This is a genomic window from Roseobacter insulae, from assembly GCF_019375555.1.
Classification (GTDB): Bacteria; Pseudomonadota; Alphaproteobacteria; order Rhodobacterales; family Rhodobacteraceae; genus Roseobacter; species Roseobacter insulae.
Map to the genome: position 1 here is coordinate 227,253 of NZ_JAHXDN010000001.1, position 56,990 is coordinate 284,242.

At 59.4% G+C, this 56,990-nt stretch carries 53 protein-coding genes, 2 tRNA genes, 2 rRNA genes and 1 pseudogene (2 of these 58 cut by a window edge); 37 read left to right on the forward strand and 21 right to left on the reverse strand.

What is annotated here, in order from left to right; translation table 11 throughout:
• The 3 genes in view from KX928_RS01115 to KX928_RS01125 are tightly spaced (at most 16 nt apart) and all read left to right on the forward strand, a layout consistent with a single transcriptional unit that may run on beyond the window.
• Positions 1-380: the final stretch of a Re/Si-specific NAD(P)(+) transhydrogenase subunit alpha gene (locus KX928_RS01115; protein WP_219497980.1), read on the forward strand. The gene continues 1,195 nt to the left of window position 1, outside the view; 380 of the gene's 1,575 nt are visible here — the last part of the coding sequence; its start codon lies beyond the left edge, outside the window; the stop codon is at positions 378-380.
• 13 nt (positions 381-393) lie between these two features.
• Complete coding sequence (locus tag KX928_RS01120) at positions 394-1,875, forward strand: NAD(P)(+) transhydrogenase (Re/Si-specific) subunit beta (protein ID WP_219497982.1); 1,482 nt, start codon at positions 394-396, stop codon at positions 1,873-1,875.
• Positions 1,876-1,891: 16 nt separating this feature from the next.
• Positions 1,892-2,566, forward strand: coding sequence for a YoaK family protein (locus KX928_RS01125; RefSeq protein WP_219497984.1), 675 nt, complete (start codon positions 1,892-1,894; stop codon positions 2,564-2,566).
• A 958-nt stretch (positions 2,567-3,524) separates the two neighbouring features.
• Here the strand turns inward: KX928_RS01125 and KX928_RS01130 are convergent.
• The 3 genes from KX928_RS01130 to KX928_RS01140 form a co-directional block, all read right to left on the reverse strand.
• Positions 3,525-4,475 (reverse strand): bifunctional helix-turn-helix transcriptional regulator/GNAT family N-acetyltransferase, encoded by a 951-nt coding sequence (locus KX928_RS01130; protein WP_257883472.1) that lies wholly within the window; start codon positions 4,473-4,475, stop codon positions 3,525-3,527.
• A 472-nt stretch (positions 4,476-4,947) separates the two neighbouring features.
• Positions 4,948-7,143, reverse strand: a complete 2,196-nt coding sequence (locus tag KX928_RS01135; protein ID WP_219497986.1) for a xanthine dehydrogenase family protein molybdopterin-binding subunit — start codon at positions 7,141-7,143, stop codon at positions 4,948-4,950.
• A gap of 1 nt (position 7,144) precedes the next feature.
• On the reverse strand, positions 7,145-7,597 hold the full coding sequence (locus KX928_RS01140; protein ID WP_219497988.1) for a (2Fe-2S)-binding protein: 453 nt from the start codon (positions 7,595-7,597) through the stop codon (positions 7,145-7,147).
• 488 nt (positions 7,598-8,085) lie between these two features.
• Between KX928_RS01140 and KX928_RS01145 the strand changes: the two genes are divergently transcribed.
• Positions 8,086-8,754 (forward strand): LysE family translocator, encoded by a 669-nt coding sequence (locus tag KX928_RS01145; protein WP_257883473.1) that lies wholly within the window; start codon positions 8,086-8,088, stop codon positions 8,752-8,754.
• 348 nt (positions 8,755-9,102) lie between these two features.
• Here KX928_RS01145 and KX928_RS01150 read toward each other — a convergent pair whose 3' ends face one another.
• The 3 genes from KX928_RS01150 to KX928_RS01160 form a co-directional block, all read right to left on the reverse strand.
• The gene (locus KX928_RS01150) at positions 9,103-10,269 is read right to left on the reverse strand and encodes an MFS transporter (protein ID WP_219497989.1); all 1,167 of its coding nucleotides are present in this window, start codon (positions 10,267-10,269) and stop codon (positions 9,103-9,105) included.
• Positions 10,270-10,357: 88 nt separating this feature from the next.
• Positions 10,358-10,570, reverse strand: a complete 213-nt coding sequence (locus KX928_RS01155) for a putative antibiotic biosynthesis monooxygenase (RefSeq protein WP_219497991.1) — start codon at positions 10,568-10,570, stop codon at positions 10,358-10,360.
• Positions 10,563-11,366 (reverse strand): aldo/keto reductase, encoded by an 804-nt coding sequence (locus KX928_RS01160; protein WP_219497993.1) that lies wholly within the window; start codon positions 11,364-11,366, stop codon positions 10,563-10,565. The genes KX928_RS01155 and KX928_RS01160 overlap by 8 nt, the downstream gene beginning before the upstream one ends.
• 94 nt (positions 11,367-11,460) lie before the next feature.
• Here KX928_RS01160 and KX928_RS01165 point away from each other — a divergent pair, with 94 nt between their 5' ends.
• Positions 11,461-12,360, forward strand: coding sequence for a LysR family transcriptional regulator (locus tag KX928_RS01165; RefSeq protein ID WP_219497995.1), 900 nt, complete (start codon positions 11,461-11,463; stop codon positions 12,358-12,360).
• Between the two features lie 201 nt (positions 12,361-12,561).
• Positions 12,562-13,395, forward strand: a pseudogene (locus KX928_RS01170) (IS3 family transposase); the annotation flags it as partial.
• Between the two features lie 138 nt (positions 13,396-13,533).
• On the opposite strand, the gene KX928_RS01175 reads toward KX928_RS01170, so the two are convergent.
• From KX928_RS01175 to KX928_RS01205, 7 genes are all read right to left on the reverse strand, one after another.
• Positions 13,534-14,127, reverse strand: a complete 594-nt coding sequence (locus tag KX928_RS01175) for a poly-gamma-glutamate hydrolase family protein (RefSeq protein WP_219497998.1) — start codon at positions 14,125-14,127, stop codon at positions 13,534-13,536.
• 32 nt (positions 14,128-14,159) lie between these two features.
• Positions 14,160-15,269, reverse strand: coding sequence for a hypothetical protein (locus tag KX928_RS01180; protein WP_219498000.1), 1,110 nt, complete (start codon positions 15,267-15,269; stop codon positions 14,160-14,162).
• Between the two features lie 600 nt (positions 15,270-15,869).
• On the reverse strand, positions 15,870-17,828 hold the full coding sequence (locus KX928_RS01185; protein ID WP_219498002.1) for an AAA family ATPase: 1,959 nt from the start codon (positions 17,826-17,828) through the stop codon (positions 15,870-15,872).
• 3 nt (positions 17,829-17,831) lie between these two features.
• Positions 17,832-19,154 carry a site-specific DNA-methyltransferase gene (locus KX928_RS01190; protein WP_219498003.1) on the reverse strand — a complete coding sequence of 441 codons (1,323 nt, stop codon included), beginning with the start codon at positions 19,152-19,154 and terminating at the stop codon, positions 17,832-17,834.
• 2 nt (positions 19,155-19,156) lie between these two features.
• Complete coding sequence (locus tag KX928_RS01195) at positions 19,157-19,864, reverse strand: DNA adenine methylase (RefSeq protein ID WP_219498006.1); 708 nt, start codon at positions 19,862-19,864, stop codon at positions 19,157-19,159.
• A gap of 272 nt (positions 19,865-20,136) precedes the next feature.
• The gene (locus KX928_RS01200; protein WP_219498008.1) at positions 20,137-21,360 is read right to left on the reverse strand and encodes a type II toxin-antitoxin system HipA family toxin; all 1,224 of its coding nucleotides are present in this window, start codon (positions 21,358-21,360) and stop codon (positions 20,137-20,139) included.
• A complete protein-coding gene (locus KX928_RS01205) occupies positions 21,360-21,734 on the reverse strand; it encodes a helix-turn-helix domain-containing protein (RefSeq protein ID WP_219498010.1) in 375 nt (124 codons plus the stop codon). The genes KX928_RS01200 and KX928_RS01205 overlap by 1 nt, the downstream gene beginning before the upstream one ends.
• Positions 21,735-22,333: 599 nt before the next feature.
• Between KX928_RS01205 and KX928_RS01210 the strand changes: the two genes are divergently transcribed.
• From KX928_RS01210 to KX928_RS01245, 8 genes are all read left to right on the forward strand, one after another.
• The gene (locus KX928_RS01210; protein ID WP_219498013.1) at positions 22,334-23,527 is read left to right on the forward strand and encodes a DUF932 domain-containing protein; all 1,194 of its coding nucleotides are present in this window, start codon (positions 22,334-22,336) and stop codon (positions 23,525-23,527) included.
• Positions 23,528-23,663: 136 nt separating this feature from the next.
• Positions 23,664-25,712 carry a ParB/RepB/Spo0J family partition protein gene (locus tag KX928_RS01215; protein WP_219498015.1) on the forward strand — a complete coding sequence of 683 codons (2,049 nt, stop codon included), beginning with the start codon at positions 23,664-23,666 and terminating at the stop codon, positions 25,710-25,712.
• A gap of 208 nt (positions 25,713-25,920) precedes the next feature.
• Entirely contained in the window at positions 25,921-26,967 is a 1,047-nt protein-coding gene (locus KX928_RS01220; RefSeq protein ID WP_219498017.1) for a DUF7146 domain-containing protein, read from the forward strand.
• A 35-nt stretch (positions 26,968-27,002) separates the two neighbouring features.
• Positions 27,003-27,170, forward strand: a complete 168-nt coding sequence (locus KX928_RS01225; protein ID WP_219498019.1) for a hypothetical protein — start codon at positions 27,003-27,005, stop codon at positions 27,168-27,170.
• Between the two features lie 105 nt (positions 27,171-27,275).
• Positions 27,276-28,202, forward strand: a complete 927-nt coding sequence (locus KX928_RS01230) for a DUF2493 domain-containing protein (protein WP_219498021.1) — start codon at positions 27,276-27,278, stop codon at positions 28,200-28,202.
• A 124-nt stretch (positions 28,203-28,326) separates the two neighbouring features.
• Positions 28,327-28,797, forward strand: a complete 471-nt coding sequence (locus tag KX928_RS01235) for a hypothetical protein (RefSeq protein ID WP_219498023.1) — start codon at positions 28,327-28,329, stop codon at positions 28,795-28,797.
• 566 nt (positions 28,798-29,363) lie between these two features.
• Entirely contained in the window at positions 29,364-29,699 is a 336-nt protein-coding gene (locus KX928_RS01240) for a DUF736 domain-containing protein (RefSeq protein WP_219498024.1), read from the forward strand.
• 239 nt (positions 29,700-29,938) lie between these two features.
• Positions 29,939-30,256 (forward strand): DUF1801 domain-containing protein, encoded by a 318-nt coding sequence (locus KX928_RS01245; protein ID WP_219498026.1) that lies wholly within the window; start codon positions 29,939-29,941, stop codon positions 30,254-30,256.
• Between the two features lie 64 nt (positions 30,257-30,320).
• Here the strand turns inward: KX928_RS01245 and KX928_RS01250 are convergent, their stop codons facing one another.
• On the reverse strand, positions 30,321-30,557 hold the full coding sequence (locus KX928_RS01250) for a helix-turn-helix domain-containing protein (RefSeq protein WP_219498028.1): 237 nt from the start codon (positions 30,555-30,557) through the stop codon (positions 30,321-30,323).
• 175 nt (positions 30,558-30,732) lie between these two features.
• On the opposite strand from KX928_RS01250, the gene KX928_RS01255 reads away from it, so the two are divergent.
• From KX928_RS01255 to KX928_RS01355, 21 genes are all read left to right on the forward strand, one after another.
• Complete coding sequence (locus KX928_RS01255; RefSeq protein WP_308342046.1) at positions 30,733-31,005, forward strand: DNA -binding domain-containing protein; 273 nt, start codon at positions 30,733-30,735, stop codon at positions 31,003-31,005.
• A 138-nt stretch (positions 31,006-31,143) separates the two neighbouring features.
• Entirely contained in the window at positions 31,144-31,422 is a 279-nt protein-coding gene (locus tag KX928_RS24280; RefSeq protein ID WP_219498031.1) for a transcriptional regulator domain-containing protein, read from the forward strand.
• Positions 31,423-31,495: 73 nt separating this feature from the next.
• Positions 31,496-31,873 (forward strand): DUF2285 domain-containing protein, encoded by a 378-nt coding sequence (locus KX928_RS01265; protein WP_308342243.1) that lies wholly within the window; start codon positions 31,496-31,498, stop codon positions 31,871-31,873.
• A 188-nt stretch (positions 31,874-32,061) separates the two neighbouring features.
• Complete coding sequence (locus KX928_RS01270; RefSeq protein ID WP_219498035.1) at positions 32,062-32,346, forward strand: helix-turn-helix transcriptional regulator; 285 nt, start codon at positions 32,062-32,064, stop codon at positions 32,344-32,346.
• Positions 32,343-32,807, forward strand: a complete 465-nt coding sequence (locus KX928_RS01275; protein ID WP_219498037.1) for a DUF2840 domain-containing protein — start codon at positions 32,343-32,345, stop codon at positions 32,805-32,807. The genes KX928_RS01270 and KX928_RS01275 overlap by 4 nt, the downstream gene beginning before the upstream one ends.
• Positions 32,804-33,316 carry a S26 family signal peptidase gene (locus KX928_RS01280; protein WP_219498038.1) on the forward strand — a complete coding sequence of 171 codons (513 nt, stop codon included), beginning with the start codon at positions 32,804-32,806 and terminating at the stop codon, positions 33,314-33,316. The genes KX928_RS01275 and KX928_RS01280 overlap by 4 nt, the downstream gene beginning before the upstream one ends.
• A gap of 4 nt (positions 33,317-33,320) precedes the next feature.
• Positions 33,321-34,070, forward strand: coding sequence for a lytic transglycosylase domain-containing protein (locus KX928_RS01285; protein ID WP_219498041.1), 750 nt, complete (start codon positions 33,321-33,323; stop codon positions 34,068-34,070).
• 247 nt (positions 34,071-34,317) lie between these two features.
• On the forward strand, positions 34,318-36,072 hold the full coding sequence (locus tag KX928_RS01290; RefSeq protein ID WP_219498042.1) for a relaxase/mobilization nuclease domain-containing protein: 1,755 nt from the start codon (positions 34,318-34,320) through the stop codon (positions 36,070-36,072).
• Between the two features lie 13 nt (positions 36,073-36,085).
• On the forward strand, positions 36,086-38,080 hold the full coding sequence (locus KX928_RS01295) for a conjugal transfer protein TraG (protein WP_219498044.1): 1,995 nt from the start codon (positions 36,086-36,088) through the stop codon (positions 38,078-38,080).
• A gap of 3 nt (positions 38,081-38,083) precedes the next feature.
• Positions 38,084-38,512 (forward strand): ribbon-helix-helix domain-containing protein, encoded by a 429-nt coding sequence (locus KX928_RS01300; RefSeq protein ID WP_219498045.1) that lies wholly within the window; start codon positions 38,084-38,086, stop codon positions 38,510-38,512.
• 183 nt (positions 38,513-38,695) lie between these two features.
• Complete coding sequence (trbB, locus tag KX928_RS01305; RefSeq protein WP_219500023.1) at positions 38,696-39,631, forward strand: P-type conjugative transfer ATPase TrbB; 936 nt, start codon at positions 38,696-38,698, stop codon at positions 39,629-39,631.
• The gene (locus tag KX928_RS01310) at positions 39,628-39,963 is read left to right on the forward strand and encodes a TrbC/VirB2 family type IV secretion system protein (RefSeq protein WP_219498047.1); all 336 of its coding nucleotides are present in this window, start codon (positions 39,628-39,630) and stop codon (positions 39,961-39,963) included. Before trbB ends, KX928_RS01310 begins: the two co-directional genes overlap by 4 nt.
• Complete coding sequence (locus tag KX928_RS01315; protein WP_055086476.1) at positions 39,960-40,229, forward strand: VirB3 family type IV secretion system protein; 270 nt, start codon at positions 39,960-39,962, stop codon at positions 40,227-40,229. The genes KX928_RS01310 and KX928_RS01315 overlap by 4 nt, the downstream gene beginning before the upstream one ends.
• A gap of 4 nt (positions 40,230-40,233) precedes the next feature.
• On the forward strand, positions 40,234-42,732 hold the full coding sequence (gene trbE / locus KX928_RS01320; protein ID WP_219498049.1) for a conjugal transfer protein TrbE: 2,499 nt from the start codon (positions 40,234-40,236) through the stop codon (positions 42,730-42,732).
• On the forward strand, positions 42,710-43,489 hold the full coding sequence (trbJ, locus tag KX928_RS01325; protein WP_219498052.1) for a P-type conjugative transfer protein TrbJ: 780 nt from the start codon (positions 42,710-42,712) through the stop codon (positions 43,487-43,489). The genes trbE and trbJ overlap by 23 nt, the downstream gene beginning before the upstream one ends.
• Before the next feature lie 6 nt (positions 43,490-43,495).
• Entirely contained in the window at positions 43,496-43,774 is a 279-nt protein-coding gene (gene trbK-alt / locus KX928_RS01330) for a putative entry exclusion protein TrbK-alt (RefSeq protein WP_219498054.1), read from the forward strand.
• 3 nt (positions 43,775-43,777) lie between these two features.
• Positions 43,778-45,067 (forward strand): P-type conjugative transfer protein TrbL, encoded by a 1,290-nt coding sequence (gene trbL, locus KX928_RS01335; protein WP_219498056.1) that lies wholly within the window; start codon positions 43,778-43,780, stop codon positions 45,065-45,067.
• Positions 45,061-45,750 carry a conjugal transfer protein TrbF gene (gene trbF, locus KX928_RS01340; protein WP_219500026.1) on the forward strand — a complete coding sequence of 230 codons (690 nt, stop codon included), beginning with the start codon at positions 45,061-45,063 and terminating at the stop codon, positions 45,748-45,750. Before trbL ends, trbF begins: the two co-directional genes overlap by 7 nt.
• Positions 45,747-46,790 (forward strand): P-type conjugative transfer protein TrbG, encoded by a 1,044-nt coding sequence (trbG, locus tag KX928_RS01345; protein WP_219498058.1) that lies wholly within the window; start codon positions 45,747-45,749, stop codon positions 46,788-46,790. The genes trbF and trbG overlap by 4 nt, the downstream gene beginning before the upstream one ends.
• Before the next feature lie 5 nt (positions 46,791-46,795).
• Positions 46,796-48,019 (forward strand): TraB/TrbI/VirB10 family type IV secretion system protein, encoded by a 1,224-nt coding sequence (locus tag KX928_RS01350; protein ID WP_257883476.1) that lies wholly within the window; start codon positions 46,796-46,798, stop codon positions 48,017-48,019.
• Positions 48,016-48,261, forward strand: a complete 246-nt coding sequence (locus KX928_RS01355) for a DUF2274 domain-containing protein (protein WP_219498060.1) — start codon at positions 48,016-48,018, stop codon at positions 48,259-48,261. Before KX928_RS01350 ends, KX928_RS01355 begins: the two co-directional genes overlap by 4 nt.
• On the opposite strand, the gene KX928_RS24285 is transcribed toward KX928_RS01355, so the two are convergent.
• Genes KX928_RS24285 through KX928_RS01370 form a run of 3 tightly spaced genes read right to left on the reverse strand, consistent with a single transcriptional unit; the run spans position 48,215 to position 51,033 of the window.
• The gene (locus KX928_RS24285; protein ID WP_219498061.1) at positions 48,215-49,171 is read right to left on the reverse strand and encodes a LysR family transcriptional regulator; all 957 of its coding nucleotides are present in this window, start codon (positions 49,169-49,171) and stop codon (positions 48,215-48,217) included. The two genes, KX928_RS01355 and KX928_RS24285, sit on opposite strands and share 47 nt — an antisense overlap.
• A 51-nt stretch (positions 49,172-49,222) precedes the next feature.
• Positions 49,223-49,966, reverse strand: coding sequence for an SDR family NAD(P)-dependent oxidoreductase (locus KX928_RS01365; RefSeq protein ID WP_219498063.1), 744 nt, complete (start codon positions 49,964-49,966; stop codon positions 49,223-49,225).
• An 11-nt stretch (positions 49,967-49,977) separates the two neighbouring features.
• Positions 49,978-51,033, reverse strand: a complete 1,056-nt coding sequence (locus KX928_RS01370) for a YybH family protein (RefSeq protein WP_219498065.1) — start codon at positions 51,031-51,033, stop codon at positions 49,978-49,980.
• A gap of 95 nt (positions 51,034-51,128) precedes the next feature.
• Between KX928_RS01370 and KX928_RS01375 the strand changes: the two genes are divergently transcribed.
• The gene (locus tag KX928_RS01375; protein WP_219498067.1) at positions 51,129-52,046 is read left to right on the forward strand and encodes a LysR family transcriptional regulator; all 918 of its coding nucleotides are present in this window, start codon (positions 51,129-51,131) and stop codon (positions 52,044-52,046) included.
• A gap of 140 nt (positions 52,047-52,186) precedes the next feature.
• Here the strand turns inward: KX928_RS01375 and KX928_RS01380 are convergent.
• Positions 52,187-52,263 (reverse strand) — tRNA-Arg (locus KX928_RS01380).
• A gap of 594 nt (positions 52,264-52,857) precedes the next feature.
• Here KX928_RS01380 and KX928_RS01385 point away from each other — a divergent pair.
• On the forward strand, positions 52,858-54,507 hold the full coding sequence (locus KX928_RS01385) for a recombinase family protein (protein ID WP_219500030.1): 1,650 nt from the start codon (positions 52,858-52,860) through the stop codon (positions 54,505-54,507).
• Here the strand turns inward: KX928_RS01385 and KX928_RS01390 are convergent.
• The 3 genes from KX928_RS01390 to KX928_RS01400 form a co-directional block, all read right to left on the reverse strand.
• Positions 54,464-54,540 (reverse strand) — tRNA-Met (locus KX928_RS01390). The genes KX928_RS01385 and KX928_RS01390 overlap by 44 nt on opposite strands.
• An 85-nt stretch (positions 54,541-54,625) precedes the next feature.
• A 5S ribosomal RNA gene (gene rrf, locus KX928_RS01395) occupies positions 54,626-54,740 on the reverse strand.
• 122 nt (positions 54,741-54,862) lie between these two features.
• A 23S ribosomal RNA gene (locus tag KX928_RS01400) occupies positions 54,863-56,990 on the reverse strand; it runs 1,242 nt beyond the window's last position.

The window sequence follows — 56,990 nt, forward strand, 5'->3', positions numbered from 1 at the left end:
AAAAGCACGAGGCAGAGATTGCGGCGTTCAAGGCGCAAACCAAGCAGCAGGTCACCCTGCTCGGCGTGGGTGCCGCGCTTGTGCTGATGGTCGGCATGATCGCGCCCGCCTCCTTCATGCAGCACTTCATCGTGTTTGTCCTGTCGGTGTTCATCGGCTTCCAGGTGATCTGGAACGTGGCGCACTCGCTCCACACGCCGCTCATGGCCGTCACGAACGCGATTTCCTCGATCATTATTCTGGGTGCGCTGATCCAGATCGGGTCGAGCAGTTTCCTCATAACACTACTCGCTGCGTTGGGGGTCTTTTTGGCCTCGATCAACATCTTCGGCGGCTTCCTCGTGACACGGCGCATGCTCGCCATGTTCCAAAAATCTTAAGGAGACGAGGACAATGGATTACGGATTTACGATTGCGGCCTATGCGGTCGCGGGCGCCCTCTTCATCCTCTCTCTGGGCGGATTGAGCGGACAGGAAAGCGCAAAACGCGCGGTGTGGTACGGCATTGCAGGCATGGCGCTAGCGGTGTCCGCCACGATTGCGGGCCCGGGCCAAGGGCTTGCGGCGCTGTCGATCGTGCTGATCGCAGCGGGCGGCGCGGTGGGCTACCAGCTTGCCACCAAAGTGCAAATGACCCAGATGCCTGAGCTTGTGGCGATCATGCACTCGCTCGTGGGCCTCGCGGCTGTGTTCGTGGGCTTCAACGCGGACATTGAGCTGGCCCGTGTAGCGGCCACAATGGCGGCGGCTGATCTGCCCTTCCCAGCGCTGGATTACGGGCAGAAAGTGCCAGCAGCGGTCGCCGGTGAGTTTGGCTCCTTTGCCTCGCTTCTGGCCAAGAAGACGGCTGTGGAAGTGGGGATCCTGCGGGTCGAGCTGGTGCTCGGCATCTGGATCGGCGCGGTGACCTTCACGGGCTCCGTCATCGCCTACGGCAAGCTGGCCGGTAAGGTCGACTCGGCGGCCAAGAAGCTGCCCGGCGGCCATATGCTCAACATCGCCGCTGCCGCAGGTTCGGTGCTGCTGACGATGGTCTACCTGAGCGGCGGCGGCACCTTCACGCTGGTCCTCCTGACCCTTCTGGGCCTTTTCATTGGCTACCACCTGATCATGGGCATCGGCGGTGCGGACATGCCCGTGGTCGTCTCAATGCTCAACAGCTACTCCGGCTGGGCGGCGGCAGCCATCGGCTTCTCGCTCGGCAACGACCTACTGATTGTAGTGGGTGCGCTTGTTGGCTCCTCGGGCGCAATCCTATCCTACATCATGTGTAAGGCCATGAACCGCTCGTTCATCTCCGTGATCCTCGGGGGCTTCGGCGGCCCGGCAGGGGAGCAAATGGCGGTGGAAGGCAAGCAGGTCGCGATTGAAGCCGATAGCGTTGCAACCGCTCTCAATGAAGCCGACAGCATCATCATCATCCCCGGCTACGGCATGGCGGTGGCACAGGCCCAGCAGACGGTGGCAGAGCTCACCCGCAAGCTGCGTGCCAAGGGCAAAGATGTGCGCTTCGCGATCCACCCGGTTGCGGGGCGCTTGCCCGGCCACATGAACGTGCTGCTCGCAGAAGCCAAGGTGCCCTACGACATCGTGCTGGAAATGGACGAGATCAACGAGGATTTCCCCGAGACGGATGTCGCCATCGTGATCGGGTCGAACGACATCGTGAACCCAGCCGCTCAGGACGATCCCAACAGTCCCATTGCTGGCATGCCGGTGCTCGAATGCTGGAAGGCCAAACAAGTGTTCGTGTCCAAACGCGGGCAAGGCACGGGTTATTCCGGGATCGAGAACCCGCTGTTCTTCAAGGACAACACGCGGATGTTCTATGGCGACGCGAAAGCGAGCTTCGATACGCTTCTGCCGATGATTTAATGAGGATCAGTTTTGCATGGTTGGAGGTCATTACATAACAGCTATCGTTCGTAAATTAACGCCTGAATCAAGGTTGGGTCTAGCGATACTGTCCTTTACGGCAGGTTTTGCAGATGCAGCCTGCTTCGTATTCTTCTCAGGGCTATTTGCTGCTCATGTCACGGGAAATATTGTACTCTTGGCGGCTTCGCTGTCGCAAGATATGGATGACACTTCGTTGCTCAAGATCGCTTCTTTTCCCGCCTTTGTGGTTGCAGTTTGGTTAACCGCACAGATTTCAAGAAATTTAAAACTGACAGCGTCGATTCTCTTTACATTGGAAGGTGCAATTCTTGTCATAGTCGGCCTTGTGGGATTGTTAGCGTCAGACGAGCCAAGCCATGGGGTCATTAATTTTGCGATGGCTGTTGCGGTTGTTTTTGCTTTGGGCATACAAAACCAAGCGCAAGTCGCTTTAGATACGCCTCCAACTACTGTCATGACCGGAAATGTTACAAGGCTGATAGGAAGTCTGTTTGCCCAGGGTAGTAAAGACGATCAACTCGACGAAATCATATTGGAAATTTCAGCGTTCACGATTGGGTGCATTGGTGGAGCGGCGGGCGTCATGGTGTTCGGACTGTCAAGTTTCTTACCTGTAGGTCTGATTTTGTGCTGTCTGTTTTTTGGAACGTCAAAGGGACAAATCTGAATTCATTCTATCTAATCGATGTATTCGGAGACGTGACATACATAGCAAACCGAAAAGGAACGAAAATGACGTTTGGACTGCCTGAGATTATTATTGTTGGTGTTGTCTCTGGCATTTTAGCGGCCCTGATATGGGCTTACTACTTCTAGAAATTGGCTTGATCCTTGGTGGCGTTTGGAGAGCAAGTCGAAAGATGAGCTCAAGCATTTTGGTGGCGTTCCGTGTGACTTGAGATGCCTGATCTGTCGGGTTTTGCTCAGGGGGATAAAGTCCCGTTTATACAATCAGATCAACAAATTTGCGAAGTATTCGCGCGAGGACATCAGTTGCGCGCTTGCCTCCCAGATACTTCGGGCGTGACGTGGCCCTTGACCAAAGCGAGTTTGAAATGATCCATCAAAATGCGGCGTTTGCGTCGCAAGGTTTGGCCAGCTTGCATCTACTGGCGGATTTTTTTGACGCTGACGAGCGGGTTCATCAAATCAGCGGGCCATCGCGTTGGAGCCTCTTTTCAGGATGTTCGACGAACGTATCGCTAACTCCGCTGTATTGGACTTTGCCGAAATGACAGGAAAAACGCCATTGGCTTCTTGAATAGATCAACTTAAGAAGTCTTACACTGTTTGCGACACTTCAAAATGAGGCTCACAAGTTTCTCCTCCGGGAACAGATTATCTGTTGGTCTCTAAGCACTCGCCACTTCCGTGCCCCCTGCTAGCCAAACAATCGCTGTGTCACTTTTTGCTTCTGTCTAACGTCCCGGCAATTTCGAAGCTGAGGTACAGCATTTGATCTGCTGAACTAATCCCTTTTAATCTGCATCGAGCAAGTCCAGTTCACCTATTCGAACAAACCACTGGCCCGAGAGGATATCCGAGCATTCGCCACGCAACCTATGTTTGGAGCAAGTCGAACTCACGGGTTGCGGACATATTTCTGCCTCTCAAACCCAGACGGGCTAAGTCCGCTTTCGCTCGAACTCTTGCTCGATAACCTCGGTGCCCCATTGCTTGCCCCGATTTTCACGAACAAGTTCGAAACCATGCTTTTCATATAGGTGGCGCGCCGCATCCAGCCCTTTGAAAGTCCACAGACGCGTCCGTTCGAAACCTGCCGCATCGACAAACAACGTCACCTCTTCAAGAAGCACATTACCGATACCCGTTCCTTGGGCCTCGGGACTGACGATGAACCACCTGAGATGGCAGACACCTTCCCCAAGGTCCTCTCCATCAAGCGATACCGATCCAAGAAGTGTATCGCCAAGAAAAGCAGAGAATGTCGTGTTCGCAGGGTTCTCTAGGCGCCCCATGAACTCCGACATTTCGGTTGCAACCTTCCTCTCAAAGACGGCCCCGAACCCATAGTTGGTCGCGTAATACGAGGCGTGTAGGCCAACGACGGAAGCAATCACACCCGGGCAATAACCCTTGCGAATTTCCACGGCACTGGCGCGCGAAGCGTGGCTTTCATCTCCTCGCAGTGCCTTGGCGAAGAGCGTCAAACCTGTTTCGACCTTTGTGAGATCATCCTTCGCAAGATGTTCAGAGGCGTACCTCATTTGCTGGCGTCCGAAGTCTTCAAGTGTTTTCAGGAGAGCCTTGCCGTCCCCGGTCAGAGCGAGTTTCCGAGACCGCCGGTCAGCGGGGTTTGACTTGGCCTCAACTAATCCGTCTTCGATGAGTTTCTGGACAAGGCGACTGATCGAGGACTTCTCCAGACGAAGCATGTCGCCCAGATCACTTGCAGTTGTGACTGTGCCGTAACCCAATTCTATGATGGTGTGCACGGCTGACGGCGACAGCGCGGTTCCAGCTAGTCCTTTCTGCATAAATCCAAGTGCCCGCACGATGTCACGTGAAGCTGACAGCAGTGTGTCGATGCGCTGTATGGAAACTGACTGGCTCATAGTTGTATTATGCAACTAATTTGTCATCCGTCTACCGACGGCTAGAGTCTGTTTTGGTACGACATTGCGGAAGTATGGGATCTCTGCAATCGTCTGATCGAAGGCAGTATATCGAAAGAAGCAAAAAAACTCCCCCAAGTTAGGCTGGCCCAAACCTGCCGTTCCACCGTCACAAGGAATTCTACGGCGCGAACTTCATTGCCGCCATTCGCTGCATCCGCGAGATTCATGTACTGGCGGATGCACACTTTGTGGAACAAGCCGGTTCACAGCTACTGTTGACGTAGCGTTGGTTCACAGGTTCGGCACTATTTTGGCCGTACTGCGCAGTGCGGTCTTTTTTTTGGGGAGCCCTTTGCGACGCTCAGTCAGTGACCGATCTGTGAGCCTTTCTGCGCGCTGGAGATACCCAACAGAACGCCTCCCGACAATTCCGAAACGGACGAGGACTGTTCATATGCGCCCCTGGTGCTTAGTTTTCCAAGGCCTCGAGCACCCGGTCCGGTGTGAACGGCAGGTGCCGGAGACGCTTGCCCGTAAGAGCGTGGAACCCGTTAGCAATGGCAGCCGCGACCATGGGCGTGCCTGCTTCGCCAATGCCAGTCGGCGGTGTGGTGCCTTGGGCCAGATCGAGGGTGATCTCCGGCACCTCATGTGCGCGCAAGATCTCGTAGTCGTAGTAGTTTGATTGATCAACACGGCCGCCCGTCATAGTGATCCGCTCCTTGAGACTGCTGCTGACGCCAAAGACGATTCCACCTTCGATCTGGTTACGGGCATTGTCCGGGGCCACAACAAGCCCTGCGTCAACAGCGGCCCAGAAGCGCGGCACAGTGATGATCCCGCGGTCGCGGTCCAGCGCGACTTCGGCAACGCCAGCGGCCATGGAACTGCCGTAGCCTGCGAACGATAGGCCAAGGGCTGTGTCCGGCCGCGCGCCATCCCAATCTGACATTTCAGAAACGCGGCGCAGCAAGGCTACCCCTCTGGGATTGTGCTGAAGCAGATCCATGCGGAAATCCAGTGGATCCCGACCTGCCTCGGCAGCCAGTTCGTCCATGAACGCTTCGGCGGCAAAGCTGGTGTAACTTGCCCCAATGCCGCGCCATGGGGCCAGGCGGGCGTGGGTAGGCGTGATCACATGTTCGGCGTGCATGTCCGGCAGATCGTAGAATGGGCTTTCCGACCCGCGCATCGAGATGATGTCATTCGGGGCAACTTGAGACCACCGCAGGGGGTTGAAATAGGAGATGACTGACGGTGCAGCGACGCGGTGTTCCCAGCCTTGCAATGTGCCCTCTGCTGTCAGGCCGGCGCGGAGGCGCTGCACGGCGGCGGGCCGGAAGGCACCGTTTTGAACGTCATCCTCGCGTGTCCAGACTAGCTTGACCGGCAGGCCAACGGTCTTCGACAACAAGAGCGCGTCACGCAAGTATTCTTGATCAAGCGCGGTACGGCGGCCAAAGCTGCCACCCATGGTCATCACGTTAAGCCGGACGCGATCCGGCGTCGTGCCCAAGGTCTCTGTCATTGTGCGAGTGGACCAGCTTTGCGTCTGGGTGCCGACCCATGCTTCAGCGCCTAAACCGTCGGCATCAACAGACGCAACCGCGGCCATCGGTTCGATCTGCGCATGGTAGGCGTAGTCGGACCGATATTCCGCAGTGACGGTACGGTCTGCCGCCGCGATCGAGGTCGCGGCATCGCCGTTTTCGCGCCACGTCGCACGGTCAATGCCTGGATCATCTAGCGCTGCGGCATAGGCATCCAGCGTGGCATCGCTGTCCATCGTCCACCAAGGGTCTGGCGTGCCCCATGTGACGTCGAGCGTCTCCTTGGCCCGGAACGCAGCCTCGATGTGATCGGCGATCACCGCGACCCCTTCGGGCAGCACTATAACATCGCGCACGCCGAGGACGGTTCGGGCCGCGGCGTCATCTATACGTTCCGGCCCTACACCGTCAAAGGGCGTGCAGGCCACGGCTGCAAAGACCATGCCCGGCACCGTGATGTCGATGGCGTAAGTCTCGGTCCCGGTACTCTTTGCTGGAATGTCGATGCGGGGGTGATCCTGGCCAATGAGGCGATAATCCTCGGGGCGTTTGAGGTCCGCTTGGCTTCTCTCGGGCACTGTCACATCAAGGTCGGGCAAGGCAGCAACGCCGCCATAGCTGAGCACGCGCCCGGTTGGGTCGTGCCGGACTGTTCCAGCGAGCGTGCTGACCTCGGCGGCAGGCACGTCCCAGGCCTTTGCCGCTTCGCGTATCAGCACCGCGCGCACCTGAGCACCTGCTTGGCGCAGCGTGTCGAAATAGCCCGACACCCCGGTGCTGCCGGCTGTATAGAGAACGTTGCCAAAGAGCGGGTTGCCGAAGCTGCGGTCGTCAGTATCCAGTTGTTCAACGGTGACACGGTCCCAATCGGCGTCCATTTCTTCGGCCAGGATCAGCGGAAGGGCCGTTGAACTGCCTTGTCCCATTTCGGTCGAGGGGAACAGGATGTGCACTTCACCCTCGGTCGTGATGGTGACCCAGCCAGTAATGTCCGCTTGCGTTGCGGTGGTCGCCGCACGTGAGATTGATGCGAGGCCGCTGGCCCCGATGACAAAGCTCAGCGCAGCGCCTGTTGCGAGGAACCCGCGACGGGTCAGGTGCATATGTGCGGTCATCTCAAACCTCCTTTGCGGCGCGTTCTACCGCATTGAAGATGCGCGTGTAGGTGCCACAGCGGCAGAGGTTCGTGCTCATATGGTCCGCGATATCGTCACGCGTGGGGTTGGGATTGAAGTCCAGAAGCTCAGCCGCCTTCATAATTTGGCCAGACTGACAATAGCCGCATTGCGGGACCTGTTCTGCGATCCATGCCTGTTGCAGCGGGTGCGAGCCATCCTCTGACAACCCCTCGATGGTGGTCACCTCGGCCCCTTCGACTGCCGACACCGGTGTCAGGCAGGAGAAAGTCGCGATACCGTCCACATGCACCGTGCAGGCGCCGCACTGGCCCGCGCCGCAGCCGAATTTGGTCCCGGTCAGCCCCATGTGATCACGCAATGCCCAGAGCAATGGGGTGTCGGGCGCGGCTGCAAACTCGATTTCGGTCTGATTGACGGATAATCTGATCATGGTCGGTCCTTTCTGTGCTATGGTGGCAATTCGTGTACGATCTGGCGTCGCTTCGCGGTGGCTGACGAGACGCTGATATGCCTGTAAGTTAGGATGCGGGGAGGACAGTTCATCGCACGCTTGCGCACAATTCATGTGCGCAAGACGCAGGGGACATCGATCTATTTGAATGAAAGCAGTACGACGAAGAATGCACGTGCAGCGATGGGACCGAATTGTTGGAAAGGGCTCCCTGCGCCCGTTGGATAGAACGCAACATCCCCCTTTTGGCCTTTGACATCCCAAGATGTAGGCGGCCCGGAGCCGACCTTGACCATGCAACCGACACACTGCAGTGCGGCCCGTCGAAGGGGACATCGCTGCGAATGCAAAAATCAGTGGGTAGACCAACTCACAGTCTGCGGGACTGAGCGCTCTTTCGCTGCGGTTGCGCGAATGGCTGCTTCTACCGTGATGCTTAGTATCTCTGGCTCGCCAAGCCAAACGTGATGTGCTTTTTTAACTTCATGCTAATTGATCCGATTACCCTCTCCGCCTTCTCGCTCGCTGTCGTTCTCTTGGCACTGACGCCAGGCCCCGATCTTTTCCTGATCGTCGGACGAGGGCTGGCGCAGGGACGCTCGGCAGCGATCTATACTGCGCTTGGCTTTTTTCTCGCTGGCACCGTTCAGGTGCCGCTCCTTGCTCTGGGCCTCGCGACCCTGATCTCTGAAAACCCTTTCCTCTTCGATCTGATCCGTTATGCGGGCGGGGCATATCTTATCTGGCGGGGCGCGAAGATGGTCTTTGGCCCGGTGCCTGATCCTTCAGGCGAGGGCTATGCGGTAGTGTCGCGAGGCGAGGCACTGCGCGAAGGGTTTGTGGCGAGCCTAGTGAACCCGAAGGGTCACGCTTTCATGCTCGCCTTTCTGCCGCAGTTCGTGGACCCTACAGCCGGGTCGGTCGCTTTTCAGTTTGTCATCCTTGGCCTCGTAATGCGCGCTGTCGCTCTCGTAGTGGAGGTAACGCTGGCCACATTTTCGGGAACCATCGGAGCTGTCCTGCGCCGTTCACGTCGCGCGCGCATTATGTTGGAGCGCACGGCTGGCCTGCTAATTGTCGCTATCGGAGTCCGGCTACTCCTTCTGGAGCCACCCGAGCCGCGAGGCGTTCAGTAAGAACCTCTTTACAGTATGCCCCACTCGTAGCGGCTCCGCTTAAGCCGCCATTCGCGTACCTTGCAGCATCCTGTACTCTGGGCTCGTTGCGGACCTCGGAGGCAGCGCAGCATGTCGGAGTGCATGACCTGCCCTATCCGCCAGGACGGCCCTACCAGACATTGACTCACCCTCGGCCATGCTGCAATCGCAGCCCGCATTGCCGACATTCGCCGCAACCGCTAAATCCGATGGTGAGCGAACTCACAGATTGCGGGGCTTAGCTCCCATTCGCTGCGGCTGCACCAATGTCGGCTGTTGGCGATGGCCGCCCACTGTGGACGGCCATCAGCCTTTTATTTTTGCATTCTACTCGGCAGGAACGGCGATGGTGCGCGATGCGCGGATCCCCAGTGCTATTATGGCCGCAACAACCAGTCCGGCAAACCCGATCATCGCATTAGCCGATCCGAGAGCTGCCAGGCCTTGCGCGTCAATCACGAGACCGCCAATCAATGCTCCGAGGCCAATACCAACCTGTGCGATTGTTACGCTCAGGGCTGATGCAAACTCTTGCGCTTCCGGAGCCTGCTTCATGACACGCAACTGGTTGCCGATGAAGCCTGCTGACTGGGCTGCGCCCCAGATCGCCAGTGGGATCAGGAACAGGATGCCTTGCCCGGTCAGTGCGACCGTAGCGAAAGATGACAGCGCAAGCGCGGCAAGCGATACAGCCGTTACACCCATAGGACTTCGATCAACGTATTGGCCAGCCAGCCAATTACCGAACAGGCCGACGACACCGAAGCCCATCAATACCCACGCCACCTGACTTGCAGGAACAGACGCCAGTGTTTGCAAAATGTCCGCCAGATAGGTGTAGGCCACAAACATCGACGTGAAGGCGAAAGCAGTCAGTACCAGATGACCGAGAAACATCGGACGTTTCAGGATCGACGCCTGTTTCAGCAACGAGGGAGCGGCTTGCTGTTTGGTTGTGGGGAAGAAGGCCAGGAGCGCCAGCGACATGATCGCCGACAGTGCACCGATTGCCCCAAACATGACGCGCCATCCCATCAGATCAGCCAAGAGTGTCCCAAGCGGAATGCCGATGACCGTCCCTGCCGAGATACTGGCATAAAGGATGGCTACGGATTTACCGCCACCTTCTGGTCCTCCGAGTTGTGCTGCTGAAGCGGTGCCAACGGCCCAGAAGACAGGAAGGGCCAAAGCGCCGATGACTCGGGCGGCTGCAAGCGTTTCAAAAGTGGGTGCAAAAGCCGTCAGGACGTTCGACACGGCGATCATTGCCAGCAGCGTGGCGAACAGCTTTTTCCGTTCGAACTGCGCCACCAGGGCCGTCAGAAACGGAGCCGCAATGGCGACAGTAAAGGCGAAGATCGTCGCCAACAGACCAGCTTGCGCGATAGTGACGCCAAGATCGGCTGCGAGTTGCGGCAGGACGCCGATAATCACGAACTCTGTCGTGACGACGGCGAATCCTGCCGCTGCAAGTGTGAGGATAGGAAGTTTCATTGTCATGCCTCCTTTGGGCAAAAGTGAACCGGTCCGCTTGCGAGAAGCGGAGAGGGGAAGTTGTGATTAGAGGTGAAGTCAGCGCGGCCTACGGGCCGGAGGGCAGGTGTCTATTTTCAAGGTGTCCGACGAAGCGATTCAGAGCTGGCACAACCAGCATAGTCATTAGTGGCACCATCAGACCTGTCAGAGCCAATGTCCTGACCGCCAGCGGCCACTGCCCGATCACCCCGTCCATGAGCAACAGCAGGACCGTAATCGTCGGCCATGCCGCTGCCCACGTGATCAGCAGATCACGCATGTTGTATTTCCAACGCCGAAGCGTTGTCTTCCAGATGCGCGATGGTTGTCGTGCCCGGAATTGCGAGGATGTTTGGCGACCGGGCGAGCAGCGTCCGCAATGCCTCCCCCGGATCGACAACGGCCCCCTGTTTCATCGGGTTAGCACCGAGCGGGCCATGCGGGACAAATGCAATGCCCTGTTCGTTCAGCCAGTCGATCATACTCTCCTGTTCTTCATCACGCGCGTCAGCGGGCGAGTAGCGATTTTGGACAGCCGCAATCGGCGCAACTTTCAGGGCTTGCTCGACCTGCACCCGCGAGACGTTGGACAACCCGATCATGTTGATCTTCCCGGCTTGTCGCATCTCTTCAAGCGCGGCCACACTCTCGATGATGGGCGTCACACCATCGGGGGAGTGGACGTAATAAAGGTCGATCTTGTCCGTTCGCAGACTGGCAAGGCTTTCCTCCAAATGCCGTTTCATCGTCGCGGCGGATGTATCGCGGCTGATGCTTGTGGCGCTTTTTTCCACACCCCCTTTGGAGGCAATGAACATATCGCCATAGGTGCCATCGTCAGCAAGAAGCGCGTCGGCAATCAGCTTTTCGTTTTCATGGGGTCCATAAGCGCGGGCTGTGTCGATGTGGGTAACGCCAAGGTCACGGGCGCGTTGTAGCAAATCAATGCCGCCCTGCCAGTCTGCGTAAGGTCCAAAGTTGCGGGGCTGGCCTGTGAGGCGCATCGCACCGTAGCCGATGCGATTGACTGTGCGTCCATTGAGGAAGGTGAAGGTGGTGTTCTGATCGTTGGTCATGTCATGGTTCCTTTCGTTTCGATTGAGATGAACATACGGACCTGACGATTTAACGGTAGCGGCATGGAGAGTAAGACTGCTATACGCTTAGCGTATGAACACACGCTTTGATCGTCTCGCTCTGCTGGAAACTTTCGTGCGCATTGCCGAGCGCGGTTCGCTTTCGGAAGCCGCCCGTGACCTAGGCACATCGCAGCCGTCGATTTCCCGGCAGCTTGCGGCGCTAGAAACCCGCCTTGATGTCGTGCTGGCGCGGCGCACGACCCATAATGTTACCCTGACGCCGGATGGTCTGGCTCTTTTGGAAGACGCGCGGCGCATGTTGGGCGAGTGGGAGGCAATCGAGGAACGACATTCAGAAGACGACGCATTGAAGGGCATGATCCGTGTGATCGCACCGGTTGCCCTTGGACAGAGCTTGTTCGTGCGTGCGGCGTCGCAGTTCATGAAGGATCACTCCGGCGTCACTATTGATTGGCGCTTGCGCGACGACGCAATTCGTTTTGCCGAGGAAGGGTGTGATTGCTGGTTAAAGATCGGCGCGGTGCCAGACGATACGCTTGTCGTGCGGGAGCTGGCGCGAGTGGAGCGTCTGGTCGTCGGTACGCCAGAATGCCTTGCTGCAGATGCGACACAACCACTGAAAGACCTGCCGTGGCTGACCCTTGGGCCGTTTGAGGGCAACCGGATCGAGCTTTCAAACAGTGACGGTTCCGCGCAGGTTTTCTCCGTCACCCCAAAGATGGCCAGTGACAACATCTTTGCGATCTATGAGGCCTGCCTTCAGGGCGTTGGCGTCGCCATCCTGCCGCGCTGGTTCATTGCAGATGATTTGGTGCAAGGCAGGTTGATAGATGCGGAACCTGATCTGCGTGCCGCGCGTCTGCCCGTAAATCTCGCACTGGCACCAGGAACAAAACGCTCCGCCCGTGTTGAGAGGTTTTGTGAGGCCATACAAGTTTGGTGTCGTGATCAACTCCGCTCATCTGCTTAAGATAGCGGTCGTTCAGGCATGACGCAGCATCGGTGAAATTTGTCTCGAAGCCACCATTGGGTACGGTACAGCGTCAGCCGTCTTGAAAGGCCTAGTGCCCGAAGGGAACGCCCATTGCGGACACCGAAGGTAATGCTAATTGCTGCGGATGTGATCCCCTGAAACGCCCCCGGTTTTGGTTAGAGTTTACCGCATCGAATCCCTGGCTGGGAGAGGACGCTGGTCGATGAGATGCGGGCGGATTGGCAGGTGTCGATCCGCCGGGCCTGTGCGGTGATCCGGTTCGATCCCAGGACCTATCGCTACAAGTCTCGTCGGCCTGGCCAGGCCGCGTTGGAACAGCGGATCAGGGAGATTTGCCAGACGCGTGTCCGGTTCGGATACCGGCGTGTCCATGTGCTGTTGAAGCGCGAGGGCTGGGAGATCAATGCCAAGAAGACCTATCGGATTTACAAGGAGTTGGGCATGCAGCTCAGGAACAAGACGCCGAAGCGCCGGGTGAAGGCGAAGCTTCGGGAGGACCGTGCGAAAGCCGTTGGGCCGAACGATGTCTGGGCCATGGACTTCGTGCATGACCAACTCGCAACGGGGCGTAAGATCAGGGTTCTGACGGTTGTCGACACCTTCTCACGCTTCGTGCCGGTGCTTGATCCGCGGTTCAGCTATCGAGGCGAGAATGTGGTCGCTACGCTCGAGCGGGTATGCCGCCGTATCGGCTATCCGGCCACGATCCGCGTCGATCAGGGCAGCGAGTTCATCTCGCGCGATATGGACCTCTGGGCCTACCAGCGCGGCGTCACGCTCGACTTCTCGAGACCAGGCAAACCGACGGACAACGCCTTCATCGAGGCGTTCAATGGGCGATTCCGAGCAGAATGCCTGAACAGCCACTGGTTCATGAGCCTTGAAGATGCGGCCGAAAAGTTGGAGGCTTGGCGTAGAGACTACAACGAGGAACGGCCGCACAGCGCCATCGGGCACAAGGTCCCGGCGGACCTGATGAAATCAGCGCACGACACCAGCCCGTGCACCTGATCGAAGGGCGGAAACTCCGACAACAGCCGAGGGCGCGTTGGGTAGCACATCAAACACGGAACAGACTTAACTTCTGATCGAGGACAATCCCGGGAGCAGGTCACTGCAGCGCGGCTTCCCAGAAGCGGACATCGAATACTAACACGTTCGTTTACTAGACGCCTCCACGACCGAAGTCCTAACTGCGCCGCAAAAGGCCGATAAGAGCTCTGAACTAGTCGCAAGTTGATCACGTAAATCTTTTGACAACTCAAGCTGCACGCCCTCGCCAGAGCTCGTACGGTTGCAGATGTTCGTTGTGTTTTGGCCCTGAAGTCTACTGTTCAGTTCAGCTTTGAAACCTGCGTCAGCTAATGACGCTCCAATGGCATCCCTCAACTCGACAGCCAGCCCTCCCAACCAAATTGAATCTGATCCTTCGTTGCGCCTACCATGGATGGCCACCGCAATGCGAGACCTGCTCAGAAGCTCGATCGCTTTTGGTTCGTCAAAGCGATGAGACGTGATGTGGTAGTGTCCGTGCGGAGCATTCTTCAGCGCCTCGAAAGCGTAGAAAGAAAAATCTTGTCCTGCGATCGCTTCGGCTAATTCGGCGGTGTTCGGTTCAATCCAACCACCGTGTGGCGCGAAAATGATTACTTCCGAATGCCTATCAAGAATTCGAATTTGATAATCAATATGAAGCCGTTCATTGGCGGCGAGCTCACTGAACGAGCTATACTTATCGGCCATTACCTACCCTCGACGTTCTAACTTGACCGAGCTCAATTCGCGTTCGACAGCTCTGATAGTTTGGGCTCAAGAAAGAAGCGCCGCGGCACATCGAAATCTGGCCTGAGCTTAGCGTGATCTGGATCATACGGGATTTCGGAGTCTCGATAGTGAGTAGCGTCACCTTGCCCCGGCCGATCATGACGGCTTTGAACCCCTTTTCGCCGCGCATCGAACACCACCAGATATCCTCTAAGCGCACGCTCTGGAGCACTAGTCTTTTCATTGTCCAGATACTCCGCCAGTTGATCGGCACCGTCTCGCGCCCGCGAGGCCGAGTACCTCGTGTACTTTTCAGAACCGTCTTTGCTCTCCGAAGTCGACATTCCCAACCACTTGATTTCGATTATTGCCGTCATAGCGGAGTTGAACCACTCCACACGCAAATCCACGGGATGGCTTTCATCTGTGTTTTGCTCCGGTCTAACGTTTGTTCCCTGGGCGAGCCTACTCGACAGATGATTTTCGAGAGATTGGCGCATGATGTGTTCAGGCTTGTTTGTAAGTACTAATCGTGGGCCATCGCCACCAAGAAACCAGGCCTCTTTCAGAATATGACACTTCGAAGTTCGAACCATGCCTACGTAAGCATCTAGCGCTTCTTCAAGCGAAGCAGCAGTCGGTTCGCAATAGTTGCTCGGCAGTGACGGAGACAGCGACGGAACCTCTTGCACGGTCGATCCAAACACAAACCATTCCGAGCGATCCTCGTACCTGTAGACTACGGCCTCTTGGGAAAAATCAGATAGCTCAACGTTCTCTTCCAGCCGCCGAATCCGTATCCCTCCCGAACGAAACTGAACTATCAGTGTTTCGCTCGAGCCAGGCGTGATATCAGCGTTCATAATGCTGGCAAAACTGTTGAAGTTCTGAATGCCGTCACCAGCTTCGGGGATTGGATCAGGCAGCTCATCCACAATCGGCATCACCACAATTAGCGAGCCAGAAATACTCTCTGGTGGCACTCGCTGAAAGAACATCTTTAAGTTGTTGATCAAAGCTAGTACGGAGTTCACGCCATCTTCGCCGAAGACAGCGCGAGCATTGCGGGTCACGTCAACATCAACAACGCCGGCGATTATTTCAGGGTTGAAGTCCATCACCAGCCCCTGCTTCTACATATGCAGACAACCAAACAACCGAAGGGGCCAAGTGATCTTCCGCATCCGATCCCAGAACTTCAGTGATTTTTTCCCATTCCTGGACAAGTCTGGCATTCTCGCCCGACATCAAGAGTGGCCTTCCAGACTCGACGTCAGTGGAGTGCTTTAGACCCGGAGAGCGCCCTACTGCCTGTTGTATCAAGCCTCTGGGGACCATTAGCGCGCATTGAGCAGCAGTTTTGGTCCAATCTCTTCTGTCTCTGCTTTGAGACAAAGTCCCATGTAGCTTTAGTTCTTTCGCAAAACTTTCTTCCCCTTCCGAAACCCGGCCAGAGTCTTCCCGCGATAGAATGCCGCGTTGCACAAAGTGATCGATCGTATCGGAAACCGCACTGGCGTAAGGAAAGCCGTCCGGAGTAACTATGAACCCGTAGCCCCAATCGGAGGACGGTTTCTCATCGAACACGAAAATTAGGCAGCTGAGGTAGGTGAAAAGGTGTATTTCAGCCTCGAAGATGGGACGTAGAGAAGTGGGAAAATCCCTAATGAGATGGATTACGTCAGCCTGCGCTTGCCAAGGCAACTCCGCGATACGGTTTCTCACTGCAAATGTCTTTCAATGTCCTTGTAGGCGCGCTCAAATCTGACTTCTTCTGCCTTCTGAACGGCCGATAACTCAGCCCACTCAGTCATCTTGACGAGTTGCATGCCTTCTTTACGCTGCAGTTGAGCGAGCTCCTCCAATAACGCAGAGCTACGCAAATTGGCCGTCATCAGTATCCTATTGTTCGAACTAGCGAAGTCAGAAAACATCGCTCCCGCTTTCGCCTCGTAGGCGATGTCCAATGATCCCTCCGGCGTGTCTACAATCAAAGTAGCTTCATCAAATGCAACGAATTCGACTAATGCCATTCTCAAGGCAATATCGAGGAAAAACCGTTGGCTCTCAGACACCGTACTATCGTCGGCTCTCACCTGATGATTCATCCGCAAATCAACGTCAAAGCCAGTTGTGACACCGGTCTTTTGCGAAAGATTAATCTCAATCGGCAATCCAATAAACGCACCGGCCAACTCACTGAATCGCTTTACGAAAACGCCCCCGACCTCTTCATATTGACGGCTGGTGTTTGTCTCAAGAACGGACAGTTGCTTGCGTAGTTTATTGCGCTGCTTTCGATGATTTACGGCGTCTTCGTTGAATTTGTCCTGTTGTTCGCGAAGTTCTTTCAGTCCTTTTGGAATGTTGCTGACACCGCCCTCAGCGAAACCCCAAGACGCTTCCGGTCGCTCGCTCAGAAATTCCTCGAGCGCCGACTGTGCGGCCTGCCTTGCTAGGAAAGCAGACTCGCGCTCCGAAGCTACTCGGCTTCTTCGCTCAATGACTGCGTCTAGATCCATTCTGAGACGCTCGATACGCTGATCAAGCGCCGTGAGCCGTTCAATCAGATTTTCATCGGGTGATGGTGCCTCGAGGGAAGACGAACACAATGGACACTCGTTGCTGCTTTGAACCACTTCAATTTGTTTGCCGACGCCGTGAGTTCCACAAATCGCACACTTATCTTCGCTTATGGTTGCGCGAATAACTGGATGATGAAAAGCAATGGGAGTCGATGCCGATCTTTCTGCAAAGAGCGTTGAGTACTCAAGTCTCGCTTCACTCAGAGCGGCGCTCTTCGTGCCCCACTCACCTTCTATTTCCCTGAGCTGTTTATCCTTAGAATTCAAATGCGAAATTGCGTTCTCAACTTCTTGTTGCAACCGATTGTGTTGAACCTCCAGTTCCGCGTCGGACAACGAGGAGTCTTCGTCGCCGTCTGAAAGTACTGCCTCGATGCTCTTGATCTGCTCTCTAGCTTTCGTGGCCATGAATTTTGCGTTTCTGGCCCTCGAGTCCTCTCGTCGGATCTCTTCGTTCAGTGCATCTTGTTCTTCCAATTTGCTTAGAGATTGCCCGAAGGCCAGCATAATTGCGCTGCTCAGTGCGCGCTGATCCCAAAGCAGTAGATGCCGATCCTCATCGAACACGCATACGAAATGCATAAGGAACAAGAAGTGCTCGAAGCTTTCTAGACCGCAGAGCCGTGCGACTTCCGTTTTGTAATCTCCAAAACCCTCATGTTTATCGGATTGCTTTCCATCCTCCGGCGCAATCGGGCGCTTCTCAAAACCGCCTTGGCCGCCTTCTTTGAAAATAGGCCTTTTGAGCACAATCCTACCGTCAGGCCACCTCAGCGTAAGCGAAACGGCAGCTCGAGTTCGACATGCTTCAGGCAAGCGGCCGCCAAAGTAGTCACGAACGTATCGTGGACGAGTAGCCTCTTTGGCGTACTCATCCATCGTAAGAAAACCTTTGGATCGAACAGGAATTGCGCCGGTAAGCGCATATAGTACAGCATTTAGAAACGTAGATTTCCCGAGGCCGTTTGCGCCTATAAGACAAAATACCGGTTTGTTGACCGGAACACTTGAACTTGGCTTCTTTTGATAGAGCTCGAAATCCGTGAACTCAATCTTCTCGATAACCGGAAGCTTTAGCTTTAGTCGACCTGCCACTACTTAGCTCCCACCGCCTTTGAGTATGAATGAGACTGCCGTCTCGGCAAGCTCATTCTGGCCTCCGTGTTGAGCACTTGTTCTCATCGAACGTACTGCCTCTTCTCTACATCTCTCAAATCCCAGAGGTTGAACGATCTCAGCCAGGATTTTCGGAACATCGATCGTCACATTCGCGTACCGACTGTTCCCAACTGCGAATATGACCTGCCCTCTAGGCTCAAGAAAACGCGTCGCGGAGTCAAACACCTTCCTCATGTCGTTAAAGTAGTGCGCAACCATGTCGGGTATGTTTCGGTCCCAGAGCTGGTCCTTCCGGTCGACTAGGTCACTTAGCGTTTCTTGAAGCGTTGAGGAACCCAGATCCTTCAGGAGACCATCGGCCGAAGGCCATCGGTACTGAACGTGTGACCTCACGGTGTCAGCGCGAAGCGCATGGTTATCTTCTGGTGACTGGAGATATCCCAGCATCCAAAGTTCTACATTATAAACATCAGTGTAGTCGAATGAGTTCGGGTAGGGTGGTGAGCAAATAACAGTGTCAGCCCAATCGATGCGTCCAAGCATCGCCCTGGAATCGCCCTGCAGCACAGATTGCTGTCCGTGAGGCAACAGCGCGAAGTCTAAAAGATCCTCACATATTCTGTTGCAAGCTTTCTCAAAGGCCCACATCAAACCGTTCGCCGTTGGTTCTTTGCTTTGCCAATTGCTCCGGTAACGCCTGCCTTTTCCGTTTACGCGAACGTTACTGTTGCCGACCAAACAAGACGCTAAGGCAATTTTGATCAAACGTGCTTCTGGTTCGTCCAGCTTCTTTGACCGACGAAGGATTGCCCTTGCCAAAGCGAATACTTCCATTGGAAATATATATCGTCCTTTGACACCAGGTTCCGTGAAAGTTGGTGGCATTAGCTTTGGCAGCAGCTGATCTCGTTCCGTCGGCCGGAGCCTCCGTAGCACAATGTTGACTGCCTCGCGAAACTTGGCTGCTGAAACAGCTGTGATTTTTGCTCTCACCAAGTCAGCCATAAGTGGACTAACTTCAATCGAAGTAGAACGTTTCCCAAGCAGCCGAGAAGTTATCGCGGTGGTTCCGCTTCCCGCGAACGGATCCACGATATGCTGTGGATCGTACGGAAGCCCTTCGATCACCTTGGCAACAAATTCAGGAGCAAAGGCCTCCTTGAAGTGAAACCATCGTTGAAATGGCAGTTCTGATGCCGCCATATTCGAGAGGACGGGGCGGGATAGATCTTGTGAGCCTAACCACTGAGCAGCCTTCTCATTCAGAGGTATCTTACGCTCCACGGCTTTGGAATTGCCCATAATCATAATCTACGACCAGGCTTTTCAAATTCACGCTTGATGGTATCGAGCAACTTGTCTGAAGCCAGAATGGCATCGACTACCACGTGCCTTTCGAGTTCTGTTAGGCGTTCAAGCTTGCGTACCCACCGTTTAGATCGCCTCCGGATCCTTTCGCGCTCACGAAAATCCGATCCAATGCATTGGTAGTCATGCCGCAACGGTGCAGGTTCGTAGTTCAGCCAGAGGCATTCTTCTTTTGCCCCGGCTTGAGTGGAATTTTTTACCTTTCTCAAGTGCCAATCGCTGAGTTGCTCATGATACTGAGTTCCGGGATAGCCAGATACGATCACTGGGCAGGGTAATTCCCGCAGCCTCAGAATTAGCTCTTCGTGATGAGTCTCTTGCGGCTCGCACCGGTAATACTTTCTTCCGCCTCGAGAGGGTAACGGATACGGTGGGTCACAGTACAACATCTCGGTTCCAGAGAAACGATAGGAGCTAAGGAACTCAATCGCGTCACGCTCGAAAAACTCGGTGTTCCTCAATCCCCACGTATGTGCTTCAGCAACAACACTTGGGTCAACATCGATGCCGATGCTATGTCTTGCTGGCAGCTTGTTTCTAAGCACTGCACCTCCACCGAGATGTGTCTCAATGTAGGTCTCGTGCGGCGGCATTAATGCGGCGATTTGCTGCCACAAACGCCCTTTTCCTCCGGGATATGTCATACCTACTCATCGCCAAAATTGGCGATGCAGGCAAGAAAAATCTCATATCGATGTCCATCTTTTTTAAACTGGTTGCGGCCATGTATCAATTTTTCGGCTGTAGCCAACAACGCAACGAACCTATCTTTTTTGTCTCAGTGGAAACGCTGGTGATGTAGGGTGACGTCTCTTTCTCTCGCGTTTGAATGTCCGCTCTGAAAGAGCAGTTCCCTTGTTTTCGCAACCGCCGCGAACTTCCGCTTCCCGCCCTTTTTTTCAGGTTTTTCCGACATTTATACCCCTAAGGCTCGAGCGCTCTCCGAGTGCTCGAAGGCGTCTTCATAGAGCCGAACTTCGTTACCGGTCATGCCTTCTTCCCGCATGGCTCCGCGCCAGTTGCCCGATAGTGTTGTGGCCATATCACGTGTAATCAGGCTCGCCTTCTCCTGCTTCAAGTCGAAAAACTCACACGCTTCCAGCGCGATTTCGAGTGACGCCTCAAATGCCCCCCCCTGAATGATGCCGGTTTCCAGAACGCGATGTCGGGACGGGGATGGATTGATGTCGAAGGCCGGGCAGAGCCGCCATCTGTCTCCACCGGCATAGATGAACCCGTGGTTCTTCAGGTGATCGTCCTTGTTCGACACCAGGATGGTGAACACGATCCGCCGCCAGAGTTCATGCAGGTCCTCGACCGGCTTGCTCGAAATCTGGCGGATCACGTCGGCGATGTCGGTGTAGAACCCGCCGTCCTCGCTCTGCCAGTCAAGCGCGGTGCGCGCCGAGATATAGGGAATGCGCGTGTCGCCGCGGCGATCAAACCGGCGGATCAACGCGATGGGACTGTCGCTGTCTCGCAGCTCAAGCCGGGCATCGGCCACGCGCAGCCCGCACATGCGCGCCAGTTTCAGTGTCGCCACCTCGGCGCGCTCGACCGGTTTGGTGTCCTGCGCGGAGGTGAACTTGGCGATCCAGAGATGCCCGTCACCTTCGACATTGGCCTTCGGGCGCGCACCACCCAGAGAACCAGCGACACCGGCAAGATCGCGCGCCTCCTCTTCCGCGCCGCCCGGATCCCGTTCGAAACGCTGCGCGAGCGTGCGCAAGCGTTCCAGCTCGACCAACCGGGGAATGGGCGGCGTGAGGTCCGACAGTGGCTCCATATCCTCGCCCAGGAACCGCAAAGCGCCTTGCCGGGTGCGATCGTCTGACAGGACGAGATAGTCGAACTCGCTGAGGCCGCCGCCAAGCGCCTTGGTCATCAGCGCACGTCCCCAGGAGTCCGGCGCGGCATCGCTGAAGCATCCCGGCAGTGCCGAGCGCTTGTCATCCTTTCCGGATGAAAAATGACTGCCTTCGCGCAGCGGCAATCCCGGTGACAGTGCAAAGCGATCGTCCGCAGCAAGCCATTCTTCGGCATATTCGAACTGCGAATGCTGGCGCCGCCCGTCGCTTTCAAAGCGCAGGCGTCCCACAATCCGTTTTCCTTCGCCAAGCGCGACGATGGCCTCGGGCATCAGAAACCGACCCCTTCATCGTCATCCCCATCGGCAATCGGATCAGCCTTGTCCTGACCGCTGCTCGGCGACCTCGGCTTGCGCTTGCGATCGATCCGCTTGGGCAAGCTTTCCCGGTCGAGCAGCAATCCGGTGTCATCCGTGCCCGCGTCGAGGAACTCGGAGATGCGGTCGATTTCGCCAAGGACAAGGCATGCCATGGCGAGCGTGCCGATGCTCACGCCGTCGTCGCCTTTCTCAAGGCGAGCCACGGTGCTTTCAGACACGCCGATCCGTTCCGCAAAGCCCTTCACGGAAATCCGCCGCTTCAGCCGCGCCGTCTTGATATTTGCGCCCAGAGCCTCCAGGGCTCGGCGTGCGCTTACTGAGTTCACTTTAACCGCCATATCTGACGTCCAAACATCATTTAACCATCAAATATGACTGATAGTGGAGTCTTGGCTCCTTGGCAAGGTTATTGCCCTATCAGCGGCCGAAGCCACATCTGTCCGAAATCTGTCTACACGCTCCGGACAAGCCATGCCGAGTGTTATCCAGGGCTTGGCGAAACCAGAGGTCTGGTGCCGTCGGCGTCAGCGACGCCCTGGAACCGGGGAGCAAGTGCCAACGAACTGAAGCTGAAATTCATAATCCTAAGTGCGCGCCAGACGCGGAGATCGCAGTATGATCCTGTGAAACCACGAATGATACCTTTCCTCCGACTCTGGGGGGCCGTTGTTGGAGGTTTCGTATCACAAGAGGATTCAGAGGAGCGTCTCCCTGCGGGTCGGGCTGTCGGCGAAGCGGAAGCCTCGGCGGGTCTTCCCCCTGAAGGGCGTCCATCCCTGACGCGGGTGTGCGGTCCGTGGTAGCGGTAAGGAGCCCGTCCACCATGGCGTACGATGCGACCAGAGTGAGAGGCCTGAGGCTGTCGCCGTGACGGGTTTGGAGGTCGAGAGAGAGGCTCTCGGACCGCCCGTCATGGAGAACAGCCATGACAGCGATTGAGATCATGAACGGCCGCCCTGAGAGCGGCGGCTATAAGGTGGATGTGTCCCGCGGCGGGCATAACGGGCGGGTATCTTCCGAATGGTTTTCCCGGCCCGACGACGAGAAGTACCTCTCGCTCTCGGACCTCTACGCCTCGGTTAAGGGCCGGGCCGAGCGGAGCAAGACGCGGACGGTCGAGAGCGCGGCGATCCGGGTCGAGGCCCATCGCGACAAACCCGAGAAGCTCGCGCTCGTCCTGCCTGATACCGACGCGCCGGTCGCGCCGACCCATTGGAGCTTCAGCCAGCTCGCCAGCCTCGTCGGCGCGCCCGCAGCCTATTTGCGCCAGCTCCCGGCGCCGCTCGCCGGCATCAACCTGCAATACGGCCTGACCAATCACCGCGCCGAGCACGTGAAGACGATGGAGGTCGCCAACGGTCGCACGGAACTGCGCGCCGTGACTGGCCCGGACTATGGCCGTATCTACGACCATGAGCTCGTCTCCGCCGTACAGCGCATTGCAGGCGATGGCGTCGGGGACACACGCTGGAAGGTGCCCGGTGTCCTCGATTGGTCTACGGGCGTTTACAATCCGATGGTCGACGTCACCAAGGACACGACCACGCTCTACGCGTCTGATCGCGATGTCTTCCTCTTCCTGGTCGACGATTTGAACCCGATCGAGGCGGGCACGCTACCTGACGGATCGCCCGACCTCTTCTTCCGGGGATTCTACTGTTGGAACTCGGAGGTGGGCGCGAAGACGCTCGGCATCGCCAGCTTCTATCTCCGCGCCGTCTGCCAGAACCGCAATCTCTGGGGCGTGGAGGACTTTCAGGAAATCACGATCCGGCATTCCAAATATGCCGCCAATCGCTTCGCGCATGAGGCGGCTCCGGCGCTGGCCAACTTCGCCGACTCCTCGCCGCAACCCTTCATTCAAGGCATTCGCTCCGCACGCGAACGGATCGTCGCGCGCAGCGACGAGGACCGCACCGACTTCCTTCGTAAGCGCGGCTTTTCGAAAGCGGAGACCGGCAAGATCGTCGAGACCGTCCTTGCCGAGGAAGGTCGCCCGCCCGAGACCGTGTTCGACTTCGTCCAGGGCATCACCGCCGTCGCCCGGTGCAAGCCGCAGCAGGACGCGCGGCTGACCATGGAGACCCGCGCCAAGAAACTGCTGGAGGCGGCCGCCTAGACGCCGCCGCTCTGCGCCCATCTCGAGAGCCTGTTCCCGGTCCATCGCTTCCTGAGAGGAAGAGGTGGGCCGGGATTTTCGTGACGGGTCTGGAGGTCAGAGAGAGTCTCGTGACCGCCCGTCGCGGAGAAATCCCATGACTAGACCTAAGAAGATCACCCTCAGCGCCTCGCGCGACATCCCCTTCAACAAGCTGGTGCTCAGCCAGTCCAATGTCCGGAAGGTCAAGGCCGGTGTCTCGATCGAGGAGCTGGCCGAGGACATCGCTCGGCGCACGCTCCTGTTGTCGATCACGGTTCGGCCCGTCATCGACGACGATGGCGCGGAAACCGGCATGTTCGAGATCCCGGCCGGCGGTCGCCGCTACCGCGCGCTCGAACTGCTCGTGAAGCAGCGCCGTTTGAACAAGACCGCGCCGGTGCCCTGCATCGTGCGCACCGAAGGCCTCGCGGAAGAAGACAGCCTCGCGGAGAACATCCAGCGGGCGCCGCTGCATCCGCTCGACCAGTTTCGCGCTTTCCAGGCGATGCGCGAGAAGGGCAAGTCGGAGGAAGAAATCGCCGCGGCGTTCTTCGTGTCGGTGGGTGTCGTCAAGCAGCGCCTCAAGCTGGCCGCCGTCTCGGCGACACTGCTGGACGCCTATGCCGAAGAGGAGATGACCCTCGACCAGCTCATGGCCTTCACGGTCAATCCCGACCACGAACGCCAGGAACAGGTCTGGGACGCGCTCAAGCAGCACTACAACAAGCAACCCTATGAAATCCGCCGCATGCTGACCGAAGGCGCCGTGCGTGCCTCCGACCGCCGCGCGCAGTTCGTGGGTCTCGACAATTATGTCGAAGCCGGTGGCGAAGTGCTGCGCGATCTCTTCCAGACCGACGATGGCGGCTGGCTTCAGGATGCCGCGCTGCTGGAAACCATGGTCAGCGAGAAGCTGAAGGAGGAAACGGAAGCCATCCGCGCCGAAGGCTGGCACTGGATCGAGGTCGGCACCGACTTTCCCTACGGCCACACCTACGACCTGCGGCGCATTCGCGGCGAGGCCGAGCCGATGAGCGAGGAGGAAGACGCAACCTACACCGCGCTCAAAGCCGAGTACGACAAGCTCGAAGACGATTATGCCGAAGCGGATGAACTCCCCGCGGAGGTCGACGAGCGGCTCGGCGAGATCGAGACGGCGATGGAAGCGCTCCAGAACCGTCCGATCCGGTTCGAGGCGGAGGACTACGCCATCGCGGGCGCCTTCGTCAGCATCGACGGCTCCGGCGGTCTGCGCGTCGAACGCGGCTACGTGCGGCCCGAGGACGAACCGCCAGTCGAAGCTGAGGACGATCCGGAGGGCACGACCGTCGACCCTGATGCCGACGATGCAACCGTTGACGCATCCGATCCGGTGACGGATCAGGATGAGGAAGACGATGACGACGGCACCAAGCCTCTGTCGGACCGCCTCATCTGCGAGCTGACAGTCCATCGCACGATGGCGCTGCGCGATTCGCTCGCGAACGATCCGCAGCTCGCGATGCTTGCTTGCCTGCATGCGATGGTCTTGCAGCTCTTCTACCATTACGGCCAGGACAGCTGTGTCGAGATCAGCCCGCGCTCCACCCAGTTTGGATCGCAGGCGCCCAACCTCGGCGAGGCGCAATATGTCCAGTCGATCGATCTCGGGATCGATACCTGGGCGGGCAATCTGCCGAAGCAGCCGGAAGACCTGTGGGATGCGCTGACCGAATGGGACAACGACAGTCGCGACGCGCTCTTCGCGCATTGCGTGGCGATGACCGTCAACGCCGTGCAGGAACCGCATCATCGCAAGCCGCGCCAGATCGCCCATGCCGATATCCTGGCATCGACGCTGGGCCTCGACATGGTGAAGGCGGGCTGGACGCCGACGGCGGACAGCTATCTCGGCCGTGTGACCAAGGCGCAGATTCTCGCTGCGGTGCGCGAAGCGAAAGGCGACAAGGGCGCCGACCGGATCGCCGGGTTCAAGAAACCCGACATGGTCGACGCAGCGGAAGAGCTTCTGGCTGGCTCCGGCTGGCTCCCGCAACCGCTCCGCACGGCTCCACTCGCGGAAGAGCCTGACGAGCCGGAGTTCGAGATCGTCGATGACGGCGATGTCACGCCGGACGAACCGGCCGTCGAGGACGACGAGGCTGCGCTCCAGGCTGCCGAGTGATCGCAAGAAGACAGGCGTTCGGCGGCGCGTGGCATATGGTTCGACGCACCCGATTGGGTGATAATCGAACCGTCGCCGAAGCCGCCTTCGCCCAAATCTTCGAGCAGTTGGTGACCACCAACCGAGGGAGATACTCCCCCAACTCCCTCACCCTGGGGCCTGTCGGACGCGGCAGGCCCTTTTTTTGTGTATTTTTCAGGAGACCGACATGGACAGTCCCGCAACGGACCTATCGCAAAAGCTGAGCCGCGAGGCCGAGGCTGTGTGCCGCCAATACCTCTCCAATGGTCGAAAGCATGGCAATTACTGGGTCGTCGGCGACGTCGACAACACTCCTGGTCGCAGCCTCTACATCCGTCTCTCCGGGCCGACCCGCGGCAAGGGCGCAGCGGGCAAATGGACCGATGCCGCCACCGGCGAACATGGTGATCTCCTCGATCTCATTGCGGCCAATCTCAATCTCTCGACGCTTCGCGACACGCTCGAAGAAGCGCGGCGCTTTCTCAGTCTGCCGCGTCCCGAACCATCTGCAAGACAGCCGCAGACTCCGGTGGCGCGTGGATCGCCCGAAGCGGCCCGACGCCTTTGGGCGATGGGCCAACCGATCACGGGGACGTTGGCGGAGCGTTATCTCTCCGCACGCGGTCTGAAAGGCCTTCGAAGTGTGGGCGCACTCCGGTTTCATCCGAACTGCTACTACTGGCGAGAGGACGCGGACGCCAATGACCGGCCCGACGCCTGGCCGGCATTACTCGCCAAAGTCACTGACAATACCGGAACATTGACCGGTGTCCATCGGACCTGGCTCGACCCTCAAACGGAGGCAAAGGCTCCGCTCGATCCCAACCGCAAGTCAATGGGCAATCTGCTCGGTCATGCTGTCAGATTCGGATCACCAACCGACATTCTCGCTGTCGGCGAAGGCCTGGAGACGATGCTCTCGTTAAGGCAAGCACTTTCCAGTCTTACGGTTGCCGCAGCGCTTTCCGGCAACCATCTCGCAGCGTTCGATCCGCCCGCAGATCGCCGCCGACTCTATGTCGCCATCGACAATGACGGGGCCGGTCAGGCGGCTTTCGATGCACTGGTCGAGCGCTTCGCGGACAGCGACCTGCACCTCTTGCCGTTGCGACCCATGCTGGATGATTTCAACGGCGATCTCCGGAAATGCGGCATCGACGAGATGCGCAGCCATTTGCGTCCCCAGCTCTCACCGGTCGATGTTCCGACCTTGCTGGCGGTCGAGACCGGCTGAAGTCGAGAACCGGTGTCGTCAGCGGGACAGGCTGAATGAGCCCTCGCCACGGAGCCGCGCCTGACGGCCTTCCCGAGAGGGGCGAGCCGGAGCGGAACCCGCCCGGTCCGGCAATGGCTGCGGCGACACCGTTTTCCGCCGCCGGGCAAGCCCGGCTTTGCATCGCGATTCAAAACGGCGTCGCCTCTGCCATCCTCCGCTGACGCTCCGGCCCTTCTGGTGAAGGGTGCAGGCCCGGTTGCGTCCCGCTTTCCGTCGCTCATGAAGGCCGCGCGAGGCGCGGTCAGCGACAAGGAGGCACAACGCCCATGACCCAGCACGAACCCGAGACACGCTCCGCCACAGCCCTCGTCCTCGACGAACTCCAGCTCTTCGGACATCGCCCCTTCGCCGATGAGCCCGATCCGCGGCCATTGCCAGACGCCAGCATCGTCGAAGGCGCGATCGCCGACATCTTTGATGCACTTGTCGTGGCGCTCGGCGACACGCGGCTCGAACCCGATCTCGAAGACCTGCTTTGGTCGACCACCAATGTCTTCCACCGCATGGCGACCCGCATCGATCGCAAGCTCGACGATAACGAACAGGCGCAGCGACGCGCGCAGCGCAGCCAGGACGGCTCTGAAATCCGCTCGGTCGAACTGGAACGCCTCATCGCTGAAGGGCTGACGCTCACCGAACAGCGCAATGCCTGTGAGGGCATGCGCGATCTCGCTGCCGAGCATTTCGAAGCACATCTCGGCCAGACCTGGCATCCGCGCTCGGGCAGCCACGTCAATCGCAAGCACATGACCGCCGCGATGATCGACAGCCGCGACTATCTCAATGCCAAACGCAAGACGGAGCTCGAACCGCTGCTACCCACCGGCACCAAGATCGCCTTCACCGGCGGGCAGGACGCGGATGACACTGGCGCCATCTGGGCCGCCCTCGACAAGGTGCGCGCCAAGCATGACGACATGGTGCTGCTGCATGGCGGATCGCCCAAGGGTGCCGAGCGCATCGCCGCCTGCTGGGCCGATAATCGCAAATGCCAGCAGATCGTCTTCAAGCCGGACTGGAGCCGCCACGGCAAGGCTGCGCCGTTCAAGCGCAACGATCTACTCCTGGAGACGCTGCCGATCGGTCTGATCGTGTTCCCAGGCTCCGGCATCACCGACAATCTCGCCGACAAGGCCAAGGTTCTCGGCATCCCGCTCTACGATTTCCGCGCAGCGAAAGGCAGGTCGTCATGACCCGTGATGCGCATATCACATCGCGATGCGCGCGACGGGAATATTCCGTGAACACCGCAGATATGCTATGCTTCACCGGTGCCGTGGCGGTGGTGGAGGCGCAGCCCCTGAGAGGAGACCGCCCATGTTCGTATCCGCATTTCTAAGTGTTATCGGCCTCGGTTTTCTCGTCTGGGTGCTGTTCACACTGGCCGTCTACGCGCTGCCCGCCTTCGTCGGCGTAAGCATCGGCATGTATGTCTATGACACCGAAGCGGGCGTGATCGCGGCATTGGTCGCTGGCATGTTTGGGGCCGTTTTCACTTATCTCGTTGGCCAGATCATCTTCGCCAAGGTTCAGTCCGTCCCCATCCGCCTCGCCATCGGCGCGCTCTTTGCCGCCCCGGCGGGCGTTGCGAGCTTCTCGGCGATCAAGGGACTGTCGCAGATCGGCGGCGCTTCCGAAGGCTGGACGCTCGCCTTCGCGATCATCGGCGGGATCGTCACCGCAGGCACCGCTTGGGTACGGATCGCAAGCCTCGCCGGTCCGATAGGTGATGACGATGCGCAGCACACAGGCCCTATGCAGGCGAGCCCGTTCGCGAAAGATCGCTGAAAGCTTGCCGCCTCCGAAGAAATGTCGGCATGCAACGGTGCATGTCAGCCGAGTGAAGCTCGGACAGGAGTGTTCGGCTTAGCGCGTCCGATCTCGTTCAAGAGCCTCGACTGAGCATCGAACATATTAGACACCGCCGAACTCGGCGGGTGGAAGCATTCTCGCATTGCTGGGAGTGCTAGGCGATGAACCACTCTGCGCCCTTCTGCACGCTAGAGCCTGTCTTTCTTCGATCGGCATTGCCGGTGGATTGCCCGGTCCGACGGTGGCGGTCATTTATCGTCCCATGCCCTCGTCACCCGCGTCCGTCACGGCCTCTCAATGGGCTGATCTGACCGGGATCGGCTGACGCCTCGACCGCCTCAGCCGCAACGCCGGGGCCGGACTTTCTTCCCTTGGGCTTCGCCCATTCCTCGCGAATGACCCGCTGGGTCCAAGAAAGTCCGGCCCCGGCGTCCTCCGCTACGCTGCGGGCCACAGGGGCTGCGTCGGCGGTCGTCCCGGTCCTGACGATCGCCATCGAGACTGCGACGGGCGCGGGATCGAAAACCAATAGGAGAAATAACATGGCTACCATCGGAACCTTCAAGAAGACCGGCAACGAGTACATCGGAGAAATCGTCACCCTCAACGTGCAGGCGCAGAACGTCCGCATCGTCCCCGAGGACAGCACCTCTGGCGAAAACGCTCCCTCTCACCGGGTCTTCGTTGGCCGCGCTGAGATTGGCGCCGCCTGGTCCAAGCGCTCGAACGAGGATCGCGACTATCTGAGCCTCAAGCTGGACGATCCGAGCTTCACCCAGCCGATCTACGCGAACCTCTTCGATGACACCGTCGTTGAAGGCGGCGAGGAAACCTTCAGCCTCATCTGGTCTCGGGCACGCCGTAAGAACGGCGACTGAGCACCGCGACACCAGCCCCGCCCGGGAGACTGGGCGGGGCTGCATTGCTGGTAGAGGCCGGCGACCGCTCGGGCCCAAACCCACCAACATAACGCGAGATGGTGAAGGTCGGCTTTGAACAAGTCTCGTGATAAGCTCATCGCATGACCGACAAGAAGAAGCCCACACATTCGTCGAGCACAAATCCGTACATCCCCAAGGGTGACGGTGACGAAGCCGTGTAGGCCTACATCTCCGCGATGCCCGGCTGGAAAAGTACCCTTGGCAAGCAGATCGACACAATCGTCGAGAACGCCTTCCCAAAGGTGCGCAAGCAGGTGCGATGGAACACGCCGTTTTACGGCAAGGACGACGGCTGGTTTCTGGCGATATACTGCTACAAGAACTACGTGCAGATCACCTTCATGACCGGATCTTCTCTCGATCCGGTGCCCCCCAAAGCATCTAAAGTAGAAGGCACTCGGTATCTGGACATTCACGAAGATTACGTACTCGACGAGGAGCAACTTGCAGACTGGGTTCGACAAGCCCTGACGCTTCCAGGTCAGCAGCTTTAGGGCGGTTATTCAAATCAACAGGAGGAACGGCAGCAATGTCCCGCGTTGCCGCCAATTCAGCAGTTCATCTATCAACGACGTTTTGGTTTTTGCCTCGGTTTTCCAACAACGCAGACGGCTCAACGTCCAGTGCCTGCGCGACATGCCAAAGCGTCACGATCGTGACGTTCTGCTGACCGCGCTCCATCGCGCTGACATGCGCGCGATCAATGCCCATTTTTACCGCAAGCGCGGCTTGGCTCATGTTTGCTTGAGTCCGGTAATGCTTGAGATTGTTACCAAATGTGTGACGGATATCCATCCGTCGACAAAGGCCTATCGCGTATTTTAGTGCGACGCGCTATAATACGCGGAACGGCAGGCGTCGGTGTGAACCGACAGCGGGAAAACGACCGTTCAACTGTCGGATGGTTGCCAGCATAGGCTACAATAAGGCACTAACCAGTGACACGGGCACGCGCTTGAGGGGGAAAGAAGTGACAAAAAAGAACGCCAACGACTTTGCCGATACTCCTCCCTCAGGTAGTTCCGTCACCGACTATGACCGGCAGCATCTCATGCTCTATGCGCGATTGCTCGACGCAGAGGCGGACGGCGCACCGCTGGGTGAGATTGTCCGAATCCTGTTCGGGATCGATGCGAGCAATGATCCAGAACGCGCCCGAAGGCTGCATGACGGGCACCTTCGACGCGCGCATTGGATGACCGAGAACGGCTATCGCGATCTTCTCCATTCCCAAGCCACCTGACAAGAATTCACAGATGCGGTGATGCCGTCGGCGCATCGCCATATGCCACCTGTACCCCTACAAATTCCCGTTTAGCGCGAGAATATTCATCGATCACCGGTCGCTATCCCGCACCGGCTCTTCGTTGGAGGTGCAGTCATGTCACAAAACTGGCGCAGTGAAGCCGACTACGATTACATCAAGGATCTCGATGCATCCGGTCTTGCCTGGGAGTGTCTGAGGCGCAATCCGCGCTATCGGAATGACTTCCCAACCATGTCCGATGCGGAAGCAGCCGCCTGGGGGTTGCGATTTCCCGGTAGATCCAGAGCTGCGCGCAATGGACGCGCGCCTATATTGGAGGCCCATGGTCGCGCCGGCCGTTTCCGTCCTTGTGTCCGCCATATCCGATGGGCGAATGCCGCCGATCCGACTTGATCGCATCATTCTTCAAGCACGACGGGGGAGTAACGGGAGGCATTGGGCCTGTCTGCGGACAGGCTTGGTCTTGGTGTCCGACAACTCGTTCGTCGCTGAACAACCACTCGGAATCCTACTCCCGCTCGATCCCGATTGGTCCATCCGCATCGACACGGCGCAGCGTCTGAGAACCGTCTGGCACGGTCGCAAAACGCCTTTTTTGTTCACAGATCAACGCCGACGTCGCATCGGTCATGCGCTGCGAACGACCGACGCGAAGCAAAGCGGTGCGCGTCTGCGCGACATCGCCATAGCCTATTTCGGAGCAGGTCGAATTGGCGCAGAACCCTGGAAAACAAGCGCCTTGAAGGCGCAGGTGGCACGTCTTGCAAGATATGGTGAGGTGCTCGTCAGCGACGGTTATCGTCAGCTGTTGCGCGGAAAGACAGCAGCCCGGTCGCAAGAATAGGTACTTTCACGGAACCCTGACATGAGGTTCGACATCCCATCAAATGACCAGATGTTGTCCGCTTTCGAGGGGTGACGATTTTCGCCCGACACCTTCGTCATCCCCCTAATGTCCACTTCTCCGCTTCTCTGGCCGCGAGCTGTCCTTCGCATCCCGCGAGGAACCCGCGATGACCAGAGGAGCCCCAAATGCCCGATCCCAATGCCGGCCTGCCGCCGCGTTATCTCAGAACCCCCGAAGCTGCCCGTTTTCTCGGCTTGTCCGGCCGAACGCTGGAGAAACACCGCACCTACGGAACCGGCCCACGGTACTCCAAAATCGGCGGACGTGTCGTCTACGCGGTCGACGATCTGCAAGCCTGGGTCAGCCGCGGTGAGAAACGCTCGACCTCCGACAACACCGGCGACACCGTTCTTCCAGCCAAGCGTCATGCCGCCATTTCGCCAGCCTATAGCGGCGAGAAGCGTTCATGAGCGCGCGCACTTTCATCGAACTGACGTGGATCGAAGGCCGCATCGAACGCTGGTTGCGTTTCGGTCGGATCGTTCAGGAGACGATCAAAAGCCGGTCGGTTCGAGTGGTCGGGCTCGATCCCGGCAGCGTCTTCGCCTTCGTCCGCTGGGCCGCGAACGACTACGGGACGGTCGAAAGTCGGATCGACATCCTGCAGGCTGTCGGCCTCGGTGAGCGCTATTCGACGGTGCCATGCGTTACACCCGGTGGGATTAGTCTTCTACGCCTCACGGGCTGGTCAAAGGTCGAAGCCGTGTTGCTCGCCGTCGACCAGATCGAGGCGGAAAGCATCGTGCCGGAAGAGGTCTGTCCGGATCATTGGCGGCACGTCCATCAACGCCTGAGCTGCAATCTCGAACCACGCCAATACACGCCGTTCCGGCATAAGGCTTGGCTCAGAAGACGGGCGCTGGCGGCATGACCCGCGCGCGTCCGTCACTTCTTATCGGCAGCGCCGGTATCGCCCTGATCGCACTCTCTGCGTTCGTCCGTGCCAATCCAATCCTCATCTGGAACGCCTCATCCAGCGTTCCCATCGGCTTCTATGCCGTGCAGCCACTCGACACACCCAACACCGGCGATCTGGTCGTCTTGGAACCGCCGTCTGCGCTCAGCGACTGGCTTCTGGAGCGCGGCTACATTAGGCCCGACGTTCCGCTCATCAAGCACGTCGCCGCACTTCCCGGACAGCGCGTGTGCAGGGTCGGCGGAGCGATCACCGTCGATGGCGCGACCGTCACAACCGCGAAAGACCGCGACCGTTTCGACCGCCCAATGCCCGTTTGGCAGGGCTGTCATCGGCTCACCGACGATCAGATCTTCTTCCTCAATCCTGACACCGAGGCGAGCCTCGACGGACGGTACTTCGGGCCGCTGCCACGCGACACGATCATCGGCCGCGCGGTGCCGATCTGGACGCGGGAGGGCTGAACGGATGGCTTTCCTCCTTCCTCCCGGCCGTCGTCTTGTCGCCGCTTCCGCGATCCTTATCGGGCTTTCCGGCTGCACCAATCCGCCCGCCGCTAACGCGCGGGACACGGTTTCCCGTTCCGCTCAAACCGTTACCCCAAGCTCCGATATCGACGCCTACATTACAGAAGCGGCGCAACGCTTCGGCATCCCCGAGCGCTGGATACGCGCCGTGATGCAGGCCGAGAGTGCGGGCAATTCACGCGCCGTCAGCAGTGCCGGCGCAATGGGTCTAATGCAGATCATGCCCGGCACCTGGGCGGAGCTGCGCGCCGCTCATGGCTTCGGCTCGGACCCGTTCGACCGCCGCGAGAACATCCTGGCAGGTGCCGCTTATCTGCGACAGATGTACGACCAATTCGGCGCGCCGGGGTTTCTCGCGGCCTACAATGCTGGCCCCGGGCGGTATGCCGAGCACCTGCGAACTGGGCGCACCTTGCCGCGTGAGACCCGTCTTTACGTTGCCGCGCTTTCGCAAGAGCTTGGCTTTTCGGATGCAGCGCCGTTGCAGCCGGTGCGCACAGTTTCTGCCGATCGGTGGCAGTCCGCACCGATCTTTGCATCGGTATCAACTTCGGGTGAAACGCAACGCAGTGCAGAGCCAGACCGAGCATCCGCTGATGTTCGGTCTGCCGAAAAACCCCGCCAATCGGGTTCTCAGAACAGCCAACCAAACCCGCTTTTCGTCTCCAGAACCGGGGAGTCAGACCGATGATTGCACCGATCTGGCCGCGCCCCGTTCCGTCGTGCTGCTTCGTATGGAATTCGGCAGGCGGAGGATTGCAGACCAACTCAACGACGGGAGGGCAAGATAAAAGGCCGGACGCGCGGGGGCGCTACGGCGTTGTTGTTGTTGGGGTTTTCGCGTGCTGCGAGCTTAGCCACAGTGCTGCGCCTACAGTTATTCCTTTGATTTTACGCGCTTTTCACCGTGCCATGCTTGATATTTGGGAAGCACGAGCATGAGTCAGCGCGATAACGACATCCGCATCAAACCGGGTCGCATCCGTGACAAAGGCCCCTCGGCCAAACGGGCGAAAAGCTTCGTCGGACAGGTCATGCGCGCCGCGAAGAAGGCAGGGCATAACGGCAATCATTTCAGGACGAGCGGCAGTCGCGCTGGTCGTTCGACGTTTGGACGAGGACGCTTCGTGCAAATCTCAAGAGGCCTCGCGCGAACCCAGCGCCGGGTTGTCGTGAATGCGCGGATCGTTAGACATCGCGGCCAGAAGTTTCGCTCGGCGCCGCTTGCCAAGCACCTCGACTATCTGAAGCGCGAGGGCGTCACCAAGGATGGCCGAAATGCGGTGATGTTCGACAAAGAACATGAGCAGGCCGACGACCGCGTTTTTGCCGCCAGCACCGAGGACGATCGGCATCATTTTCGCTTCATTGTCTCGCCAGAAGACGCCGGGCAAATGGAGGATCTGCACGCCTTCACCCGCGATCTTATGGCCCAAGCCGAGCGCGATCTCGGCACCGAACTTGATTGGGTCGCGGTCGATCATTGGAACACCGACAATCCGCATGTTCATGTGCTGGTGCGCGGCAAGGCCGATGACGGCAAAGACCTCGTCATCTCGCGCGACTATATCAGCCGCGGATTGCGTGGGCGGGCGGAAGAATTGGTAGAGCTCGAACTCGGACCGCGCTCCGAGAAGGAGATCGCCGCCGGTCTCGACGCGGAAGTGAAGGCCGAACGATGGACTGGCCTGGACCGGGCACTGCGGTCCTACGCGGATGACACGCTCGGCGTTGCTGACCTGCGCCCCGGCGCTTTGGATCTCGACGATAAGGACCTCAAGCGTCGCATGATCGGTCGCGCGCAATCTCTCGAACGGTTCGGCCTCGCCGAAAAGCTTGCACCAACGGTCTGGCAGCTGAAGCCGGGGATGGAAGAAACGCAGCGCGAAATGGCCGTGCGTGGCGACATCATCAAGACGATGCACCGGGCGATGGGAAGTCAGGTCCGTGCGCCATCCGACTTCGCCATCGAGGGGCAGCCGGAGAGCGCGATCCTCGGAAAGCTGGTCGATCGCGGGCTGCACAACGAACTCTCGGGCGAAGCCTACGCGATCATCGACGGGGTCGATGGGCGTCTTCATCACCTGCGATTCCGCGATCTCGATCTGACCGGCGACACGCCGGTCGGCGGGATCGTCGAGACGCGGAGCTGGGCCGGGAAGGATGGTGGGGCGCGACGCCTCGCTTTGGTCGGGCGGTCAGACGTTGCGCTGGAAAAGCAAGTCGAAGCCGATGGCGCGACTTGGGCCGACCGATTGGCGCTCGCCAAGACCCGCGCGCCGCTGGCGCAGGGCGGGTTCGGCGCCGAGGTCCGCGACGCTCTGGAGAAGCGGGCGGAGCACCTGATCGGCCAGGGCCTCGCGACACGGCAAGGTCAGCGCGTCGCCTTCGCGCGCGATCTCCTGAAGACGCTGCGTCAGCGTGATCTCGATAGAGCTGCCAGCAAGATCGCAGACGATACCGGCCTGTCCTTCCGCAAGTCCGGCGACGGCGAGTCCGTTGCGGGCATTTACAAGCAACGCCTCGATCTCGCATCCGGCCGCTTCGCCATGATCGATGACGGGATGGGCTTCGAACTCGTCCCCTGGAAACCCCAGCTCGAAAAGCATCTCGGCCAGACCGTCTCAGGGACCGTCACGGCAGGCGGCGGCATCGACTGGTCGCTCGGCCGCAAGCGTGGCCTGTCGATCTGACCCGGAGAACTCTATGACCTCGAAGAAACACACTTCACCGGCCACTGCCATCCTCTGGGGCCAGATTCTCATCGTCACGGCCGTAGCGCTGCTCTTCGTTTGGGCCGCAACGCAATGGGTGGCCTTCCGGCTCGGCTTCCAATCCGAACTGGGAGACCCGCTAACGACCATCTTGGGCCTACCGATCTACCCGCCATGGAACGTATTCGTTTGGTGGTACTGGTACGACGCCTATGCGCCGCGCGTCTTCATGGAGGGCGCGATCATCGCGGGTGCTGGTGGGATCGCTGCCGTCGGAGTCGCGATCTTTCTTTCGGTGCTGCGCGCCCGGGAAGCGAGCAACGTGACGACCTACGGTTCCGCCCGCTGGGGCACAGAGAAAGATATGCGCGCGGCGGGATTGTTCGTCGACGACGGTGTCGTTCTCGGGCGCTATCAGTCGCGCTATCTCCGCCATGACGGACCAGAGCACGTGCTCTGTTTCGCGCCGACGCGCTCCGGCAAGGGTGTCGGTCTGGTCGTTCCGTCCCTCCTTACCTGGCCGGGCTCGGCGATTGTCCACGATATCAAGGGTGAGAACTGGCAGCTCACGGCGAGCTACCGTTCCCGTTTCAGCCGGGTGCTGCTCTTCGACCCGACCGATCCAAACTCGGCGGCCTATAATCCGCTGCTCGAAGTGCGGCGCGGCGATACCGAAGTGCGCGACGTGCAGAACGTCGCCGACATCCTGGTCGATCCCGAGGGCCTGCTCGAACGACGGAATCATTGGGAGAAGACGAGCCACTCGCTTCTCGTCGGTGCGATCCTGCATGTGCTCTATGCAGAAGCCGACAAAACCTTGGCGGGCGTCGCGGCCTTCCTCTCCGATCCGAAGCGTCCGATCGAGTCGACGCTCGCGGCGATGATGCGCACGCCACATCTAGGCGATCACCCGCATCCTGTCGTTGCCCAAGCTGCCCGTGAACTTCTGAACAAATCCGAAAACGAACGATCGGGCGTCCTCTCGACGGCGATGAGTTTCCTCGGGCTCTATCGCGATCCGGTCGTCGCCAAGGTCACGCGGCGCTGCGACTGGCGGATCGACGATCTCGTGACCGGCGACAGGCCGGTGACGCTCTATCTCGTCGTGCCGCCATCCGACATCTCGCGCACCAAGCCGCTGATCCGGCTCGTACTCAATCAGATCGGTAGACGGCTGACCGAAGATCTGCACACCAAGCGCAGCCACCGCATGCTTCTGATGCTCGACGAGTTTCCCGCGCTCGGTCGCCTCGATTTCTTCGAGAGCCAGCTCGCCTTCATGGCGGGCTACGGAATCAAGGCCTTCCTTATCGCGCAGTCGCTCAATCAAATCGAAAAGGCCTACGGCCAGAACAACGCCATCCTCGACAACTGCCATGTGCGGGTCGCCTTCGCGACCAATGACGAGCGCACCGCGAAGCGGGTGTCCGATGCTTTGGGGACGGCGACCGAGATGCGGGCGATGAAGAACTACGCCGGGCACAGGCTGTCGCCCTGGCTCGGGCATTTGATGGTGTCACGGCAGGAGACGGCGCGGCCGCTGCTCACGCCCGGCGAGATGATGCAGCTTCCGCCAACGCACGAAATCGTCCTGGTCTCCGGCGCACCGCCGGTCCGCGCGGAGAAGGCACGCTACTACACCGATCCGCAGTTCAAGGCGCGGATCGGGCCGCCACCGGATCGCACTGCCAGCGGTGAGTCAGTCGGCAGCACGGCAGACGATTGGAGCGGTCGCGAACCGATCGCCACGCCTCCGCCCAAGAAACGGAAGTCATCAACCGACGACACAGATGGCGGCATCCGTAGGCAGCCCGACCTTCCGGAACATGAAGACATCGCGCCTGAGCCAACACCGGCACGCAGCGAGTTTGCCGATCTCGACGACGAACCGGAGGACGATGCACAGCGCGCAAGAGCCATGCGTGATCGGTTCGGCACGGTTGCGCGACAAGCCTCGCTCGATCCCGATGACGGAATCGAGCTCTAGGAGATGGCCGTGAGGAAGGACCGGTTAAATGTGTATTTCGATCCTGCGTTGTCGGGTGAGCTGGAGGCGCTGGCCGCGCGTCGGATGGTCTCCAAATCGCAGATCGTGGAAGCGGCGTTGGCGGCTTTTCTTTCGCCTGACGGCGCGGATCAGCGCGAAGCCGCAATCGTGCGCCGGCTGGATCGGCTGACACGGGCCGTCGAGCGCCTAGAGCGCGATCAGTCTATCGGCAATGAAGCCATGGCGCTATTCGTGAAGTTCTGGCTGACGACCACGCCGCCATTGCCCGATGAGATGCGCGAGGCCGCACAGGCTTCAGGCAAAGAACGCTATGACGGGTTCGTTGAAGCGCTCGGGCGGCGACTCGCAAAGGGGAAAACGCTTACCAAGGAAGTCTCGGAAGACATTTCAGACCGAACAACCACAGTCTGACGTCATCGCAACTTCATGCAAAACGCGCTTGTCCCTGCCTCTCTACGCCACCGCACTACTACGCCCTCAAACCTGTTGCCGATAACTGATTAACGGTCTTCTTGATCGACCCCGTACTCAATTGCGGGGCCGCGAATGACCGTCCACACTCTCAAATCAGCAGCGATCGAGCGCGGTTCCCGCATGCTCCGCACGGCGCTTGGCGCGGATATCGCAGCGTGGCTCGACGAGGACGCTGTCGTCGAGGTGATGCTCAACCCATGCGGTCGGCTCTGGGTCGACCGCCTCGGCGAAGGCCTCTGCGATACGGGCGCGGTGCTTTCAGCCGACGACGGCGAGCGGATCGTTCGCCTGGTCGCCCATCATGTCGGAGCCGAAGTTCATGCGGACGCTCCGCGGGTGTCGGCCGAGCTTCCCGGAACCGGCGAGCGCTTCGAGGGGCTCCTTCCGCCCGTCGTCGCGGCCCCGACCTTCGCCATCCGTAAACCCGCCGTCGCCGTCTTCACGCTCGACGACTATGTGCGCTCCGGGATCATGGATGAGGTGCCCGCCGACGCGCTGCGCGAGGCGGTCGCGTCCCGCGCCAACATCCTCGTCGCCGGCGGCACATCCACGGGCAAGACGACACTCACCAACGCGCTGCTGGCCGAAGTCGCCAAGACCTCCGACCGCGTCGTCCTCATCGAAGACACCCGCGAGCTGCAATGCACGACGCCCAATCTGGTCGCGCTGCGAACCAAGGACGGCGTTGCAACACTGTCAGATCTCGTCCGGTCTTCCCTGCGCCTGCGACCGGATCGTATCCCCATCGGCGAGGTGCGCGGACCCGAGGCACTCGATCTCCTCAAAGCCTGGGGCACAGGCCATCCTGGCGGCATCGGTACGATCCATGCGGGATCGGCCATCGGCGCGCTGCGCCGTCTCGAACAGCTCATTCAGGAAGCCGTCGTCACCGTCCCGCGCGCGTTGATCGCGGACACGATCGACGTGCTTGCGATCCTAAAGGGGCGCGGTGCGGACCGCCGCCTTGCTGAACTCGCTCGCGTCACCGGCCTCACAGCCGACGGCGACTACGCGCTCGAACCAATTCTCACCCCCGCGAAAGGAAATGCCCAATGACCAGCCGACTCAATCTCCTCTTTCCCCGCTGGCCCATCTACGTCAGCGCCGCGGCGATCGCCTACCTGCTTGCTGCCGGTCAGGCCGAAGCAGCCGGTTCCGGCATGCCTTGGGAAGCGCCGCTGCAAGCAATCCTGGAATCCATCGAAGGCCCAGTCGCCAAAATCGTCGCGGTGATGATTATCATCATCACCGGTCTGACACTCGCTTTTGGCGACACATCGGGTGGCGCGCGCCGACTAGTGCAGATCGTCTTCGGCCTGTCGATTGCCTTCGCCGCGTCCAGCTTCTTCCTCTCGTTTTTCTCCTTCGGTGGCGGCGTACTCGTATGAGCGATCCCACCGACATTCCAGGCTTTACCGCCCCTGTGCATCGCGCACTCACCGAACCGATCCTGCTCGGTGGCGCTCCGCGCACCATCGCGATCGCGAACGGGACGATCGCCGCCGCTGTTGGTCTGGGCTTGCGCCTTTGGCTTGTCGGGCTCGTTCTTTGGGCCATCGGCCACATGCTCGCGGTCTATGCTGCCAAGCATGACGCGCAGATCGCAGACGTTGCGCGCCGCCACCTCCGTTATCCGACCTGGATGGGGGTGTGAGGAGATGATGCGCCTCGCCGAATATCGCTCAAAGGCCGCGCTGCTGTCGGATTTCCTGCCCTGGGCCGCGCTGATTGCTGACGGCGTCATCCTCAACAAGGATGGCAGCTTCCAGCGGACGGCAGCCTTCCGGGGACCGGACCTCGACTCCGCGACACCATCGGAATTGGTCTCGACCGCGGCCCGCCTCAACAGCGCGCTGCGACGCCTGGGGTCGGGTTGGGCCGTGTTCGTCGAAGCACAACGCATCCCGGCACGCGAGTATCCGCTCTCGGAATTTCCCGATCCGGTTTCGGCGCTGGTCGATGCCGAGCGGCGCGCGCAATTCGAGGAAGCATCCTCCCACTATGAGAGCCGCTATTTCCTGACATTGACCTGGATGCCGCCGGCGGACGATACGAGCCGCGCCAGCGGATGGCTGTTCGAAGACGGGCCGAGCAAGGTCGCGAATCCGCGCGAGCATCTCGCCGCGTTCCGGTCCCGCAGCGATCGGCTGCTCGACCTCTTCGAAGGTTTCATGCCGGAAGCAGCATGGCTCTCCGATGAAGAGACGTTGAGCTATCTGCATTCGACCATCTCGACGCGCAGGCAAGCCGTCCGTGTGCCCGAGACGCCGATGCATCTCGACGCCTATCTCGCCGATGAACCCTTGGTCGCGGGCCTCGCGCCGCGCTTGGGCGACGCCCATATACGCACGCTCTCCATCGTCGGCTTTCCGACATCGACCTGGCCGGGCCTGCTCGACGAACTCAACGCGCAGGCCTTCGAGTATCGCTGGGCGACACGCGCCATCTGCCTCGACAAGACAGACGCGACCAAACTCTTCACCCGCATCCGCCGTCAGTGGTTCGCCAAGCGTAAATCGGTCGCGGCGATCCTGAAAGAGGTGATGACCAACGAAGCCTCGACGCTTCTGGATTCCGACGCCGACAACAAGGCGCTCGATGCCGATGAAGCCTTGCAGGAACTTGGAAGCGACATCGTCGGCGCGGCCTATGTCACCGCGACGATCACAGTGTGGGACGCAGACGAACGCGCGGCGGACGCCAAGATCAAGCTCGCCGAGAAGGTGGTGCAGGGCCGCGACTTCACTTGCATCCCCGAAACGCTGAACGCCATCGATGCCTGGCTCGGATCGCTGCCTGGCCATCTCTATGCCAATGTCCGGCAACCGCCGATCTCGACGCTCAATCTCGCACATATGATCCCGATCTCGGCGGTCTGGGCCGGACCCGCGCGGAACGACCATCTGGACGGCCCGCCACTTTTCTACGCCGAGACCCAAGGCGCGACGCCGTTCCGGTTCTCGACCCATGTAGGCGATGTCGGTCATATCCTAATGGTCGGCCCGACCGGCGCAGGTAAATCCGTGCTGCTCGCGCTCATGGCGCTGCAATTCCGGCGCTACGAGAACGCGCAGATCTTCGCCTTCGATTTCGGCGGCTCGATCCGCTGCGCGACGATGGCTTGCGGCGGGGATTGGGAAGATCTCGGCCTCGCCCTGTCCGACGAAGACGACGCAGTCCAACTGCAACCGCTCGCGCGGATCGACGACCCAGCGGAACGCAGCTGGGCGCAGGATTGGCTCGCCGGGCTTTTGGCCCGCGAAGGGGTGGCGATCGATCCAGTGGCGCGGGATCATCTCTGGTCGGCTCTGACCTCGCTCGCGTCGGCCCCGATCGAGGAGCGCACGCTGACCGGGCTTTCGGTCATCCTGCAATCGAACGACCTCAAACGCGCACTCACGCCGTTCTGCCTCGGCGGTCCATTTGGGCGGCTGCTCGACGCGGAAAGCGAGGCGCTCGGCACGGCCGACTTCCAGGCCTTCGAGACGGAAGGGCTGATCGGCTCCGCAGCTGCGCCCGCCGTTCTTGCTTACCTCTTCCATCGGATCGAAGCCCGGCTCGATGGACGCCCCAGCCTGATCATCGTCGATGAGGGCTGGCTCGCGCTCGATGACGCGACCTTCGGCTCGCAGCTGCGCGAATGGTTGAAGACGCTCCGCAAGAAGAACGCCAGCGTCATCTTCGCCACCCAATCGCTTGCCGATATCGACGGCTCCGACATCGCGCCCGCCATCGTCGAGAGCTGCCCGACCCGCATCTTCCTGCCAAACGAACGCGCCTTCGAGCCGCAAATCGCGGTGACCTACCGCAGCTTCGGCCTCAACGACCGGCAGATCGAGATCGTCGCGCGTGCGACGCCCAAGCGTGACTATTACTGCCAATCGCGCCGCGGCAACCGACTCTTCGCGCTCGGCTTGGGCGATGTCGCGCTCGCCTTCACGGCGGCGTCTTCCAAAGCCGATCACGCCGCCATCGACGCGATCCTCGAAGAACACGGGAGGAACGGCTTCGTAGCCGCCTGGCTCGCCCGCCGCGATCTCGGTTGGGCGACCGAATTGCTCGGTCCCTCCGATGCCGTGATCGAGGCCACCCCATCCCCCACCCCAGAAGCCAACGACCACAAGGAGACAACTGATGTTCAAGACCAAGACACGTAAACTGGCAGGACGCGCCGCCGCGGCCCTGTTGCTGTCGAGCGCGGTCGCGATGACCCCCGCGACCGCGCCGCCCGCCCACGCCTTCTTCGGCGGCGGCTTCGGCGGGATCGTCTACGACCCGACGAACCATGCCGAAAACCTGCTGACTGCCGCGCGAACGCTGGAGCAGATCAACAACCAGATCGCCCAACTCCAGAACGAGGCGCAGATGCTGGTCAACCAGGCGCGCAATCTCGCGAGCTTGCCTTACTCCTCACTGTCTCGCCTTCAGTCTTCGGTGCAGCAGACCCAGCAACTTCTGGGCCAGGCGCAGCGCATCGCCCATGATGTCGCTACGATCGACGAGGCGTTCACGCAGGATTACGGCGCAGCCGCCGCGCGGGGCGACTTCGACGACATGATCGCGGGCGCGCAGGATCGCTGGCGCACCTCCGTTGCCGGGTTCGAAGACGCGTTGAAGGTGCAGGCGGGCGTCGTCGGCAATATCGAAACCGCGCGGGCCGAGATGCAGGCCCTCGTCGGCCGCAGCCAGGCCGCGACAGGGGCCCTGCAGGCCACCCAAGCCGGCAATCAGCTCCTCGCGCTGCAAAGCCAGCAGATTTCCGACCTGACCGCGGCCATCGCGGCGCAGAACCGGGCGCAATCGCTCGAGGCAGCACGGCTTGCCTCGGCCGAGGCGCAGGCCCGTGAGAACCTCACCCGCTTCCTCGACTACGGTTCCGGCTACGAGCCGACCACCGTGCGGATGTTCCGGTAGACCGCGATGAAGCTGACCGCCGAGACCACGCTGAAAGGGATCGCTATCGCCATGGGCGCGATCGCCGCGCTCATGGCGGCGATGGAACTCCAGCGCGCCCTTGAAGAGGAGCGTGCGGTCGAACCGGCGACGATGGTTTCGGACGATCCGCTGCGCGAGACCTTGCAGCGCTGCCGCTCGCTCACTTCGGAAGCGCTCGAAGCCGACACCGAGTGTCAGGCCGCGTGGGAGGGGAACCGCCGCCGGTTTTTCGGCACGCCCGCCAACGATCAGAACACGGAGTAGGGCATGGACGGTGTCGGTGTCATCGATCGGTTTCTGGAGGTCTTCACGACCTATATCGACAGTGGGTTCGGGCTGCTCGGCGGGGACGTCGCTTTCCTCGCGACCACGCTCATCGTCATCGACGTCACGTTGGCCGCACTCTTCTGGGCCTGGGGCGCGGACGACGACATCATCGGTCGCCTCGTCAAGAAGACGCTCTTTGTGGGCATCTTTGCCTATATCATCGGTAATTGGAACACGCTCGCCCGCATCGTCTTCGAAAGCTTCGCGGGGCTGGGGCTGGTCGCCACCGGCGGCGCCATCGGTGCGGGTGAGCTTTTGCAGCCCGGACGCATCGCCGCCGTCGGGCTCGAAGCCGGGCAGCCGATCCTGGAATCCATCGCCGAGCTGATGGGCTTCGTCTCCTTCTTCGAAAACTTCATCCAGATCTCGATCCTGCTCTTCGCCTGGATCGTGGTCCTGCTCTCTTTCTTCATTCTCGCGATCCAGCTCTTCGTGACCCTGATCGAGTTCAAGCTCGCTACGCTGGCGGGCTTCATCCTCGTGCCCTTCGGGCTCTTCAACAAGACCGCCTTCATGGCCGAGCGCGTGCTCGGGCTCGTCATATCGTCTGGCGTCAAGGTGCTCGTGCTCGCCGTGATCGTCGGCATCGGCTCGACGATCTTCGGAGAGTTCACCGCCGGGTTCACGGGCGAGCCCACCATCGAGGACGCGATGGCGGTCGTACTCGCGGCCTTGTCGCTCCTCGCGCTCGGCATATTCGGCCCGGGCATCGCTAATGGCATCGTCTCGGGCGGACCGCAGCTCGGTGCAGGCGCGGCGGTTGGTGCTGGCCTCGCAGCAGGCGGCGTGGTCGCAGGCGGCCTCGCGGGCGCGAAGATGGCCGGGGCCGCCGGTGGAGCCGCCCTGCGCGGTGGTTCCGCCGTCGCTGGTGGCGCCTCGACCGCCTTCAAGATCGGCGCGGCTTCGGGGATGTCGACCGCCGGGAAGGCTGCGAGCGGCATGGCCGCGGTCGGCCAGGCCGGAATCAACACAGCAGTGAGCCCCATCAAGCGCGCCGTCGGCGACAGCTACCGCTCGGGCTCGCGCGCTGCGTTCGAAGCCACCGGCGGCAAGTTCAGCAATTCACCATCGTCCATGCCCACGCCTGCGAATGACGGACCGCCCGCCTGGGCGCGCCGCATGAAACGCCAGCAGAGCTTGCAACACGGCACCGCCGTCGCCGCACACGCCATCCGCTCCGGCGATGGCGGCGGCGCGGGCACGGCCATTAGCCTTTCGGAGAGATCATGAGATTCAAACGACCCAGCGTGCGATACGCCAAGACCCCGGAACCGTTGACCCCCTATCAAAAGGCCGCGCAGGTCTGGGACGAGCGCATGGGCTCGGCTCGCGTCCAGGCGCGAAACTGGCGCCTCATGGCCATCGGATGCCTTGCCACCACGGCGACCTTCGGGCTCGCGCTGGTCTGGCAGTCCACTCAAGGCACAATCGTGCCCTACGTGGTCGAGGTCGACCGGCTCGGTGCCGCCCAGGCCGTTGCTCCGGCAACTGCCAACTACCGCCCCACCGATCCGCAGATCGCCTTCCACCTTGCGCGCTTCATCGAGAACGTCCGTCAGGTTCCCGCCGATCCGATCGTGCTCCGAGAGAACTGGCTGCGTGCTTACGACTTTACCACTGATCGCGGATCGGTCGCGCTCAACGACTTCGCGCGCGAGAACGATCCCTTCGCCCGTGTCGGCGAGGTCCAGGTCACAGCCGAAATCTCCAGCGTCATCCGGGCTTCCGACAACAGCTTCCGCGTCGCCTGGAGCGAACGCCGCTACGTCAACGGCCAGCTCGCCGTCACCGAACGCTGGACCGGCATCCTCAGCGTCGTCGTCCAACCACCCCGCGATGCCGACCGCCTGCGCAAGAACCCCCTCGGCGTCTTCGTCCACGCCATCAACTGGTCAAGGGAGTCTACCCAATGACAGACTGCGTCTGGGCGTTCTGGCGCCTCACTCCAACCGTAGTCGCTGCTGCATCGCTGAGTGCCTGCGCGACCTTCAAACCAACCGAGATCAGCTATGACGATCCGGTCGCCGCGACGCTGGTCGCCGAACCTGCGCGTCCCGTCCGGATCGTGGAGACCCCTGAGCCCTTGCCTTTGCCAGGCCAGCTCATGCGGGTCGATGCCGACGATCGCCCGGCAGAAGCGGCGGAGCCGACCGAGCGGGTGACCAACGCCAATGCCGCCGCCCGGATCGAACCGGTCCGCGACGGCTTCATCAACGCCGTCCAGCTCTATCCCTACAGCTCCGGGGCGCTCTATCAGGTCTACACCTCTCCCGGCCAGGTCACGGACATCGCGCTACAGGCAGGCGAGAGCCTTGTCGGCTCCGGCCCGATCGCAGCAGGCGACACGGCGCGCTGGATCATCGGGGATACGGAAAGCGGCGCTGGTGGCAACCGTCGCATCCATGTGCTCGTGAAGCCGACCCGGCCCGATCTTGTCACCAATCTCGTCATCAATACCGACCGGCGGACCTATCACCTTGAACTGCGCGCCACACCGCAGGCCTACATGGCCTCGGTCTCGTGGCAATATCCTGAGGACGAGCTTATCGCACTTCGCCGTCAGAATGATCGCGCGGAGGCCGGCCTTCCCATAGGGCGCAATGTCGATCTCGACGATCTCAATTTTCGCTACCGGATCACCGGCGATCGCGCGCCCTGGCGGCCGCGCCGCGCATTCGATGACGGGCGTCAGGTCTTCATCGAATTTCCGCGCGGGATCGGCCAGGGTGAGATGCCACCGCTCTTCGTGATCGGACCGGAAGGCGACGGTCAACTCGTCAATTACCGCATCCGGCGCAACTACATGATCGTCGACAGGCTCTTCGCTGCCGCGGAACTGCGCCTCGGCGATCGCCAGCGCGTCGTTCGGATCGTGCGGACCGACGGCGTGCGCCGGAGTGCGCAGCGGGAGGAGCGTGTAGTCTCCGCGTGGCGCCAGGACGGTGACCGGTGAGCGACATGAGTGATCGTGAAGCAGACCGGAATGAGGATGGCGGCGAAACCGCACCGCGGTCCGAGGAAGAGATCGCGAAGGAGCTGCGGCTACGCCCGGACCCACCGCGCGTGATGAGACTATCGCGTAGAGCGATCACGGTCATTACCGTGGCGGGCGGGCTGGGGATCGGTGCAATCCTGATCGTCGCGCTTCAAGGCCCAGATCGGGGGGACGGGCCTTCGGAGCTTTTCTCCACCGAGCGTGTGCAGGAGGCGGAGGGCCTATCGCGACTGCCAAGAGACTATGGATCGATCCCGCAGCTTGGGCCGCCGCTGCCGGGCGAGCTGGGTCGTCCAGTCTTGTCCGCCCAGCGGCGCGGTGAGGCAGTGCCGGTGGTGCCCGCCACTGGACCCGCCGTCGATCCGGTCGAACAGCTGCGGCTCCGGGAGGCAGAGGCCGCACGGCTCGCAACGCTCTTTGCCGATGCGCAGACCACCGGTGCTGCGGCCACCTCTCAACCGGCAAGGCCAGGGCCGCCGCAAGCTTCGGGATTACAGGGGCTCTTTCCGACCGCAACGGGAGCGACGGACCGACCCGATGCTGTCGATCGACGTGAAGCTTTTCTAAACAGAGAGGTCGATCGTCGCACGACGGCGACAGACCGCCTGCATCCGCCGGCAAGCCCCTACATCCTGCAGGCTGGGTCCGTGATCGAGGCCGCACTGCTCACTGGTTTGCGGTCCGATCTGCCGGGCCAAATCAGCGCCCAGGTTACCGCCAATGTCTATGACAGCCCGACCGGACAGTTCCTCCTTATCCCGCAAGGAGCGCGGCTCCTCGGAGAATATGACAGCCGTGTCGCGACAGGCCAGCGCCGCCTCCTGCTCGCCTGGACCCGGCTCATTCTGCCGGATGGGCACTCGATCGTCCTAGAACGCGAACCCGGTACGGATGGGGCAGGTTATGCGGGTCTCGAAGATGGCGTCGACAATCATTGGGGATCAGTCTTTCTCGCCGCAGGTCTGGCTACGATTCTCAATATCGGTCTCGAAAGCGGTGAAGACGATGGCGACGAGATCGCCGAGGCCATCCGCGACGGCACTCAGGACACCATCGGACGCGCAGGCGAAACCATCGTCCAACGCCAACTCGGTATCCCACCGACACTCACGATCCGTCCGGGATTTCCGGTGCGTGTGATGGTCACGCGCGATCTGGTTCTCGAGCCACAAGGAGCCGCCCAATGACAAAGCTGAAACTCGGCAATATCCGGGACGACAAGCCTGTGAAGCTGACCATAGAACTGCCCGCGCAGGTTCACCGCGACCTGACCGCTTATGCTGAGATCCTCAAGGTTGAAAACGGCGAGAGATTGGAGCCCGCTAAGCTGGTCGCGCCGATGCTAGAGCGCTTCATGAAGACAGACCGCGGGTTTGCCAAACTCAGGAAAGAGCACCGTTCCGTTTCGCCTCGATCCGCGCAAGACTGATAAAGCGACGGAGAGCAGGATTGTCGTTCTCGGGGCGCCATATGACCGACGTTGGCACGGCTTCATCTTGTCCGCCTATCGGGATGAACGAAACACCGGGGATGGTTGCGCCAAGTCTTCGTTCCATCACTACTGTGACGCCAAGACCCAGGCTCACAAGTGACAGAAGGGTCTCATGCTCCGCTCGATGTCTTTTGATGTGCGGAAGTACTCTTTGATCCGCTGTCCGTTGAAGAATTAGGTCTGCAACCTGCGTTCCCGAGCAGCTTGAGCTCACCAAAAATGGCTGCGCGCTTATCTCGTCCCAATTTATGGTCTCTCGACCGGAAAGAGAACTGTCCCTCGCAACTGCCAAGTACGGCCGTTCCCTCGAAATGAGTAGGCCATCGCCATTTTCGGGCGTTGGGGCTTCTGACAAAATCACGACGTCGAGCCGCCGGTGACTGAGTAGGGTCAGCAATTCGCTTTGATTTGTTTCCGTAACGCCGACCTCAATTCCGCGATGGCGCTCGGTGAACTCGGCAAACAGACTCAGAATCGGACCACGTGAGAACGAAGATGTCATTCCGATGCAAAGATGCCCATTTCCTGCAACGCCTGCCGTGCGGGCCGATGCGATCGCATAGTCGATATCATGCAAGACCGCCCGGACACGGCTCGTAAAGTTGCTACCGGCTGGGGTTAGCCGAGCTCCAGTAGGCGAGCGCTCAAACAGCGAGACACCAAGGTGATCTTCTAGGCGTTGGACGCGTCGGCTGACAGCCGACTGACCTTGGGATAGACGCTGTGCCGCGCCCCTAAAGCTTCCCGTCTCGGCCACGGCGAGGATAACAATGAAGTCGCGATAGCCGAAGCCATCTCCGATCCCGAAAACATCCTGACGCCCTGTAAGGTTTGCTCCTTGTGTCATGGCAAGCGTGACTTTCTGGGCCGCGCACTGCGTCCGCAGCGCGACCCTGATTCACCAGTCGAGGACGACCGGCTGTCCCATTCTCCGCATTTCGGCGAAGAACCTCCCGGTAGGACCGTTGTTTTCGAGAGTCGCGAGCCAAAGAGCGGTTTCAGCACCTTCGTCAGCGGAATATGGTGCCTCAGGCGCACCCATAGCCGTGCGAAGCCAACCCGGTGAGTAAGCGTTCACGAGAATGCAGTGCTTAGCCCATTCACGGGCAAGCAACACGGTTACCGCATTTAAGGCTACTTTGGAGATCCGGTAAGATGGAGCCAGCGGGTAGAAATCCGTAGCGGCGGTGGAGAGTGACGCCATCTCGGTCGATACGTTGATGACTCGCGGGGCGTCGCTTTTCCTCAGCAACTCGAAAGAAGCCTGCGAGACACGAAGGGCGCCGAGAGCGTTCGTGTCGAATTCTCCGAGCGCGGTCTTCATGTCGACAGTTCCGAGTGATGCTTCACTCTGCTCCGTCATCGAATTCCGACCGGCATTGTTGACGAGAACGTCGAGACGCCCGCCCGCTTGTTCGATAGTGGTTCGAAGCTTGGCGACGCTTTCATCTGACGAGACATCGAGCTGTATAGGGGTCGCTTCTCCTCCGGCTGACCTGAGCGCATCGGCGGTTTCCCTGGCGTCCGGCATCTGCCGTGCGGCGACAAGGACGTGCATATGGTGTTCGATGGCCAGTCCTTTGGCGATCGCCGTTCCAAGCCCGCCATTGGCGCCGGTAACAAGTGCTGTACGAGTTTGCATGATCTGTCTCCTTACTCAGCAGCCGCGAAGGGGGCGGAGACGTGCTCCTGGACGATCTTCCATTCTTCATCGAGCAGGCGCCACACATGGGTCACTCGCTGCTTGCCGGTGATCGGCGTTCCGTCGGCCATCACGCCATCCATTTGCACGAGTGTGGCCGTCCAGGCCGTTTCGCCATCGATACCGACATTGGCGACTTCCACAGGAGACACAGTGAAGCTCTGATAGGCGTCCATGACGTCCTGCAGGGCGCGCTCGTATTCTCCCCAACCTCGCACGCCATTGGCCTCGTCATCGACAGCCACGACATCGAACGCGAATAGGTTTGGTATGGTCGCATAGAACCCAGCAGCCGCAGCGATATCGAACCGACCGGTGCCAACACTCCAGACATCGACGGCAGCTCGTGTCCGTTCGATAATTTCAATACGGTCCGCTGCTTCCTCTGTTTCCAGACTAGTCTGCTCGCTGGCGCTCGCGTCACCCGGGATGAACGGCGCGGAAATATGCTCATGTGCCACGAGCCAGCGATCGCCGATCTTCTCCAGAACGACAGTCTGGCGGGCCTGCATGGCGTAAGGCGTACCGTCCGTAGTCTTACCGTCGACGTCGATGCTCGCGCTCATCCAGGCCACGTCGCCGTTGCGGGCATAGCGGAACGTATCTTCGCGCATGTCGACATTAAACTCGGAAGAGCGGGCGACGATCGCGGTCAGCTCTTCGGCATAGGCGTCCCAGCCTTGGAAGCCTTCAGCGGGCGGAAAGACGTCGAAGGCGAAGAGGCGCTCGGTCTGCTGATAGAACCTTGCCGGCACGTCGATGTCGAAGCGGCTGGTCGCGCCTGGGCTCCAGGTTTCGTTGTACTCGACCATGAACGCGCGGAAGAAGTCGGCCTCGCCCATAACGGCTTCGCGCGCTGTCGCGTTGGCCTCGAAATCGATCGTGGCGGCCCATTCGGAGGCATGCTCATCGATGACGCCATTGCCTTCGGCCTGGGCGGGAAGTGCGGTAAGTGACAGCGCCATGGCGGTGGCGGCTGCGAGCGAATGTAGGGTTGAGCGGGTCATTGCGGGTCTCCTTTGGTTTCGTTGAGCAAGAGATACGTCGCCAATGGTCATACCGATAGACAGGTGTCGCGTACTTCTGCTATACACATTCGTGTATGATTGATCTCACCCTCCGCCAGATCGAAGTGCTCAACGCCGCCTTGTCGGCGCGCGGGTTGACGGCAGCCGCTGACCGGCTCGGCCTGCCGCAATCGAACATGTCCGCGACGCTCGCCAAGGCGCGGCGCATTTTTGGCGATAGCCTGCTCGTGCGCAGCGGATCCGGCATGTCGCTCACGGAAGAAGGCGCGCGGGTGCTGGAGGTGACGGCACGGCTACTCGAAGACGTCGACGCGCTGAGCGCAGATCGCACGCACTACAATCCTCGGGAAGACGATGGCGAGTTCCGGATCGCCGCGGTCGACTACGTTCAGGCTGCTGTCTTGCCAGCGAGTATCTCGGCGCTCCGTGAGCTCGCGCCCAAACTACGCATCGCACTTGTGGGCTTGGACCGGCTGACATTACGGCAATCTATGGAGGCGGGTGAGATTGACGTCGCCGTAACCACGTCCGGATATGCGCCGGACGGTCTACGCGTTGCGCCGCTCGTGTCTGAAACTTTTGTTTGCGTCACTCGGCGGGGTGAACTGGCGGGTGAGGCGCTCGACATCGACAGCTATTGTCGCCTGCCGCAAATTCTCACTTCCCCTACCCGCGCAAACTTCCGAGGCGAGGTCGATCACGTGCTCGCAAAGGACGGACGCAAACGTCATATCGCGGCTTCGACCTCCAACTTCTTTTCAGCACTGTCCTTGTTGAAAGAAATCGGCGGAGTGATCACGCTTCCTAAGCGATTGGCGGAGACGCTTGGAGATGAATACAGGATCTACGAACCACCTATTCGAATAGGCGGTTTTGATCTCGTGCTTTGCTGGGTGCCCAAGGTACATTCCAGCGAGCGCCACACGCACCACCGCAATGCGATCTTAAATTCCGTCGAACCTCAAACGAGTGAACGCACCGCGGGAGTCTAAGCCAATAGCCACGGCGTGATCCATAGGTAGGCAGGAGAAATGCAACCGCTTTGACAACGTTCTGCTTACGCGAAACTCTCGCGTAAGCACTTTCGCCGCAAAACAGAGAGTCGCTAAGCATTTGATTAATGGAAGAAAAATGGCGCACCCGAGAGGATTCGAACCTCTGGCCTCCGCCTTCGGAGGGCGGCGCTCTATCCAGCTGAGCTACGGGTGCATACCGTTCGCGAGATGCTTACGCCATGCTTACGCGAGATTTTCGGCCTCTTGAAGAGCGAACCCGATATCCGCTCAAACCGTTGTTTAGTCACTTTTTTCTTCCAGCACCCTTCGCCATCGCCAGACTTGACATCCGCCTTCGGAGGGCGGCGCTCCAGTCAGAACACCCCATCATTCGGGAGTTAAATGCTGTGTCGAAAAATTGGCCGCCGTAAGCAAGTATTTACGCTACGCTTCAACGGGAATTCACCGTCCAATTCTCGACATAGCTAGCAGACGACCCATAAACACACGCTACCGCACGCCTCAAAGTAGCATTGATTAACTGTTCCACCTTCGCGACTGTCTGTTCGATTATTTGTTTCCTCAAAAGGACGCAGCGATATAGTGATGAAAGGTCTGGCACATCGAAAGACGAGGAACCGCGACGACATTGATCGCTCTCTTGTCCTATCAAAGGATGCCACCGGCCCTGATCCGCGCTTAGTCGAGCTGATCCGTCTTCTCGCGCGTCGTGCGGCACAAGATTGGTATGGCAAGCAGTCCGGAGATCGTTCGCAAACGGGCTCCTGATGCTTCAGGAGATGAAGTCATGAAAGTCGCACTTTATGCCCGTTACTCAAGCGACAACCAGCGGGACGCGTCGATCGCCGACCAGTTCAGGGTTTGTCGACTGCATGCGGAAGAGCAGGGCTGGAATATCGTCGAAGAGTATTCCGACCACGCGGCGTCGGGTGCCTCGCTACTGAGGCCCGGCATTCAAGCGCTGATTAATGATGCCCACCGTGGTCGCTTCGAACTCGTTCTGTCCGAGGCGATGGACCGCCTCTCACGGGATCAGGAAGATATCGCCGGTTTCCACAAGCGGATGGCTTATGCGGACATAAAGATCATTACTCTGTCCGAAGGAGAGGTCACCCACCTGCATGTGGGGCTCAAGGGCACCATGAACGCCCTCTTCTTGAAGGATCTTGCTGACAAGACGCGTCGTGGGCTTCGCGGGCGTGTCGAGATGGGCAAGTCAGGCGGCGGAAACTCATATGGCTATGATGTTGTCAAACAGTTCTCTCCCGATGGAGAGCCCGTTAGAGGAGACCGCACGATCAACGATTATGAGGCATCGGTCATCCAGCGCATCTTTCGAGACTACGCGGCAGGAAAGTCACCGAAACGCATTGCCACTGAGATGAACATGGAAGGCATCCGCGCCCCCAGCGGCGGCGATTGGGGTTTCAGCACGATCAACGGCAATGCCAAGCGTGGAACAGGAATCCTGAATAACGAGATGTACATCGGTCGATTGGTTTGGAATCGGCAAAGATTTATCAAGGACCCCGACACCGGACGACGGCAGGCACGACCCAATCCTGAGGAAGAATGGATTATCCACGATGTGCCTGACCTCCGCATTGTTGATGATGACATGTGGCAGGCCGTTAAGGCGCGGCAGCTTGCAATCAAACAGAAGCGGGGCGGCGGCAGCGGTACGGAGAACCATTTTCGGGACCGCAGGCGTCCGAAGTATCTCTTTTCAGGCCTTACCATATGTGCCTGTTGTGGCGGCGGCTATACCATGATTTCAAAAGATCTCGTCGGCTGTGCAACGGCCCGCAACAAGGGGACCTGTGATAACCGAAAAAACATACGCCGAGATCGGCTTGAGGAACGGGTCTTGAGCGCGTTGCGCCATCACCTCATGGAACCGGCCCTGTTCAAGGAGTTCTGCGACGAGTTCACCCGCGAGATGACTCGCCTCCGCATGGACAGCCGAGCCGCGATTGCCGCAGCTGAGACCGAGGTGAAACGCATCGATCGCGAATTAGACAGATTGGTCGATCTCATCCTGAAGGGGGGAGCGGCGGAGCGCATCAATGAAACGATGGTGGGGCTCGAACAGCGGAAGAAAGAGCTGGAAGCCATCCTCGCCAATGCAGAGGAACAGTCACCGCTGCTCCATCCAGCGATGGCCGGGTACTATCGCACTCAAGTGACTAAGCTTCACACGTCTTTGCAGGACGAAGCCGAGGCGAAGAGACTGGAGGCAACCGAATTGCTCCGATCCTTGATCGACGAGATCATCCTGACACCGACCGAGGATGAAATGCTGATCGATGTGCGGGGCGATCTTGCTGGAATCCTTGCGGTTTCCCTTGAACGCAAAAAACCCGCCACAGGGGCGGGTCAATCGCAATTTGAGTTGGTTGCGGGAGTAGGATTTGAACCTACGACCTTCAGGTTATGAGCCTGACGAGCTACCGGGCTGCTCCATCCCGCGACACTTGGTGCGGCCTACCGCGTGGAACGCTAATTTAGGCCAGAAGATCATCGAAAGAGAGATACGGTAACAGAGGTTTTACTAGGTTTGGCGGTGACCTACTCTCCCACGTCTTAAGACGCAGTACCATCGGCGCTACGGCACTTAACGGCCGGGTTCGGGATGGGACCGGGTGTTTTGCTCGCGCTATGACCACCAAACCATGAAAAACCTCTGTTGTCCAAGTCAGCACTCTAATGTGCTGTGTATGCTTTTGATTATCGTTCGAAGTGCTACCGCTGCGCTCCCTGAGCACATTGGTAAAATCTCTCTTCTACTGGATCAAATCAAGCCTATCGGGCAATTAGTACCAGTCAACTGAACACATTGCTGTGCTTACATCTCTGGCCTATCGACGAGGTGGTCTACCTCGGCCCTCAGGGATACCTTGTTTTGAGGGGGGCTTCCCGCTTAGATGCCTTCAGCGGTTATCCTTTCCGATCATAGCTACCCTGCACTGCTGCTGGCGCAACAACAGGTCCACCAGTGGATCGTTCACCCCGGTCCTCTCGTACTAGGGGCAACTCCTCTCAAGTATCCTACACCCACGGAAGATAGGGACCGAACTGTCTCACGACGTTCTAAACCCAGCTCACGTACCTCTTTAAACGGCGAACAGCCGTACCCTTGGGACCTGCTCCAGCCCCAGGATGAGATGAGCCGACATCGAGGTGCCAAACACTGCCGTCGATATGGACTCTTGGGCAGTATCAGCCTGTTATCCCCGGCGTACCTTTTATCCGTTGAGCGATGGCCCTCCCACTTGGGACCACCGGATCACTATGGCCGTCTTTCGACTCTGCTCGACTTGTCAGTCTCGCAGTCAGGCTGGCTTCTGCCATTGCACTCAACGAGCGATTTCCGACCGCTCTGAGCCAACCTTCGCGCGCCTCCGTTACGCTTTAGGAGGCGACCGCCCCAGTCAAACTACCCACCACACAGGGTCCCGGATCCGGATAACGGACCGCGGTTAGACATCAAGCAGAACAAGGGTGGTATCTCAAGGGAGGCTCCACGCAAACTGGCGTTCACGCTTCAAAGCCCACCACCTATCCTGCACATGTTCGGCCTAATGCCAGTGTGAAGTTGTAGTAAAGGTGCACGGGGTCTTTCCGTCTAACCGCGGGAAACCTGCATCTTGACAGGTAATTCAATTTCGCTGAGTCTATGTTGGAGACAGCGGGGAAGTCGTTACGCCATTCGTGCAGGTCGGAACTTACCCGACAAGGAATTTCGCTACCTTAGGACCGTTATAGTTACGGCCGCCGTTTACCTGGGCTTCAATTCAGAGCTCTCACCCCTCCTTTTAACCTTCAGGCACCGGGCAGGCGTCAGACCCTATACGTCGTCTTGCGACTTCGCAGAGCCCTGTGTTTTTAATAAACAGTCGCCACCCCCTGGTTTGTGCCCCCAGCCAATACTTGCGTAGAAACTGGGCCTCCTTCTCGCGAACTTACGGAGGTATTTTGCCGAGTTCCTTCAACATAGTTCTCTCAAGCGCCTTGGTATTCTCTACCAGTCCACCTGTGTCGGTTTAGGGTACGATCTAGCGATGGAGCTATTTCCAGGAACCTCTCAGCAGCCCATTCAATCCAATAAGGATGAACTACCTCCGAGATCCGTCACTTCCATCTGGCCCAGGAATATTAACCTGGTTCCCATCGACTACGCCTTTCGGCCTCGCCTTAGGGGTCGGCTTACCCTGCTCAGATTAGCTTTAAGCAGGAACCCTTGGACTTTCGGCGACAGTGTCTCTCACACTGTTTGTCGCTACTCATGTCATCATTCTCACTAGTGATCTCTCCACCGGATCGCTCACGCGCCGGCTTCACAGAAAACTCCGTGTGTCCAATCCGGGCGAACCCGGTAAGGACACATGGAATTATGTCACACTACGCTCTGCTACCATGCAATAAATGCATCCTAAGCTTCGGCTCATGGCTTGAGCCCCGTTACATCTTCGCCGCAAGACAACTTATTTAGACCAGTGAGCTGTTACGCTATCTTTAAAGGATGGCTGCTTCTAAGCCAACCTCCTGGTTGTTTTGGTCGTCTCACCTGCTTTCCCACTTAGCCATGAATTAGGGGCCTTAGCTGTAGGTCAGGGTTGTTTCCCTCTCCACGACGGACGTTAGCATTCGCCGTGTGTCTGCCATCTAGTACTCCTCGGTATTCGGAGTTTGGTTAGGATCAGTAAGCCTGTGGGGCCCCATTACCCATCCAGTGCTCTACCCCCGAGGGTATTCGGATGACGCTCTACCTAAATAGATTTCGCAGAGAACCAGCTATCTCCGAGTTTGATTGGCCTTTCACCCCTAGGCACAGCTCATCCCGATCCTTTTCAACGGATGTGGGTTCGGTCCTCCAGTAAGTGTTACCTTACCTTCAACCTGGCCATGCCTAGATCACTC

Coding starts and splice junctions, on each gene's coding strand:
- KX928_RS01120 (WP_219497982.1), top strand. CDS start 394: ATGGATTACGGATTTACGATTGCGGCCTATGCGGTCGCGGGCGCCCTC.
- KX928_RS01125 (WP_219497984.1), top strand. CDS start 1,892: ATGGTTGGAGGTCATTACATAACAGCTATCGTTCGTAAATTAACGCCT.
- KX928_RS01130 (WP_257883472.1), bottom strand. CDS start 4,475: ATGAGCCAGTCAGTTTCCATACAGCGCATCGACACACTGCTGTCAGCT.
- KX928_RS01135 (WP_219497986.1), bottom strand. CDS start 7,143: ATGACCGCACATATGCACCTGACCCGTCGCGGGTTCCTCGCAACAGGC.
- KX928_RS01140 (WP_219497988.1), bottom strand. CDS start 7,597: ATGATCAGATTATCCGTCAATCAGACCGAAATCGAGTTTGCAGCCGCG.
- KX928_RS01145 (WP_257883473.1), top strand. CDS start 8,086: ATGTGCTTTTTTAACTTCATGCTAATTGATCCGATTACCCTCTCCGCC.
- KX928_RS01150 (WP_219497989.1), bottom strand. CDS start 10,269: ATGAAACTTCCTATCCTCACACTTGCAGCGGCAGGATTCGCCGTCGTC.
- KX928_RS01155 (WP_219497991.1), bottom strand. CDS start 10,570: ATGCGTGATCTGCTGATCACGTGGGCAGCGGCATGGCCGACGATTACG.
- KX928_RS01160 (WP_219497993.1), bottom strand. CDS start 11,366: ATGACCAACGATCAGAACACCACCTTCACCTTCCTCAATGGACGCACA.
- KX928_RS01165 (WP_219497995.1), top strand. CDS start 11,461: ATGAACACACGCTTTGATCGTCTCGCTCTGCTGGAAACTTTCGTGCGC.
- KX928_RS01175 (WP_219497998.1), bottom strand. CDS start 14,127: ATGGCCGATAAGTATAGCTCGTTCAGTGAGCTCGCCGCCAATGAACGG.
- KX928_RS01190 (WP_219498003.1), bottom strand. CDS start 19,154: ATGGGCAATTCCAAAGCCGTGGAGCGTAAGATACCTCTGAATGAGAAG.
- KX928_RS01195 (WP_219498006.1), bottom strand. CDS start 19,864: ATGACATATCCCGGAGGAAAAGGGCGTTTGTGGCAGCAAATCGCCGCA.
- KX928_RS01200 (WP_219498008.1), bottom strand. CDS start 21,360: ATGCCCGAGGCCATCGTCGCGCTTGGCGAAGGAAAACGGATTGTGGGA.
- KX928_RS01210 (WP_219498013.1), top strand. CDS start 22,334: ATGACAGCGATTGAGATCATGAACGGCCGCCCTGAGAGCGGCGGCTAT.
- KX928_RS01215 (WP_219498015.1), top strand. CDS start 23,664: ATGACTAGACCTAAGAAGATCACCCTCAGCGCCTCGCGCGACATCCCC.
- KX928_RS01220 (WP_219498017.1), top strand. CDS start 25,921: ATGGACAGTCCCGCAACGGACCTATCGCAAAAGCTGAGCCGCGAGGCC.
- KX928_RS01225 (WP_219498019.1), top strand. CDS start 27,003: ATGAGCCCTCGCCACGGAGCCGCGCCTGACGGCCTTCCCGAGAGGGGC.
- KX928_RS01230 (WP_219498021.1), top strand. CDS start 27,276: ATGACCCAGCACGAACCCGAGACACGCTCCGCCACAGCCCTCGTCCTC.
- KX928_RS01235 (WP_219498023.1), top strand. CDS start 28,327: ATGTTCGTATCCGCATTTCTAAGTGTTATCGGCCTCGGTTTTCTCGTC.
- KX928_RS01240 (WP_219498024.1), top strand. CDS start 29,364: ATGGCTACCATCGGAACCTTCAAGAAGACCGGCAACGAGTACATCGGA.
- KX928_RS01245 (WP_219498026.1), top strand. CDS start 29,939: ATGCCCGGCTGGAAAAGTACCCTTGGCAAGCAGATCGACACAATCGTC.
- KX928_RS01250 (WP_219498028.1), bottom strand. CDS start 30,557: ATGGATATCCGTCACACATTTGGTAACAATCTCAAGCATTACCGGACT.
- KX928_RS24280 (WP_219498031.1), top strand. CDS start 31,144: ATGTCACAAAACTGGCGCAGTGAAGCCGACTACGATTACATCAAGGAT.
- KX928_RS01270 (WP_219498035.1), top strand. CDS start 32,062: ATGCCCGATCCCAATGCCGGCCTGCCGCCGCGTTATCTCAGAACCCCC.
- KX928_RS01275 (WP_219498037.1), top strand. CDS start 32,343: ATGAGCGCGCGCACTTTCATCGAACTGACGTGGATCGAAGGCCGCATC.
- KX928_RS01280 (WP_219498038.1), top strand. CDS start 32,804: ATGACCCGCGCGCGTCCGTCACTTCTTATCGGCAGCGCCGGTATCGCC.
- KX928_RS01285 (WP_219498041.1), top strand. CDS start 33,321: ATGGCTTTCCTCCTTCCTCCCGGCCGTCGTCTTGTCGCCGCTTCCGCG.
- KX928_RS01290 (WP_219498042.1), top strand. CDS start 34,318: ATGAGTCAGCGCGATAACGACATCCGCATCAAACCGGGTCGCATCCGT.
- KX928_RS01295 (WP_219498044.1), top strand. CDS start 36,086: ATGACCTCGAAGAAACACACTTCACCGGCCACTGCCATCCTCTGGGGC.
- KX928_RS01300 (WP_219498045.1), top strand. CDS start 38,084: ATGGCCGTGAGGAAGGACCGGTTAAATGTGTATTTCGATCCTGCGTTG.
- trbB (WP_219500023.1), top strand. CDS start 38,696: ATGCTCCGCACGGCGCTTGGCGCGGATATCGCAGCGTGGCTCGACGAG.
- KX928_RS01310 (WP_219498047.1), top strand. CDS start 39,628: ATGACCAGCCGACTCAATCTCCTCTTTCCCCGCTGGCCCATCTACGTC.
- KX928_RS01315 (WP_055086476.1), top strand. CDS start 39,960: ATGAGCGATCCCACCGACATTCCAGGCTTTACCGCCCCTGTGCATCGC.
- trbE (WP_219498049.1), top strand. CDS start 40,234: ATGATGCGCCTCGCCGAATATCGCTCAAAGGCCGCGCTGCTGTCGGAT.
- trbJ (WP_219498052.1), top strand. CDS start 42,710: ATGTTCAAGACCAAGACACGTAAACTGGCAGGACGCGCCGCCGCGGCC.
- trbK-alt (WP_219498054.1), top strand. CDS start 43,496: ATGAAGCTGACCGCCGAGACCACGCTGAAAGGGATCGCTATCGCCATG.
- trbL (WP_219498056.1), top strand. CDS start 43,778: ATGGACGGTGTCGGTGTCATCGATCGGTTTCTGGAGGTCTTCACGACC.
- trbG (WP_219498058.1), top strand. CDS start 45,747: ATGACAGACTGCGTCTGGGCGTTCTGGCGCCTCACTCCAACCGTAGTC.
- KX928_RS01350 (WP_257883476.1), top strand. CDS start 46,796: ATGAGTGATCGTGAAGCAGACCGGAATGAGGATGGCGGCGAAACCGCA.
- KX928_RS01355 (WP_219498060.1), top strand. CDS start 48,016: ATGACAAAGCTGAAACTCGGCAATATCCGGGACGACAAGCCTGTGAAG.
- KX928_RS24285 (WP_219498061.1), bottom strand. CDS start 49,171: ATGACACAAGGAGCAAACCTTACAGGGCGTCAGGATGTTTTCGGGATC.
- KX928_RS01365 (WP_219498063.1), bottom strand. CDS start 49,966: ATGCAAACTCGTACAGCACTTGTTACCGGCGCCAATGGCGGGCTTGGA.
- KX928_RS01370 (WP_219498065.1), bottom strand. CDS start 51,033: ATGACCCGCTCAACCCTACATTCGCTCGCAGCCGCCACCGCCATGGCG.
- KX928_RS01375 (WP_219498067.1), top strand. CDS start 51,129: ATGATTGATCTCACCCTCCGCCAGATCGAAGTGCTCAACGCCGCCTTG.
- KX928_RS01385 (WP_219500030.1), top strand. CDS start 52,858: ATGAAAGTCGCACTTTATGCCCGTTACTCAAGCGACAACCAGCGGGAC.